The following is a 52834-nucleotide window of genomic DNA, read 5'->3' on the forward strand; positions in this document are numbered from 1 at the left end:
AATTTTCCTGCACAATTGTCAGGTGGAGAGCAACAACGGGTGGCGATTGCTCGGGCAGTGGCGAAAAACCCTAAAATTCTCCTTTGCGATGAGCCTACAGGAGCCTTAGACTACCAGACAGGTAAGCAAGTATTGGGGATTTTACAGGATATGTCTCGAAAAAAGGGAGCGACGGTCATCATCGTAACCCATAATGGGGCTCTAGCTCCGATTGCAGACCGTGTGATTCGCATGCATGATGCCAAGGTCAAGTCAGTAGAAATCAATGAGCTTCCTCAAGATATTGCTACACTAGAGTATTAGAAGAGGTGGTAGCATGAAACGAAAAGTCTATTGGAAGGATTTGTTTGCTTCCTTTACACATTCAAAAGGACGTTTTCTCTCCATCTTAACCTTGATGTTATTGGGAAGCTTGGCCTTGGTTGGCTTAAAGGTGACCACTCCAAATATGCATCGAACGGCTAACCAGTTTATTCAGCAACAAAAGATGCTAGATCTTGCTGTCATGGGGGACTTGGGATTAGACCAGGCAGACCAAGAGGAGCTTTTAGGAGTCAAAGGGGCGCGTGTCGAATTTGGTTCACTGCTGGATTTGACAGTGAAAGGAACAGGAAAGGCAATTCGACTTTTTTCTGCTCCAAAAAGTCTTTCTTCTTTTCGTGTGACCAAGGGGCGCCTGCCCAAAAAAGAAGGGGAACTGGCCCTAGCAAGTTTTTGGGAGGATCGCTATCAGATAGGGGATACCCTCACACTTGAAGAAAAGGCTGGAACTCGCTCTAGTTTAAAGCGAAAGCAATTCACCATTGTTGGCTTTGTTCAATCCTCTGAGATGTGGTCTCAAAAGAATTTAGGCACTGCCATGAGTGGCAGTGGAAATCTAGATGCCTATGCACTAGTTTCAAAAGAGGTCTTTACGACTAAACTTCCCGCGATGGCTCGGATCCAGTTTGATGATCTGAAGTCTTTAGATTCTTTTTCGCAAGTCTACCAAAAAGGGCTCAAAGCTCATCAAGAAGAGTTAGAAAAACTTCTGAAAGACAATGGAAAGGCCCGCTATCAAAGACTCAAGCAGGAGGCGGATGGGCAGATTCAAAAAGGCCAGAAAGAACTCAGTCGTGCCGAGGAAACACTCCAGTCAGCTAAAAATCAGATCGATCAGGCTCAAAAACAATTAGACTTGCAGGAGGCCCAGTTCAAGAAATTAGCTCCATTTCTGCCAGCTAAAGAGCAAGTAGCCAGTCAAGAAAAGCTCCATCAAGCCCAAGAACAAATTGATCAGAAAAAGAAGGACTGGACTGCAGGTGAAACGGAGCTCGCAAAAAAAGAGGAGGAGCTGAAAAAAGCGCAAAGGGAGCGAGATCAGCTGGAAATTCCAACTTATCATGTCTATGACCGCAAGACCATGCCAGGTGGACAAGGTTACTTGATGTATAGCAATGCCAGTAGTAGTATCTCTGCTGTCGGAAATATTTTTCCAGTCGTTCTTTATCTGGTAGCTGCCATGGTGACCTTCACCACGATGACCCGCTTTGTCGATGAAGAGCGAACCAATGCAGGTATTTTTAAGGCGCTGGGCTATCGTACCAGGGACATCATTCTCAAATTTGTTCTCTATGGATTCTTTGCAGGGACGATCGGTACCCTTCTAGGAACCTTGCTGGGCCATTATTTCCTATCGGGGATCATTTCCAACATTATCACGCAAGGGATGGTGATTGGAGAGAGCAGAGAGTATTTTTATGGAGATATGACTCTGATTGCGCTCGGACTGTCTTTCGTTGCGAGTGTGCTTCCGGCTTACTGGGTTTCTCGCAAGGAATTAAAAGAAGAAGCCAATCTTTTATTACTGCCCAAACCACCGGTATCTGGTTCGAAGATTTTCCTGGAGCGTCTCCATTTTATTTGGAAGCGTCTGAGTTTCACACACAAGGTCACTGCTCGTAATCTCTTTCGTTACAAACAACGGATGCTGATGACCATATTTGGAGTGGCAGGTTCTGTTGCTCTTCTCTTTGCAGGGCTAGGGATTCAATCTTCTGTAGGAGGGGTTCCCAAACGCCAATTTCAAGAGATCCTATCTTATGAGTTGATTGTAGTCAAAAAAACCAATGCATCAAGCCAAGAAAGCAAGGAACTAACCAATCGTCTGGAAAAATCAGATATCAAGGATTATCGATTGATTTATAGTAAGGTCATCGAAGCTTCTTTAAAGGGGGGACGCGACAAGCAGACCATTACGATGATGGTTACAAATCGTGCAGATTTTTCTCCCTTTGTCAGCCTGCGTTCTCTTAAGCAAGGAGAGCCCTTGTCTCTCAAGAAAGGGGTTATCATCAGTAGTAAGCTAGCACAACTTGCCAGGGTTACAGTTGGCGATCGACTAATCTTAGATGGTCACACTTTTAAGGTGGGGGGAATCACTGAAAATTATGTCGGCCATTTTATCTATATGGATCAGGCAAGTTACCAAAAAATCTACGGAGAGCGGACTTCAGCAAATAGCTATTTGGTGCAGTTGAAAAATCCTTCTACACGACAAGTGCAGGCTGTCAGTCGGGATATGATGGCACTTGTAGCTGTGAAGGCGGTTAGTCAGAATGCTTCGATGATTTCCCTCTTTAACTCAGTTGCCAAATCTTTGGACACCACTATGATGATTCTAGTAGTCGTATCGATCTTGCTAGCCATCGTGATCTTGTATAATTTAACCAATATCAATGTGGCAGAACGGATACGTGAATTATCGACCATCAAGGTCTTGGGATTCCATAATAAGGAAGTGACACTCTATATTTACCGCGAAACCATCTTATTGTCTATCATAGGGATCCTCATGGGGTTAGTGGGTGGCTATTATCTTCATCAATTTCTTATTGCCATGATTGCACCAGATGCCATTCTCTTTTACCCCAAAGTAGGACTTGGTGTTTTCCTCTTCCCTGTTGGAGGACTGATCCTTCTCTTGGTCCTGTTAGGAATTTATGTTGACCATTATCTCCGAAAAGTAGATATGCTCGAAGCCCTCAAATCAGTAGACTAAGATACAAAGCCGTTAAGCAACTCTTTGGAAAAAGATAAATCCAACGACGAAGCGTCCGCTTCTAGCCTGAGTTTTCATTTCTGGTAGCATGGAATGTTCATAAAACTTTCACCTTTGGGTGGAAGTTTTTCTTCTCTTTGTTATAATGGAGAGAAGGAGAAGATCATGACTAAAATTGCTTTACTTTCAGATATTCATGGAAATACGACAGCATTGGAAGCTGTCCTAGAGGATAGTCGAAAAGCCAAGGTGGATGAATATTGGCTCTTAGGAGATAGTTTGATGCCTGGAACAGGGAGACGGGCCCTCTTGGAGCTGTTAGAGGAGTTACCGATTACGGTAAAAGTCCTTGGAAACTGGGAAGATAGCCTTTGGCGGGCCATGAGGGGAATGTTGGATGAGACCAGACCCAGTCATCGCTACCTCATGCGCCAGTGTCAATATATTCTTGAAGAAATCACGCCCCAGGAAATTGAAGACATGCAGAAAATGCCCATGCAGGTCCATAGAGAAATCGCAGGTTTAAAGATCGGCATTACCCACCACTTACCTGATAAGAATTGGGGTCGCGAATTGATCCACATTGGTGAGCAGAAGGATTTTGATCGCTTGGTGACAAATCCGTCTTGTGATATTGCAGTCTACGGACACATTCACCAGCAGTTTTTCCGCTACGGGACAGGAGGAGAACTGATTATCAATCCTGGATCGATCGGTCAACCTTTCTTTTTGGAAAAGAATCTTCGCAAGGACCTTCGGGCCATGTATGCCATTCTCGAATTTGATCAAATGGGGCTAAAAGATGTCGATTTTAGACGGGTGGACTATGATGTCCAAAAAGAACTGCAACTGGCAAAAGACCTCCATCTTCCTTATTACCAAGTGTATTATGAAAGTTTGGTCAATGGCATTCATCATACCCACAATCATGAGCTCCTTCATGAAATTGAGCAGAGAGAAGGTCATGATCTAGAAATCGATGCTTGGCTAGCGGATTTCTTCCAATAGTGTAACTATTGACATTACAACTAAAAAGAGTATAATAGGAATAACGAAAGTCGTCCCTTGACGGTTGTTCAATAGACTCTACCTTCAAAAACGGGTAGAAAGGAGTGAAGTTATGCAAATTTCGAGTCGCTTTACCATTGGGACTCATGTCTTGATCATGATTGCTCTACAAGGAGAGAAAACAAAAGTAACCAGTGATTTTTTGGCAGGAAGTGTCGGCGTGAACCCTGTTATTATTCGAAAGACCTTGTCTCAGTTGAAGAAAGCTGGATTGATTCATGTAGCGCGTGGGACAGGCGGAGCTGAGCTCGCAAAAGCAGCCGATGAGATCAGCCTGCTGGATATCTATCAAGCAGTAGAATGCTTAGGTTCGACAGGTCAATTATTTGGTTTTCATGACAATCCGAATCCAGCCTGCCCAATTGGCCACAATATCCATCATGTCTTAGATGGAAAGCTTGAGGACATTCAGACTGCTATGGAAAAAGAAATGTCCCAAACCACTTTAAAAGACGTCGTAGAAGATACGCAGAAAAGAATGAAACTCGAATCGGTTTCATAAGAAAAAAGAGAGTGGGACAGAAATCGGTCATTCGTTAGAATTCGATTTCGTCGTCCCACCTCCGCACAGTTGAGTAGGGCTGTAAAAGCTGATGAAATCAGCGTAGTAGAGCCCACTCAACCACTGCGTATTGCTCGACAATCCAAAGATAATTAAGAGGCTAGGACTTTTGTCCCAGCCTCATTTTTTATAGTTATTAACGAAACAAGATGTTTGTTATATATTGAAACGACTAAAGGCTTAGTCAAAGTAAAGTAAGTCTTTGCTGGTTTCAGTGAAGAGTCCAAATCCGTCTTTTGTGACATAACCACAATCTTCGATACGGACACCGACTTTACCTGGAATATAGATTCCTGGTTCGACTGAGAAGCACATGCCTTCTTCAAGCACCATGTCATTTCCTTCCATAATAGAAGGAAATTCATGCACGTCCATTCCGATCCCGTGTCCGAGGCGGTGGTTGAAGTATTCACCATAGCCAGCTTTTTCGATGACGCTCCGTGCAGCACGGTCGACGTCATGTGCTGTTACACCTGGTTTGATCATGTCAATGGCTGCTTGTTGAGCTTCTAACGTCAAGTGGTAGATTTCTTTTTTGAAATCATCTGGTTTCCCAACAGCAACGGTACGAGTCATATCTGACGCATAACCATTTACCATACAGCCAAGGTCAAAGAGCAAGAGAGCATCGTTTTCGACTTTGTTGCTTCCAGGAATTCCGTGTGGGTTAGCTGCATTATTTCCAGTCAAGACCATGGTTTCAAAGCTCATTTCATAACCCAAGCGTTTGATACCAAAGTCGATTTCTGCTACGATATCAGTTTCTGTTTTATCCAGTGAAATGGCGTCGAATCCCATATTGACAGCCTTATCTGCATATTGACCAGCCACCAACATTTTTTGGATCTCATCAGCAGATTTGATCAAGCGCATGCGGTTAATCCGTGGTGTCAAGTTGGTAAATGTTGCTTTTTCAAAGACAGTACGCAAGCCATTGTATTTGGTAAGGATCAAGTTATCATATTCAAGTGCAACGGTTTTGGCATCTGGTTTTGCGATAGCCCCTTTAATCTTTTCCCATGGGTTTTCAGAATCCACATAGCCAACCACTTGGAAATCGACAACTGCAGTCGCCCGTTCCACTTCAAGGGCAGGAACGAAGAGAAGTGGTTCGTGGTCTGTGTAAACGAACAAGAAGAGTTGACGTTCGTGGGGATCACTGTAAAATCCAGTTAGGTAATTGATGGTGACAGGATCGGATACAACAGCGACATCTGTTTTTTCAGTTTCAAGAAAATCGACGATTTGATCTAATTTAGACATAATGCTACCTTCTTTCTATGGATCTATTTTGTCAAATTTTCCCCAAAAAAGCAAGAGTTTACAAAATTTTACCAAAATACTTGAAAGTGTTTACAATCCATGATAAAATAGGATTAATTAGAGAGTGAAAACGAAATTTTCAATAATGAAAGGAAATCTTATGAATACAGACGATACAGTAACGATTTATGATGTCGCCCGTGAAGCAGGGGTTTCAATGGCAACCGTTAGTCGTGTAGTGAATGGAAATAAGAACGTTAAAGAAAATACACGTAAAAAAGTATTAGAAGTGATCGAACGCTTGGATTACCGTCCAAATGCTGTTGCACGTGGTCTTGCCAGCAAGAAAACCACAACAGTCGGTGTTGTGATTCCAAACATTACCAACAGCTATTTCTCTACCTTGGCTAAGGGGATCGATGACATTGCTGAAATGTACAAGTACAACATCGTCCTTGCAAATAGCGATGAAGACGATGACAAAGAAGTTTCAGTAGTAAACAACCTCTTTTCAAAACAAGTGGATGGGATCATTTTCATGGGCTATCATTTGACAGAAAAGATTCGCTCAGAATTTTCACGCTCTCGGACGCCAGTTGTCCTTGCTGGGACAGTGGATGTTGAACACCAATTACCAAGTGTCAATATTGACTACAAGCAAGCAACCGTTGATGCTGTTACACAGTTGGCAAAACACAACAAGAAAATTGCTTTTGTAAGTGGCCCATTGGTGGATGATATCAATGGAAAAATTCGTTTGACAGGCTACAAAGAAGCTTTGAAAGCGAAAAAATTGAGCTATAGCGAAGGACTTGTGTTTGAATCCAAGTACCGTTACGATGAAGGTTACAACTTGGCAGAACGCATCATTGCGTCAAAAGCAACAGCTGCTTTTGTGACAGGTGATGAATTGGCTGCAGGTCTCTTGAACGGCTTGTCTGATCACGGTATCAAAGTACCAGAAGACTTTGAAATCATTACTAGTGATGATTCACAAGTAACACGTTACACGCGTCCAAATCTATCAACGATTGGCCAACCCTTGTATGACCTTGGTGCGATTAGTATGCGTATGTTGACCAAGATCATGCACAAAGAAGAGTTGGAAGAACGCGAAGTGTTGTTGTCTCATACGATCAACCAACGTGGAACGACGAAAAAATAAGGATTAGTAGACTAGAGTCTCGACTTGGGAAGACGTGTCTACTAGTCTGAGAGGTTAGAACAAAACTGTTCTAGCCTCTTTTTTATACTAGTAACAGGTAGAGACTTGCTGGGCACTCTTTATTTCGGTATAATAGAAGGTATGAAAGTTTTACTGTATTTAGAAGGAAAATCCGTATTACAAAAATCAGGAATTGGTCGAGCCTTGCAGCACCAAATGCATGCGCTTGATTTGGCTGGGATTCCGTATGCGACAGATATTTTAGGAGATTATGATGTGGTGCATATCAATACCTATGGCCCACGGAGTTTCCTTTTGCTCCATGCAGCAAAACGTCGTGGAAAGAAAGTCATCATGCATGGTCATTCAACCCGTGAGGATTTTGAAAATTCCTTTATCGGGTCTAACTTTTTTGCGCCCTTGTTTGGGAAGTATTTGGCTCACATGTACCAAAAGGCAGACTATGTGATCACGCCATCTGAGTATTCCAAACACTTGATCCAGTCCTATGGAGTGACGACTCCGATCATTGCTGTGTCCAATGGGATTGATTTGGAAAAATATAAAAAAGATCCGAAAAAAGAAGAGGTCTTTCGCAAGCATTTTAATATCCAAGAAGGCCAAAAGGTGGTCATTTGTGCAGGGCTGTATTTCAAACGCAAAGGGATTGAAGACTTCGTAGAAGTAGCCCGTCGCATGCCGGATGTGCGATTTATTTGGTTAGGTTCCATCAATAAATGGATTATCCCGCGCAAGATCCGCCGCCTAGTGGAAAAGGATCATCCTAGTAATGTGGAATTTCCTGGCTATTTCAAGGGAGCGGTCTTCCAAGGGGCTATGACGGGTTCAGATGCTTTCTTCTTCCCATCTTATGAAGAAACGGAAGGTATCGTTGTTTTGGAGGCCTTGGCCAGTCATCAGCACACGGTCTTGCGGGATATTCCCGTATACAATGGCTGGATTGACGAGACGTCCTCTGAATTGTGCCATAATGTAGACGAATTTGTGGATTCCTTGAACAAGGTCTTGAACGGACAAGTAGACAAGCGGGAGGCCGGTTACAAGGTCGCTGAAAGTCGTTCGATTGACTTAGTAGCTTATCAATTGGTCGAAGCCTATCAAACAGTTTTGGAGATGTAAGATGCGTGTAGGGTTATTTACAGATACCTATTTCCCGCAAGTTTCGGGAGTGGCGACCAGTATTCGGACGCTCAAAACAGAATTAGAAAAATTGGGACACACGGTCTTTATCTTTACGACAACGGATAAAGATGTCAACCGCTATGAAGATTGGCAGATCATTCGGATTCCAAGTGTGCCTTTCTTCGCCTTTAAGGACCGCCGCGTTGCTTATCGTGGCTTCTCAAAAGCGCTTGCCATTGCCAAGCAATACCAGCTGGATATTATCCATACCCAGACTGAGTTTTCACTGGGCCTTTTGGGAGTGTGGATTGGACGCGAGTTGCGGATTCCAGTCATTCATACCTACCATACCCAGTATGAGGACTATGTCCGCTATATTGCGAGAGGTATGGTCATTCGCCCAAGTATGGTCAAATACATTGTGAGAAGTTATATGAATGATCTGGATGGAGTGATCTGTCCTAGTGAGATCGTTTATGACTTGCTCCAAAAGTACAAGGTCAAGGCAGAAAAACGTATTATTCCGACAGGGATTGATTTGGCCAAGTTTGACCGACCGGAAATCACTCCGACAGAAACAGCTGCTCTTCGTGAAAAATATGAAGTCGCAGAAGATGAAACGCTCTTATTGAGCCTGTCGCGGGTCTCTTATGAAAAGAATATTCAGGCTGTTATTGCGGCCCTTCCTGATGTCCTCAAGGTCAATTCAAAAGTTAAGTTGATCGTCGCTGGAGATGGTCCTTATTTGGATGATTTGAAAAAACAAGCGGCGAAACTGGGGATTTCAGATGCGGTTGTCTTTACAGGGATGATCCCACCAAATGAGACAGCTCTTTACTATAAGGCGGCTGACTTCTTTATTTCAGCTTCAACGAGTGAGACGCAAGGGTTGACTTATTTAGAGAGTATTGCGAGTGGTACCCCGATCATCGCTCATGGCAATCCTTATCTCGATCATGTGATTGATGACCCTATGTTTGGAAAGCTCTTTTATGAAGAGAGTGATCTGGCGCAAGCGATTCTTGAAGCGATTGAGGAGATGCCACCAATCGATGAGACCAAGTGGGCAGAAAAGATTGATGATATTTCTGCAGCAACCTTTGGCCGTCGGGTCTACGAATTTTACTTGGATAAAATCATCTCTAAAGACTTTTCAAATGATTTGAATCCTGAGCAAAGTCGGGTTAAGCGGATGTCTAAGACCATTGTGAAAATCCCGACCAAAGTGATTGCTCTTCCGGTCAATGGATCTGTGAAGATGATGAAGGCTTCGGTCAAACAAGTGAAGAAAATCCGTAAAATCACGCATTTCTTTGATTGAAAATGAAACTTTTTCTTGCAAAATTTTTCAATCGTGCTATAATAACTGACAGAGACATATCAAATCTAGGAAATCTGATAGAGAGCGCGTGGGGCTGGAAATCGCGTAGAGGATAGGTTTGGGACTACTCGTGATTCTTTTATGCAAACATAAAACGGTGGCTACGTTAGAGCCAATCAGAGGTGTCCCTCTTTTTTGAGGAACATAAATGAAGGTGGAACCACGTTGCGACGTCCTTTCGAGGAGGTCGCTTTTTTGATTTCTTCATGAAGACATCAAAAGGAATGATGATTCCAATGTTCAAAGACACCTTCCACCCATTTAGCTACTAAAAACTTTATAAGGAGAAAATCATGATTAAGATTACTTTCCCAGATGGCGCTGTTCGTGAATTCGAATCTGGCGTTACAACTTTTGACATTGCTCAATCCATCAGCAATTCTCTAGCTAAAAAAGCTCTTGCTGGTAAATTCAACGGCAAACTCATCGACACTACTCGTGCGATCACTGAAGATGGAAGCATTGAAATCGTGACACCTGATCACGAAGATGCTCTTCCAATCTTGCGTCACTCCGCAGCACACTTGTTTGCTCAAGCAGCTCGTCGCCTTTTCCCAGATATTCACTTGGGTGTCGGTCCAGCTATCGAAGATGGTTTCTACTACGATACAGACAACCAAGCTGGTCAAATCTCTAACGAAGACCTTCCTCGTATCGAAGAAGAAATGCAAAAAATCGTGAAAGAAAACTTCCCATCTATTCGTGAAGAAGTGACTAAAGATGAAGCGCGTGAAATCTTCAAAAATGATCCATACAAATTGGAATTGATCGAAGAACACTCTGAAGACGAAGGTGGTTTGACGATCTACCGTCAAGGTGAATACGTGGATCTCTGCCGTGGCCCACACGTCCCATCAACTGGTCGTATCCAAATCTTCCACCTTTTGAATGTGGCAGGTGCTTACTGGCGTGGAAATAGCGATAACGCTATGATGCAACGGATCTATGGTACCGCTTGGTTTGACAAGAAAGACTTGAAGAACTACCTTCAAATGCGTGAAGAAGCTAAAGAGCGTGACCACCGTAAACTTGGGAAAGAGCTTGATTTGTTCATGATTTCTCAAGAAGTTGGTCAAGGTCTTCCATTCTGGTTGCCAAATGGTGCGACGATCCGTCGTGAGTTGGAACGCTATATCGTTGATAAAGAAGTCGCAGCAGGCTACCAACACGTCTACACTCCACCAATTGCTTCTGTAGAACTTTATAAGACTTCAGGTCACTGGGATCACTACCGTGAAGACATGTTCCCACCAATGGATATGGGGGATGGAGAAGAGTTTGTTCTTCGTCCAATGAACTGTCCTCACCACATCGAAGTTTACAAACACCATGTGCACTCTTACCGCGAATTGCCAATCCGTATCGCTGAAATCGGTATGATGCACCGTTATGAAAAATCTGGTGCCCTTACAGGACTTCAACGTGTGCGTGAAATGTCTCTGAATGATGGTCATACCTTTGTGGCTCCAGAACAAATCGAGGAAGAATTCAAGAAGATCCTTCAATTGATCATCGATGTGTATGAAGACTTTAACTTGACAGATTATCGTTTCCGCTTGTCTTACCGTGATCCTGAAGACAAACACAAATACTTTGATAACGATGAAATGTGGGAAAATGCTCAACGCATGTTGAAAGCAGCCGTTGATGATATGGGCGTTGACTACTTTGAAGCTGAAGGGGAAGCAGCCTTCTACGGACCAAAATTGGATATCCAGGTTAAGACTGCCCTTGGAAAAGAAGAAACCCTTTCTACGATCCAGCTTGACTTCTTGCTTCCAGAACGCTTCGACCTTAAATACATCGGAGCTGATGGTGAAGAACATCGCCCAGTTATGATCCACCGTGGGGTTATCTCAACCATGGAACGCTTCACAGCGATCTTGATTGAGAACTACAAGGGTGCCTTCCCAACATGGCTTGCACCACATCAAGTAACCCTCATCCCAGTATCTAACGAGAAACACGTTGACTACGCTTGGGAAGTAGCTAAGAAGCTCCGTGACCGTGGTGTCCGTGCTGATGTGGATGAACGTAATGAAAAAATGCAGTTCAAGATCCGTGCTTCACAAACTAGCAAGATTCCTTACCAATTGATCGTTGGTGACAAGGAAATGGAGGATGGAACTGTCAACGTTCGTCGCTATGGACAAAAAGAAACAAACACTGTATCAGTAGATGAATTTGTAGCAACTATCCTAGCTGATATCGCCAACAAATCTCGTGTTGAGAAATAAAACGATCACAGTCTGAGAAACATTTTTCAGCAAAAAAAGCAACAACTATTTGAGTTGTTGCTTTTTATATTTTGTTTCACCTGAGTTAGTAGTGATTGGCCAAACCACCACAAATAGTATCCTCATCAACAATCCTTTCTATCCATTAACTTTTGGATATAGGATATCCTCCCAAGATTTGCTTCCATGAGTTAGATAAGTTGACTATCCTCAATCCTTGTCTGCTTCATTTTCTTTTACGAGATCGTTTTGTGAATCTTTTTCAGAGAGTTTTTGATCGATATACTTGTCAATGTTTTCGTAAAATTCCTTGGTCGTCTCACTATCTAATTTTGTCGAATTATGGACTTGATTGACTTTCAATTGAACAGATTGAATACCGTAAGAGTCTTGTTTTTGGCGAATGGTTTCTAATTCTTCTTCTGAAATCGGATCTCCAACAACTGTCAAGACCAATTCATTGCTACTTGACTTGTAGACTTGATTAATGATCGTATGATTGGCGAACTCTTTTCCTACAAACTGTTTGATCCCTTCTTTTCGTGCTTGATCCATCGTCAGAGTGACTGCTGAATAGCTGGCTGGAAGAACCAATAATACAATCAAGGAGATCAACCCAATTCTCATTTTCATGCTTAGCTCTTTAAATGAACTTAAGGGAGATTGTCTCATCATAATTCTTGTTCCAACAATATTGATTAGCATGATAAAGACACAGTTGATCAAGAAAAGATAGAGAGCCCCAAATAAAAATCGTACATTTCCATTAGCTAAACCATAGCCTGCAGTGCAGATAGGTGGCATCAGAGCTGTTGCAATGGCTACTCCTGGCACGATATTGTTTGCTTCTTTTTTTCTTGAACCAATGACACCTGCTATCCCACCCGCAATAGCAATGAGAACATCCCAAATGGTTGGAGAGGTTCGTGCAATCAATTCGCTACTTGCATAAGATAAGGGAGAAATCCAGAAATATAGAGTCGAGACAAACAAACTGACCAATACTTGAGTAAATAAAACCCCTAGAGATTGCTTGATTAAACGCGTATCAAAAATAGCTAAACCAAACCCCAGTCCAATAATCGGTGTCATAAGAGGGGAAATCAGCATGGCTCCAATAATGACAGCTGTTGAATTCATATTTAGACCTATAGAGGCAATAAAAATCGAACACATCAAAATCACTGTATCTCTTAATCGAACATGAAGGTCATCATATAGTTTCTCGCGGAATTCACGTGTTGAATAGTTTCCGGACATTGGTTACTCCTTTTATTTCATATAATCTTGTTTCTGCATGGATGATGGTAGAGAGACTTCTGTCCAAACTGACATGTTTTTAATTCTTACCTGTGATTCTTTTGAACATTATCTTTTAAATATCTATGAATCCATCCTTGATATTATATCAAAAAATTTACAGTCTTTCTCTGAAGAAATCAATTCATTTAAAAGATAGAGAATGGAAGAAATTTTTGTATCCTTATCTGAAGAAGAAAAACGTTATCTCCTCTGAAAGTAGATACCGTTTTGATGTTTAAACATGATGAGTTTGTAGCAGCAATCCTAGCTGATATCGCCAACAAATCACGTGTTGAGAAATAATGAAAAAATAAAAAAGATTGAGGATAAAACAATCTAAAAAACCTTCCTTAGGTGAGTAAGAACGTCAGCGAACTTCTATGAAGTTCCAAAACTCCCGAGTGAGAGTGGGACAGAAATTCTAGTCTCTCAATTGTCTTTGGATTATCGAGCAAGACGCAGTGGTTGAGTGGGCTCTACTACGCTGATTTCATCAGCTTTTACAGCCCTACTCAACTGTGCGGAGGTGGGACGACGAAATCGAATTCTAACGAATTACCGATTTCTGTCCCACTCTCACTTTTCTCACGACGGAAAGTTTTTAATAAATGATTCATTCTTTCTAGCAAGTAGGAAATTAACTTGTTTTAGAATCACTCAAGTGATTTTATCTTCTACATATCATTCGTTTTTTCTGAGACTGAGATTTTAACTTCTCGGTCTTTTTTTACCCTTTCTTATTGGAAAGTTCAGCAATTGAGGCTCCACATTTCTTCATAAGTTTGATATAATAAGAAGATAGAGATTGATTAGAAAAAGAAGCATTAGAAACAGGTATGTAAGATGAAAAAAATATTAGTAGTTGATGATGAAAAACCAATTTCAGATATAATCAAATTTAACATGGCAAAAGAGGGCTATGAAGTCTTGACAGCCTTTGATGGCCGGGAAGCTTTGGAAGTCTTTGCGGCTGAGAATCCGGATATTATTATTCTAGATTTGATGTTGCCAGAGATTGATGGCTTGGAAGTAGCGCGGACGATTCGTAAGACTAGCAATGTGCCGATCATTGTCCTATCTGCTAAGGATACGGAATTTGATAAGGTCATCGGGCTTGAAATCGGGGCGGATGACTATGTAACCAAACCCTTCTCTAATCGGGAATTGCAAGCGCGTGTGAAAGCCTTGTTGCGTCGTTCTGAGTTTGCGGCTGATCCTCAGCTTGAAAATGAGGCCGATACGGAAATTGTCATTGGTGATCTTCACATTCTTCCAGATGCCTTCTTGGTTCAAAAAGGCAACAAAGAATTGGACTTGACCCATCGCGAATTTGAATTGCTCTATCACCTTGCGACCCATGTCGGTCAAGTGATGACCCGTGAACACCTTCTTGAGACGGTGTGGGGCTATGATTACTTTGGTGATGTTCGGACAGTGGACGTGACAGTTCGTCGTTTGCGTGAAAAAATCGAGGACACACCGGGACGTCCAGAATATATCTTGACCCGCCGTGGTGTTGGATATTATATGAGAAACAATGATTGATCAACTAAAACAATTTGTAATGTCGTCGAACTTTGTCTTTGTTCTAATTACGGTTGGGTTTATCATTGTGGTAGCCTTGCTTTTGTTAGAAAACCGTAGGGACAATATTAAGCTCAGACAATTAAACGCCAAAATTAAGGATCTGATTGCAGGGGACTATTCTGAAGTGGTCGACATGCAAGGGAGTCCAGAACTGACAGATATGACCAATAGTATCAATGATCTGTCTGAGGTTATTCGCCTGACGCATGAAAACTTGGAACAAGAAACCAAGCGTTTGACCAGTATCCTTTCTTACATGACAGATGGGGTGCTTGCGACCAATAGACGTGGTCAGATCATCATGGTCAATGAAATGGCCGCCAAGCAATTGAATGTCAATCCAGATGAGGTGCTCAATACCAGTATTCTGGATTTGCTTTCGCTTGGAGATGACTATGATCTGCGAAGCTTGATTACAGAAGTACCAGAGTTGACCATTGATTCCCAGGATGAAAATGGGGAATACTTAAGTCTTCGTGTGCGCTTTGCCTTGATTCGTCGCGAGTCAGGTTTTATCTCTGGTCTGGTAGCTGTCTTGCACGATACGACAGAGCAGGACAAGGAAGAGCGGGAACGTCGCCTCTTCGTCTCCAATGTGAGTCATGAATTACGGACACCTTTGACCAGTGTGAAATCCTATCTGGAAGCCCTGGACGATGGTGCTTTGTCAGAGCCAGTAGCACCAGATTTTGTCAAGGTTTCACTCAATGAAACCAACCGCATGATGCGTATGGTCACAGATCTATTGAGCTTGTCTCGAATCGATAATGAAACCAGTCAGTTGGACATCGAGTTGACCAACTTTACGGCCTTTATCACTTTTATTTTAAACCGGTTTGATAAGATCAAGAGTCAATCGCAAGAAGATACCAAGAAGTATGAACTGATCCGGGAATACCCGATCACTCCGATCTGGGTGGAAATTGATACGGATAAAATGACCCAGGTGATCGATAATATCTTGAACAATGCCATCAAGTACTCACCTGATGGTGGAAAAATTAAGGTAGGGATGAAAACGACAGATGCTCAGTTGATTATCTCTATCTCAGATGAGGGCTTGGGGATTCCCAAGAAAGACTTGCCACGTATTTTTGATCGCTTTTACCGAGTGGATAAGGCGCGTAGTCGGGCCCAAGGAGGGACTGGTCTGGGCTTAGCCATTGCTAAGGAGATCGTTAAGCAACACAAAGGCTTTATTTGGGCCAAGAGTGAATATGGCAAGGGATCTACTTTTACCATTGTCTTGCCGTACGACAAAGATGCTATTAAAGACGACTGGGATACAGAAGAGGAAGAATAAGGAGTCAATGACAGAAGAGGGATTTAAGTATAGTATTTTAGCTTCAGGTTCTAGTGGGAATTCTTTCTACCTTGAGACGCCAAAGAAAAAACTGCTTATTGATGCAGGATTATCAGGGAAAAAGATTACGGGACTATTGGCTGAAATTGATCGCAAACCAGAAGACTTAGACGCCATTTTGATTACGCATGAACACTCAGACCATATCCATGGTGTGGGTGTTTTAGCGCGGAAATATGGCATGGATCTATATGCTAATGAAGCAACTTGGAAGGCTATGGAAGGCACCAAGTATCTAGGGAAGGTCGATGATGCTCAAAAGCACATTTTTGAAATGGGAAAGACCAAGACATTTGGCGATATCGATATCGAAAGTTTTGGGGTCAGTCACGATGCTGCTGCCCCTCAATTCTATCGCTTTATGAAGGATGGCAAGAGCTTCGTCATGCTAACGGATACGGGCTATGTGAGTGATCGCTTGGCAGGTATCGTCGCGGATGCGGATGGCTATCTGATTGAGTCCAACCATGATGTAGAGATCCTTCGAGCAGGTTCGTATGCTTGGCGCTTGAAGCAGCGGATCTTGTCAGACCTAGGCCACCTTTCTAATGAAGATGGGGCAGATGCCATGATCCGGACCTTGGGAAATCGCACCAAGAAGATTTATCTGGGGCATTTGTCAAAAGAGAACAATATCAAAGAATTGGCCCATATGACCATGGAGAACCAACTGGCTCGAGCAGATCTAGCTGTCGGTCATGATTTTGAGGTTCTGGATACATCACCAGACACCGCGACCCCTTTGACGAAGATATAAGATGGAAAACCACCTGCGGGTGGTTTTTTATATGCCTATTTGAGGAAATCTACATCTAGTAATGAATTTGCTCTTTACCCAAAATTCGTGTATGATAGGAAAGAATGAATTCTGAGTGAGATTCATGAAAGTAGAGGAGAGATAATAAATGAAAAAAATGATGTTATTACTGGCTAGTTTGGTTGCTTTAACAGCTTGTAGTCAGTCTAAGCAAGTTACGAAAGAGTCGACTTCCAATCAAACGACGAAGGAAACAAAAGTATCAGAGTCTTCTAAAGAAGAAAAAGGTTTGAAATTTGTAGTAGCACCTCAGTATGAAGGTAAAACGTCTGAGCTAATTGAGTTAGGAAAAAAATTGGTCAAGGACCATCCTGAACTCGGAAGTGAAGGTAATATGGCGCTCTACTTCACGGGAGCTATTTCTGAAGAAAGAGCTGCACTCATGCTGGTCAATAAGACAGATGTAGATATCAAGAAAGATTTAAATTTTTCAATTACGTGGTCTTATGATGGCAAGACTATTTTTGAGAATCAAAAGGTTAGCTATTTCATCAAAGATAGTGGTGAATTACCCTCTCATACAGCAACTCTGATATTATTACCATTGAACGAGGAGCAAATGAAGATTGTCGATGGAATGTCAGACCCTTCTAAGATGATACTTCGAATGTCAGATGTGAATGCTGTAGAGTGATTACGAAAAAAGAAACATACAAAGGAGAAGTAAATGCGCCTTGTTTATCTTACGATTGGTTTTGTGTCTTTGGGATTAGGAATCATTGGGATTCCTTTGCCGATTTTACCGACGACTCCCTTTTTACTGCTATCGATGGCCTGCTTTGCTAAAAGTTCCAAACGCTTTGAAACTTGGCTCTACCAAACCAAGCTTTATCAAACCTATGTAGCGGATTACCGAGAGACCAAATCGATTGCCAAAGAACGGAAGAAATGGATCCTTCTTCAGATCTACATTCTGATGGGCATTTCCATCTATCTGGCCCCGATTATTTGGGTGAAGCTCGCTTTAGGAACTTTGACGATTTTTATCACCTTTTATCTCTTAAAAGTGATCCCCAATAAGCCTGAAAAACCAACAGAAGAACATCCTGAGTAAAAATAGAGAATTCAGGACCTAGAACTAGGAAAAGAAGTGCGTTCGTGCTTCTTTTTTGGTATAAAAGTAAAAACCCTTGTGTATCAAGGGTTTTAGTATGTTGACTACGTTTTTGACTACGCTTCAAGAAATTTTAATAAGCGATCTGCAACATCTGACCGCTGTTTGTCATTTAAGTGTGTGTACATATCGAGTGTCGTTTGGATATTCGAGTGACCTAATCTATCTGATATCGTTTTAGGTTCTATGCCAGCTTCGAATAACAAACTTGCGTGCGTGTGTCTCAGACTATGCACGCTAAATTGTTTTAGTTTGTGCTTGCCAAGAAAGTATCGCAGTTCATCCCGAAAATGTGCAAAGTCGAAGTAGCCACCCTTGGTATTGGTGATGACGATATTTTTTGACTTAACACCATATTTAAAGAATAGTTTCTTCTGCTCTAATTTCCATTCTTTAAGTATCTGTACCGTGCTATCATCTAGCGAGATCGTCCGTGTGCTACGTTTGGTTTTAGGCGACTGAGTAGACAGCTTCCCATTAATTGTAACAAGTGTCTTACTAACTGATATCGTCTTGGTTTTAAAATCAATATCAGACCATTCAAGTCCTAACAATTCCCCTCGCCTTAACCCAGTGTAAGCGAGTGTGTGCCACGCAGTGTATAAGACAGGTCGTGCATCTTTCTTTGCCAGCGTGAGAAATTTGTTTAATTCTTTTTTAGTGAGTGCTATTTTTTCTTTCCGTGGTTTCTGCTGTTTTGGACGTATGATCCTATCAACTGGATTAGTCTGGATGATATCCAGATGCAGAGCGTACTTAAACACCCTGTTAATGATAGACAGATAATTTAAGTAAGTTACATACTTCTTGCTTAATTCTATGACAATCTTTTGCATCATAGCCACGGACACGCTCTCAATTCGGATATCCTTAAAATGATTCTCTATGATTGCTTCAAGATAATTCTTTGTATTTTGATAAGTCGTAGGCTTTACAGTCGTTTCATAACTCTCTAACCACAGATCAGCTACTTCTTTAAACGTAGGCTTGCTAGAGTGATCTGTAAAGCCATTCTCTTCGATAGATAGCAGTAGTTCCCGTTCTGCTTTCTTTGCTTCCTTTTGAGTTTTAAACCCTCTACGGGTCGTTCGTTTTTGCTTGCCAGTAAACGGATCAACACCCAGATACGCTTGGAGCATATAGCGTGTTTCTCCGTCCTTTGTTAAATATTTTTTGATCATGACAATCTACCATTGATATGATATAATCTATATAGATTTCAATATCTTTCCTATCTACCGTCCCGTTTTTCGGGGCGGTTTTTTTATTTACATTAAACTAAAAATAAAATGCAGTAGTGGTATTAGTAGCAAGATAATCATGATTAAACAACCTAGACTGCTAAGAGATTGTCCACAGCCTTGCAGAGCAGTACCACAGCCATCAAGAGCATTGCCTACTTGCGTGGCCTTGCTATTTTCAACATGACTTTCATAATCATAAAAAATCTGTTTCACTTCATCTGGATTAAATCTAAACCCACATTTTGGGCATCGCTGAGTGTGGAATGTTAAGATAATGTCATTCTTACAGTGTTCACATTTTAATTTTAATCTTGCTTGTTCTAAATCCATAATAATCTAACCTACCAATCTATAAAATTCATCAATGACCATGAGTTCGTCCGTGGTCGTTTTTAATTTGTGCCGTTCCATAAAATTTAAATAGTTGAAATTTTCCTTGTCTACGTGGTTCAATTCCTCCTTCAATAATTCATGTATCATGGCTCTATTGGCCTCGTTTTCGCATTTAATCGGGTTGATGGTGTATTCTCCCTTCGAATGGTCGAGGTGGCCTAATTCGTGCAGTATAACCCTCTTCTGGGCTTCACTAGATAGTGATTTGTTCACAAATACTATCTTTATTTCGTCCACATAGATGCCGTGCCTATTCCATAGATCGGGATCGAAATAGGCAATACGGACACCATGCAGGTCGCAAATTTCTTCTATACTCATAGTCTGCCTTTTAAATATATTTCTATAATGTTCTGTATTGCTTGTATATCGTTTTCGTTTAGTGGTTTACCGTCAAATGTTTTTGCGTTTTCTGCCATTTTGCGGAGGTCGGTTTCGGTATAGCCAGTGGTGGTGGTAGAAGTAGAAGTATCACGCTCCCTTGGGACATCATAACCCATTAACCATGCTTCTGATACATTAAAAGTCAAAGCAAGCAAAGCTAATTTCTTTTGGTCTGGCGCTTGTACACCATTCACGTATTGAGACAACGCACTTTTTCCAAGTTTAACACCTAATTTTTCTTGGAAAGGCTTCGAATTATTAATTATATCTACTTGTTTCCATTGTTTCTCTTGCATTAATTCTCGGATTCTGTCCGCAGTTTCAAATTTTCTCATGATCTTTACTCCTTATTTCTACTATAGTATAACACAAATTTTGAAAATAAAAAATAAAAAAGTTCAAAAAAAATGAAAAAAAGTGTTGACAAAGTTCATGACGCATGATATACTTTAACCATGATCAAAGTTCACGTGACGTGAACAAGAAAGGAGTGATAAAATGAGCAATGACTATTCAATGCTTTTAGGTAAAATCACAGAGAAGTTTGGAACACAAGCCAACTTTGCTGAGGCTATGGGAATGTCAGAACGCAGTATCTCGCTGAAATTGAATAATCGAACATCTTGGAAAGATAGTGAGATTTCAAAGGCGGTTGAGATTCTTGGAGTGAATCCAGAAGATATCCCCTCTTATTTTTTTAAATATAAAGTTCATGCTTTATGAACATAAAAAAGCGCCCCACAGAATGGAACGCTTCACAAAATTAACCACTTTGATTATACCACAGAAAGAAGAGGTGGGCAATGATTGAAGAACTAATCAAAGAACAGATCAGAGAAATTTACCTCGAAGCGAAAGAACAGGCTAAGAAAGAACTGTTACCAATCAGTCAAGCAGAATTGCAAGAGATGTTTGGTTTTAGCAACGAATACTTAAAACGCTTGAAACGCAAAGGCTTGAAATTTCGCAAGCAAGGAAAATACATTATGTACGATCTAAACGATGTACACGAGATTTTGGAACTAGAAAAGGAAATACAACATGTATAACGACATTATCGCAGGAATAACAATCGCAGGAACATTTTTCACGGCTGGATTTATCGGAGCGGTTTGGGACTTTAAACGTGCGCAACGGAAGAAAGCAAGACTGGCCAAACAGGAAGCGATCATGCAACAGTACGAGGAAGATTTGCAAGAGAAGTTTGAAGAGGGCTATCAAGCATTTCAAGCTGATCTAGCTTACGCACGCAAGCACTCTCACTCTGATAATGATTGGGGTACAGCAGATGTTCTTTAAGAAAGCAAGAAGAATTAAAGAACTTGAAACTCTATTAAAAATCTACGAGAAAAGGGACATCGAACATACGAATGTTCTACGGGTGCTATTAAATGGACGAAAACGAAGAAATCGACTACCACGATCCAGATCTATGGCACTGGTACGGGTCTGGCAAACGCTGGTTAGGCGATGATGATGAAATTTAAAAATTAACGGAGATGACACAATGGCTAAAGGTAAATACAAAAATAAAAAACGGAAAGAACATAAAGATGAAATTGCAATGATGTTTATAAAAGCCGTAAGACAACAACACCCAGAAAAAGAAGAAGAGTACAAAAGATTATCTGAAAAATACAAAAAAATGTTTGCAAATGATCCATACAGGTTTGATAAAGTGTTTGATGATAATCCTGTTTACTACTTTCACTTAAAGTTGCTATTAGCTATCAATATAGACCGTTTAAAGGAATTGAGGCGCTACCACAATATTTCTGCAGAGGAACTCGATGACCGACTAGGCTACACAAAAGGTTATCCAAGACAAGCGCTGGTAAACACTTATAACAATCCCACTCCAAGAAACGCTAAAATTGCGATGAAAGTTTGTCAAACTATTGGTATGTTTTCAAGAGGAAAAAAGCTGGACGGGGTCAAAATTAATAGTGAATATTTTGACGTAGCAGAAATGATTAACGAAAGTTTTGAGTTGGCTGGACTATCTGCGCCAATAATGATGGAATCGGAAGCAATTAATGAAGATGAAAACATTGAAGAAATTAAAGTTGTGAAAGAGGAAGTTGAAGCTATTGGCAACGATAACGATCTGGAATTTCTAAAGCAAAAAGCACTTTCGGTTAGCGATGCTAGAACTATTGAAGAAGTCGTAGATACAGCTAATCAAATTTTAAAACTTGCTGAAATTTTGAAAGGTGCTTAAAGATGAGATTTTACGTTAACACAAAATACGAGCTAGTATGTGCGCCAGATTATCACGATAAATTCGGCAATGTTACAGCAGATTCATTGATGATCAACACTGGCACATATACCAATATGCTGGAAGAAGAAATCAATCTGGCAGTAAATGAAGTTTTAAAACGGTATCGGCACACAATCCCAAAGGAATTAGTAGAAGAACTCTTTAAGGAGCGCAAGAGACAAGTGCGAATGATGTGCGATACGAGTGCTATTCTGAGCGAGTATATGGATGGAGGAAAGATAAATGAAGATCACACAGGCGACGAAAATCACGAATGATGATGCGTGCTACTTAATCTACGGAAACCCAGGATTTGGTAAGACCAGTGCGATTAAATACATTGATGGTAAAACGTTAGTCATTAATATCGACAAGTCTGCTAAGGTCTTAGCAGGATGCGAAAACATTGACATCGCAGATGTTGATACACACAAGATCTGGGATGAATGGTTAACAGTCGTTAAAGAATTGTTAAACGGAGCTGGTGAACCATACGACACAATCGTGGTTGATAACGTTTCTGAGTTATTCCGTGCGTGTCTTGCCAACTTAGGTCGTGACGGTAAAAACCATCGTGTACCATCGCAAGCAGATTACCAACGGGTAGATTTTACGATCTTAGATAGTTTACGAGCCTTGTTACAACTTAATAAACGCATTGTATTTACAGCGTGGGAGGCAAGCGACCAATGGACGGACGAAAACGGTATGATCTACAACCGTGCTATGCCAGACATTCGCCCTAAAATTTTAAATAACTTCCTTGGACTGACTGATGTGGTCGCCCGTCTGGTGAAGAAAACCACGGACGATGGTGAAGAAGTACGAGGGTTTATCCTACAACCATCTGCAAGCGTTTATGCTAAAAATCGCTTAGACAACCGTAAAGGCTGTAAGGTCGAAGAGTTATTTAAAGGGGGTGATGATTAGTGGTGTTTGAATTACGTGATTATCAGAAAGAGTTAATCATGGACATTAAAAAATCTATGATGAACGGTAACAAAAAAATCATGGTTCAATCACCCCCGTAACCACGATCTGGCAAAACAGTAGTCATGTCGCACATCGCGAAAAATGCTACTGATAAACAAAAACACGTACTATTCTTTAGCCATCGGAAAGAAATAAATGAGCAGGTCGAAGAAACATTTAAACGTGGTGAAGTCAATCTTGACTATGTAACCATCGGTACGGTTGGCAGTCTAGTCCGAAAACTGGACACCCTCCCAAAATTCGATGTGGTATTAGTCGATGAGGCTCACCACATTAAAGCCAAGCAGTATCAGACGATATTGAAATACTTTAAAAACGCTACTCAGTTATTCTTTACGGGAACACCAATCAGACTAGACGGGGCTGGGTTTGATGATTTAGCAGATGATCTAGTCATCGGTAAATCCATACGATGGCTACAGAAACACGGGAACATATCCGAATTTGATTACTATTCTATCAATCTGTTAGACCTCAAGAAATTGAGAAAACGATCTGGAGAATTTACCAATAGTTCGATAGACGATGCACTTGATTTTAAAGGTGAGTATGGTGATTTTATTGACCACTACAAACGATTAGCAGACGGTAAGCAAGCTATCGTATATGTCCATAGCGTAGTATACGCTGATAAAGTCGCAGAACGATTTAATAATAACGGTTATCGTGCAGTAGTCGTGACTGGTCAAACAGACAAAAAGGCGCGTGAAGAATATATGCAAGCCTTTAGAGACGGTGAAATAACCATCATGGTAAACGTTAACCTCTTTACTGAGGGAATTGACTTACCGAATGTAGATGTCTGTATCATGCTACGACCAACGGCATCATTATCGTTATACTTGCAATTCGCTATGCGACCACTTAACCCCAGAGAGGGGAAACGTGCAATCCTTATCGACCACGTAGGTAACCATTTAAGACACGGATTACCAAATGATGATCGAGACTGGACACTAACTGGACTTTCGAAAACGAAAAAACCAGCCGAAAAATCTCCCAAAACGTGTGAACAATGTTTTGCAACATTTTGGAGAGAGCAGATGAAAGATAATTGTTGTCCATATTGTGGGGCGGTTATCATTCAACCAAAAATCGTCATAAACTTAGACGATAAACGCTCAGAGATTGAGCTTACAAAGATAGACCAAGAGATGGTATTCATCAACGTAAATGGTGAAGAAATCGAGGTCAGAAAAGATGAAGCGATGGTATATTGTCGTGTTAAAAAATATGGAAAGCAATATACAAAATGTCAGAACCTAGCCGAATTAAAAGCGTTCCGAAATTTAAAAGGATATGCCAACGGTTGGTTGTGGTTTCAACAGAAAAGGTTAAATATTTGGAGGTAACTTACTATGTCACTATTCTCAGTAAACTATGAAGCAGCAGAACAATTCGCATCTATCACAGATGGAACGTATGAGGTATTCGTCTCACAGGCGGAGCAGAACGCAAGCAAGAACGGTACAGATTTTCTGGACATCCGCCTTAAAATTCGTGATGATTTTCAGCAAAAATTCCGAAATAACTTAATTTTTGACAAGATTTGGATTAACAAAGAAACACTTCAGTATCCAACATGGGCACTTCAACGTTATGCCAAAGCGGTTAAAATCCAAGAGGGGGTAGAGATCAACTCTATCGACCAATTCCTAGAACTGATCCGTGGTAAGTCTTTGAAAGTAACCGTAAAAAACGTTACATCTGAGTACAACGGTCAGACTTACGAGAATTTGAACGTAACGAAGATGGAACAATCAGAGTTGCCAGCATTCGCAGGCGAGATCAAACCATCTACGAATCAACAGATCGAAGATTTAGATTTGCCATTCTAAGACTATGGTAGGAATGGTAGATTATGCGCTGAATTATCAAGCAAATGGTTTTTCTGTCATTCCAATCGACAAGCGTAGTAAACGTGCTATCACTAAATTTAAAGATAGCACCTTTACCGCTGACGATATCAAACGGTTTTGGCACGAAGAACCAGAAGCGAATATAGCGCTTAGAACAGTAGATTTTTTCGTGATTGATATAGATATCAATAAAACCGAAAACGGCTACCAATCATTAAACGACTGGGAATTATCACAATACATACCAGACACCTTGAGAGTTACAACCCCAAGCGGTGGTGAACATATCTACTTAAAGAAACCGCAAGGGGTTGAAATAAGTCAAGATATACGGATTAAAGCTGGTATAGACATTAAAGCTAATAAAAACAATTACATCTTAGTACCGCCTAGCAATAATTCTAAAGGTCAGTATAAGTGGAAGAATAAGCATCCTATCGCTGAATGTCCACCAGAGATTTTAGAAATTCTAAAAACTGAGAAGAAAAAATCCAAGGTGAATTTTACCACGGATTATCAGAAAGGTGAGTATTCGAGCAAAACAGCAAAACTTTTTGAACAGGTCGTATACGGGCTGGGTGATAAAGGTGGTAGAAATAATGCTCTTGCAAGTTTTATCGGTGGTCTGCTTCTTAGAGGAGTAGAAGTAGACGCGATATATATGCTTGCAAAACTAGCGAATCACTACACACCAGAAAGTCTACCACAGAGTGAATTAGACCGCACGTTTGAAAGTATGCTTAGAAAGGATATGGATGGATCTTGAATTATTAAAACAACAGTACCGCGAAATGCAACAACAACGGCATCTCATCGAAATCATCGAAAAGCCAAACGACTGGCGAGAAATTCGGTTAGCGTGTCGGGATTATCGTGAACGTTGGCTGGAAGAACATAAGAATGATTATGATCCCGTGACGAACACGGTAACCCCAAAGAAGAATCCCCCCACGCGCCTTACTGAATTGGCAGTGGCGCAAGGAATGGAAGAAATTCTTTACATCGTCAATCTCTCGAATGATCGTGTAGCGGTCTATGATCCAGATCATGGATATTACCACAAAGACCCCAGCTATGCATATAAGATCATTCGATTGTTAGAGCCGAATTTCAGCGAGGCACGCGCAAAGAATGTACTCTTTATGCTCTCAGCTACCCCACGAGTGAACCAACACGAACACTTCTCATGTAACTTCTCCACAGGGGAATACAAAGACCCTAAACGTTTTATCTTAGTAAAAAACGGTATCTACGACAAAAAAAGGAAAATTCTTACAGGATTTACACATGAATTCGTAGCATTCTCAACCATTGCTACTGAATACAATCACTTTGCTAAGTCTCCAACCATTGACGGTTGGAACGTAGATGATTGGTTACTTGATTTAATGAGTGGTGATGAAGAACTGGTACATCTCATCTGGCAAGTTATCTCAGCTAGTCTTAATGGTAACTACTCATACCGAAAATCAATTTGGTTTGTCGGTGAGGGGAACGATGGTAAGGGTACAGTCCAGCAGTTAATCACTAACGTAGTCGGAATGAAAAACGTGGCTAGTTTAAAAATCAATCAATTCGCAGAACGTTTCTCACTTTCCATGATTGAGGGGAAAACGGTAGTGATTGGTGATGATGTCCAAGCTGGTATCTATGTGGACGAATCCTCAAACTTTAACAGCGTGGTAACTGGTGAACCAGTCTTAGTAGAAGAAAAAAATAAACAGCCTTACACAACGATGTTTAAGAAAACTGTTATCCAATCTACAAACGAATTACCACGGTTTAAAAACAAAACGAATGGTACATACAGACGGTTCGCAATCATCCCATTTAAGAAATCATTTTCTAGTGAAGATGACAACTGGGCGATCAAAGATGATTACATCTACCGTGAGGAAGTCTTAGAGTACGTTTTAAAAAAAGCCTTAGAAATTTCATTCGATCGGTTTATCGAACCGAAAGCATCGCTCGAAGCCCTCGAAGATTTCAAGGAATCGAACGACACAGTCAAAGCGTTTGTCATGGAATGGTTCGACAAGTTCGAATCCACCCGCCTCCCGTCAAGGTATTTGTGGTGGTTGTATCAGGAATGGTGCAAGGATGAGGGAGTTACTAAACTAACTAAACGGAAGTTTGAAAATCAGTTAGCAAAAAATATCCCTCCCGAATGGGTAAAGAAAAAATTTCAGCCTTTAGGTAAATTTGTCCCGTCCGTGGATGTTCCACCTTACTATATTGGTTTTTCATGGGGCGATGATGAAAATAAAATCATTACAACAGGTTATGAAAAAATTAACCGTTAACCGTTTGTTTACCGTTTAAAATCGCAAACGGTAAACACTTCTAAGCCTTATATACCAAGGGTTTACATTACCTTATTTACCTTTTAACCTTTCTATTACTATTAAAATAATAAATAAATAAATAATAAAAATATATATAAAGAGAAACGGTAAGGTTAACGGTAAATTATATAAAAAAAGTGATATCGAACCCTTGGGGCTGTAAGGCTAACAGAGTTTACCTTTTAAAAAACAGAAACGGTAAATTTTGGAGGACATTGTGAAAACTGAATATACTATACAAAATGAAATACGGGTGGCCTTAACAGAAAATGGCTATACAGTATTTCGGGCGAATGTCGGGAAAGTTAAAACCGCAGATGGCAGATGGTTTGATACGGGACTACCGAAGGGCCATCCAGATTTATACGGATTTAGACCCGATGGAAAAATATTTTACATCGAAGTAAAAAATGCAAACGGTCGAGTGAGACCAGAACAAAAACAATTTATTAAAACAGTAAAAGCGCGTGGCGCACTTGCAGGAATTGCACGTAGTGTAGAAGATGCGCTGGCAATCATAAAGGAGACAAACCATGAATAAAAAAATCATTTTAGCAACAGTCGCAACAATCGCAGCGGTCGGAACAGCACAAGGAGTAAAAGCAGATGAAGTACAAGGAACAACTGGAACAGGAACTGAAACAAGCGGAGTCACACCTTCGGTGGTTGGAACACCAGGAACAGAACAAAATAATACAACAGCAGTTGTTGAACAGCCAACTACTGAAACTACAAATGAAAAAACAGGAAGTGAAAGCGACAATAGTAACCAATCGGGAAATGCTACGGAATTTACAAAGAATGGAAGTGACATTCAAGTAACGAACCCTAATGTTGTAGTTGACCAGTCTAATGGTACTGGGAAATACCAAGGCTTTACTGTAGAGTATAAGGATGTTCATTTTCCTGATGAAATGGAAATCAACGAAGGGGACAAAGTAACGTTCACGCTTCCAGAAGAAGTTAAGTTTCAAACAAACTTTGACTTTGATGTGTACAACCCAGAAAAACAAGTTGTTGGTAAGGCTACTACAGACACAGTAAGCAACACTGTGACAACAGTATTTAACAACTACTTTAAAGATCATCCACTTAATAAGCAGATGTCACTTAAGATGGATGCGACTTGGACTGATAAGGTGCAATCGGGCAAGCCTGTAACAGCGAACTTTAATGGCACACTTGTGACAACTCAAATCGGAGAGGAACAAGTAATCGGTAAGGATGAGCTTATCTCTAAATGGGGTTCACAAGATAAGGACGACCCTACCACGATCAATTGGACTGTACGCTTGAATTATGCACGCAAAGTGTTGAACTATGTAACTATCATCGATGAGATGAGCGAGAATCAAAAGCTGGTAGATGATTATTTTGAAATCAAGAACATTGAAAGTGTAGATCCGTGGATCGATAAAGGATCAGCTATGGATTTAGTAAAATCAATTAGCAAGTCTGAACATGGATTTACAATCAAGATGGATCGTCTTGATCGTATGATTTATGTTAACTACAAGACTAAACTTGTTAATGCAGTCAAGGATTCAGTTAATCCAACTAACAAGATTGAGTTAAAGGCCGAGTCTGATGGTGCTATTTCATACAGTTATGTACAGCTTGTAGGTGGTAAAGGCGATGCTAGTGGTGAGAATAAACCAACATTCGAAATCCCAAATGAAGCTCCTGTGTACGAGAAACCGTCTATTGATATCAACGACATCCCGTTAATGCCTCCTGCACCTATTGTGGATATTCCAGAGTGGAAAGGCGGAACAACTCCGTGGGACGCACCACAATATGAAAAGCCAGAATGGAATGGTGGACTAGTACCATTTGATGCTCCGATTTTGGAGAAACCGGAAATCAATATTGAGGATATCCCGATGATGCCACCAGCTCCAATTTTGGAAAAACCAGAACTTATCATCGACTTACCGAAACCAAAACCAAACACGCCTACAGTTACGACAGATAAACCTACTACAATCAATTCTAAGCCGTCTAAAACTACCGTAGAGCCTCAGAAAGAGCAAGTGAATGTTATTTATCAACCGCAAGAAACAAACGCTCACACGCTCCCTAATACGGGTTCTGAGAGTACCCTCATTCTTTCATTCGCTGGTATGTTTATCCTCAGTGGGATCGCACGAATCGCATTAAAGCGTGAGGGTGAATAATGTCACTGATAGATCAATTCTTTGAGGAATATGACAACCTCATGAAAAGATACGGTGGTGTTAGTAATTTCTTTACTATCATTGGTGACAAACGTGTGAGTGGATATATCAACCGCTCACGAAGAGACGGCACGATGCCACCACCTACACAATTGATAAAATTCGAGGATTATATGGATAATCAGTTTCTTCTAGAATGTATGCAGTATTACGGTGATAACTATCCAGAGAAGATGACCATTAAGATGGATATGGCACTGGATGAATTTCTAATCAAACATCGCCCAAAAGGTCGAAGAAAAAAACGTGAATTATCCGTACAGTTAACACTAGAATGTGCATGGGCGCTGGGTGCATAATTTAGGCTGGCAGATTTTAAACGGTCTGTCAGTCATAACCTCACAAACAATAAAATAAGACACTGATACGAAGCGAGTGAGGCGCTTCAAACTGAATCGTGATAAAACTACTGGTTTTATGCCTTAACACACGATTCAAACAATGTATATCAACTATATAAATAAAAAAGGAGAGTCCTTTCTTAATTTATTATCATACAAGTAAGTCTGATATACGCTTACGACTAACATCCTATATTGGCATGAGGCTTGGAAACCTCAGAGGGTTCGATTCCCTCTATAGGATTTAGGACGGGAATAGGACTCCTTATGATACATTTTTTATTTCACGCTATCGACCCGTCCCGATAGCTGGCCAGTTGTAGTAAACAGGGTGGCGCAACTCCGCCCGCTGGCCATTGCTCACAATAAATTTAGAAAGGCCCTCTAATCTGTTTTTCTGAAAAAGGGGAGCAGAGCAACTCCCTTATTTTAGTAAAGTAGATAGAGATTATTATGGAAATTGATTTAATTAAACGCTCAATTCGACTGGATCGACAGCGACTACAAGATACAAGCAGTGACCTGCTCATACAAAAAAACATCGGCAAAACAGCAGTGATTGGACGATCACGGGCAATTAAAGAAAGGATCAACAAAAACATTATGGCATTAGAAAAGGAATTAGTAACGTTAACCAAGAAATGGTTTATCGACCGTGACCTCGAACACGGTGGACGGTTAGACAAGCAGGCTTTGAAATTGAGCGAGGAATTCGGTGAGCTATGCGCTGGATACCTCAAGCAGAATGAAAAGCTGACCAAAGATAGTATCGGTGATTGTGCAGTTGTTATTGTGGGGCTGGCACTACTGATCAAGGAAGATGTGCATAGCATTTTTGAGAAATCGGACAACATCAGACGCAAGGATGTGATGGAATGTTTTAAATTGCTGAATGCAAATATTTCTGAGTTTCAACTTTCGCAAGAGTTGGCAAGTAAAGAAATGTGTCGTCATAATCTAGTACGTGCGGTTGCTTATCTGAAATCAATTAGCAAGGCGCTTGACTACGACTTTACGGATTGCTTTGAGGTGGCATATAACGAAATCAAAGACCGCAAAGGTAAATGGATTGATGGAAGTTTTGTGAAAGAAGAGGATTTGCCAGATGAATAAAGATAAAGTTTATTTAAAAGGCTATGTGATAGGGCGTGCTGCTGATACATTAGGTTATCAAGGACTGATGGTTCAGCTTGAAAACTTGGATATTGTAGAAACGGTTACTATTTATCATAACCAGAACCCGATAGCTCTAGCTGAATGCGAAGCTGATGACGGGAATGGTGGCTTTTATTATAGCGTAGGTTCTCTAGTTATCGGAAATATCCATTTTCCAGTAGTTGATGCTTGATAATCAGTTTTTAGGGAAGGAGCAACAGAATGACACGACCAAACAGATATCCATTTACTAAGAATCAGTGGGAAGAAGAAACAACACTAGTATGTTTTGGTGATGACCACCTTAAACTAAGAACAGAGTGTAATAGAATTACAGGCGAGGTGAAGAAATGAATTACAAAGTAACAGCAAACGGTAAAGAAATAGAGTATGGTGCATTAGTTGAAAAATCACGTTTTTCAGCCGAAGAATGGTCTGCTATTTATGCTGAGATCGTTAAACAAAATCAACCAGAAGTTTTTGAACGTAAAAAGTTAGACAGTGATTACATCGATGCATTTGGTGCTCTAATTGCTCTTGAAGAACGTTATGCAGCGTTGCTTGAATTGTTGCCGCAGGATGAGTTTTCTTACGCTGGCACACATCCAAAATGGGTAGCTGATGCAGTCGCAGAAAATACCTTAAACAAGTCGGATGTGATCTGTGATGTATCTGATATGATTGAAAGATGCGGAAATATAGAAGAATTAAAAAATGAACTAATAGAGTATTTCGGAGTAGACCAATGACCCTACAAAACTTTATATACCTACTGCTCGCACTGGTCTGGCTATCTGGTTTGATTTGGGCTGGTGTGATTGCTTTTAAGAGTAGAAAGGGGAAGCGATGAGTTTAGATAATATCCATATACCAATACGAGCAAACAGAACTCTATCTATTGCCCAAATAAATGGCAAGCTAGAGATAGCTGTACTTGGTATGGATGATTTATTTGTTACTGATTCGTACTTTATTAATCTGTACGATGCAGTAAAACCTTTTAATGATATACATGATTTAAAGGATATCATTGACCAAATTTTAGATGTGGAAGGTATGCTATGACTAAACTATTTTACACAATCCTCACATCAGTATCGTTAGTATTTCTGATCGTGTGTATTAACTTAAACTCACGGATTGAAAGTCTTAATAAACGTGTGAGCGATCTGGAATGGACGGTACAAGAGCATGAGTTATCTATTCAACGACTGGCAGAACAGAATAATGCGCAGGATGTTATTTTAAATAAATTAAACAGCGAGTACCAAATGCGAGAACGACAAAGGGCAGAGGAATTGAAAGAGGTGGCTGATAGAAATGGAGTGGGAGGATAATATGACACAAGATGAAGAATTCTGGAAAGAAATCCAAAGTAAGAAATTCCATTTTAAAAGGGAGGGACAAATGAAAGCAAGACTATTTATCGCAGGAGCATTTAATGATGTCTCAATCGCAGAACAGATGAATACCTTTTTTGATGAGAATCCTAATATTAAGATCGAGGCAGTCGATTATAAAGTAAATCAACGTGTAGTGGACTGCGTTCCATTTAATGATCGCGAGTGTCTACTTATCTATCGTGAGGGCAACGAATGAACATAGCAAGTAGACTATCTGCATTAAAGTATATTGATATCAAAATCAAATCCAAACGGCAGGAGATCGAAAACCTCAAGTCTGCTATTTTAAAGGGGCAGGTCTATTCGGATGAACCAAAGGGCAGTAAGCAAGGAAATGCCACGGAAGATTTAAACATCAAAATCATTGACGGGGCGGAAAAGATTCGTGCGGAGATTCATCAGCTCATGGAAGAACGCACGCGCCTTATAAATGCCATCGAGGATTTAGACGACCCATTAGAAAATATCGTGTTGAGATTAATGTACGTTAATGGCTACTCATGGCAAGAAACTAGAAGAGAGTTAAACTGTTCTCATGCAACAATTCAAAGAGCAAGAACAAAAGCGATTGAACATTTAAGAAATGAACTAAATGTTAACAAATGATACACACAAGCTGATAATATAGTATACAGAAAGAGATTCGTAAGGCAGCAGAAACGTTCGCAAGCCTAATTGTTTTGTCTCCTTATTTAGTACCAATGATCTGCAATAGCTTTGTGGATCTCTTTTGTTATTTTAAAAGGTGATAATATGAGACCACAGAAGTTAACGATGTCAAGAGGTAAGCGAGTCTTGTCTGATTATGGATCAAGGCAAGACGAGTACAGAGAGTACAATCGTATGCGATGGAAGTACGACAGAGAAGCCAAAGCATTTTATAATTCAAAAGAATGGAAAGCATTATCTCGATTGGTTCTACTTGAGAATGATTATGTTTGTGAGTATTGTGGAGACGAAGCTACAATGAGTGATCATGTGATTCCATTGAAAGCTGATTGGAACAGAAGATTAGATAGAAGTAATCTAAAAGCAAGTTGCAAAAGATGCAATGATAAGAGAGCAATTCTCTATCGTAACAATCTATTGTGATTGTCGATAGTGTCAACCGACCGAACCGAACGGTTGGTATTGGATGAACGAACACGGATGATTTTTAAATAATGTTCGGATTTTACCCCCACGATTTTATGAACGGGGCTATATAGTTCGTTATTCAAAGGACGCGGCCTCTTTTGCGCGAAAAATTCCGTTTTTAAAAAGTCATTTGAGTAAAGGAGGTGTCAATTTGGGACGGAAAATGAAGCTAGTAGCGACTACTAAAAGCCATTTGACGAAAGAAGAGAAGATCGCACGTAAGAAGATTGAGGACAAGGCTTCTGATGGTTTGGAAGCATTGCAGATCACACCACCAAAACATTTCGATGCGATCGCTAAAGCAGAATACAAACGTGTGATTAACGATCTGCGAAAGCTACCCCTCAGAAATCTTGATCGTGCGATTTTAGAAACCTATTGTACGTGGTATGCGGTCTATAAAGAAATCTCTCGCGGATTGCAGAAAGAGGGATACGTATACGAGACTAGCAGTGGTAAAGTCTTACCGAATAAGATGCTCTATAGCCTAGAACGTGCGACTACTAACTTAACACGGGCAGCATCCCAACTTGGTTTGACCGTGGACAGTCGTATGAAGTTGTATGTGCCACAAGTGGAAGAGAAGAAAACCAGTATATTTGATAAATTCGGAGGGTAACACCTCCTTTTTAATTTAGGCCGTTGGTGTAGAGGTAACATGACAAGCTCCAACCTTGTAGTCGTGGGTTCGATTCCTGCACGGTCTGTATTTTGTCAGAAAGGAGGATGAAAACAATCGTAGATAAGAAATATCAAGATGTAGCTTATAAGTACGCTAAAGAAGTGCTTGACGGAAAGCGTAGAGTGAGTGCGAAAGTCTATAAGGCTTGCAAGCGACACATGAGAGATTTAGAGAACATCCCTAATAGCGACTACGACTACTTTCCAGACATGGCGCAGAACCCGATTGATTTCATTGAAATCCTCCCAGATGTCAAAACTGGTAAGCCTTATCCACTAGCAGAATTTCAGAAGTTTATCATTGCTAGTTTATACGGTTGGCGCAGAAAAACAGATAAGACTATCAGACGATTCAGAAAGGCTTTGATATCACTGGCTCGCAAGAATGGTAAGACGATTCTTGTGGCTGGTATTGCTTTATACGAGTTTTTATTTGGTCGTAATCCAGCGATGTCACGACAGTTATTTTGTACAGCTAACACACGAGCACAGGCACGTATCGCGTATGACATGGTTCGTAAACAGTTAGATGCGCTAAGAAGTCAAAATGACGATATCAGAAAGGCTACTAAAATAGTGCGTGACGAACTCAGAAACTTGAATGATGAAAGTTATGTACGTGCATTAAGCCGTGAAACAGGGGCAGTAGATGGATTTGAGCCGTATGTAGGCATTTTAGATGAGTTTGCAGCATCGAAAACAAATGAAATGATTGAATTGCTTGAATCTGGTCAAGGGCAGTTGGATAATCCATTAATTCTAATTATCTCAACCGCTGGATTTGATTTGAACGTACCAATGCACGCAGTTGAGTATCCATACATCGAACGGATTTTAAATGAAGAAATAACCGATGATGGTTACTTTGTATTTGTCGCAGAGCAAGATAATGAAGATGAAATCAAAGATGAAGCCAACTGGATAAAATCAAACCCTATCTTAGAAGTTGAAGCGCTCTATGATAAGATGATGAGCTACCTAAGAAAGCGTAGGAAAGTATCACTTGAGACTGGTACAGTGAATGAAGTGCTGGTTAAAAACTTCAATATGTGGCGACAATCATCTGAAAGCTCATATATGGATAAATCGAGTTGGCAACAGGCTAAACTCGATGAAAAACCAAACACACGTAAGCGTAGGGTTTGGATTGGTGTCGATGTTGGTAAGGTTAACGACTTATTCGCTATATCCACGATGGTCCAGATGGACGACTATTGGTTTTGCGATAGTTTCTCCTTTGTAGCTACTAAATATGGACTAGTTGCTAAAGAGAAACGCGATGGTGTCTCTTATACGAATTTAGAACGTATGGGAGAGTGTGAAATAACCACACTTGAGAGTGGCGTGATTGATGATGAGCGTGTCCTTGAGAAATTGGAAGAGATGATCTATATGAATGAGTGGGAATTACAAGCGATATGCTTCGACCCGTACCAGTTTAGCTCACTAATCGCCATGATTGAAAAACGACATCCAGAATGGCCACTAATCGAAGTAAGACAAAACACAATGGTTTTGAATATGCCGACTAGACAACTGCGAGATGAAGTCTTAAAAGGCACAATCAAGCACGCTGGAAATCAACTACTTACTATGGCCATCAATAATGCGCGTGTCAAGGTTGATAATAACGGTATGCGTATTGATAAGGATAAAAATAGCAATAAAATTGACCCACTAGATGCCCTTTTAGATGCTTATGCAGTATGCTACCTTGAACCATTTGACGGGTCTGGATATTGGACCAACGAGAAAATATTGGGAGGAGGTAGCCTATTTTGATCTTACTGAAATATATACACACAATCCTATTGCTTATCGGCATAGGATTTTTAATTTACGGTCTTTTCTTGGTAAATCCAGTGGTTGGATTTATCTCGACTGGATTGATCCTAATTATTTTAGCCATATACATTGATCGAGGGGGTGCGCAATGAAGAAACGAATCAAGAAGAAATACGAGTTGCTGGAGCGTATTGAGTATTTAGAGAATGATCTCTTTAAATTTACTCAAGACACAGTAGATGTTATTGAGGTTTTAGCAGATCGAATCAAACGACTTGAGCGCAAACATAAAAAACATTGATTTCAATGGATAGAAAGGAGGTGAGATTATATGAGTTTCTTTCAACCATTGGGATCAACCAAACCCTCTTATGATGATTACATTTCATCCGTGTTGTCTGGCAACTACTCCCCAGAATACACGGGAATATCTGCATTAAAGAACAGTGATATCTTAACAGCAGTAACCATCATCGCTGGGGATATCGCACGATTCCCACTATTAAAGAAAGACTTTACTGGAAATATTGAGCAAGATGCAGATTTGAACTATCTCTTAAATGTTAAATCAACTGGTAACGTGTCAGCACGTACATGGAAGTTCGCAATGACCGTTAATGCGATTTTAACAGGTAATTCATTTTCTCGAATCTTACGAGACCCTAAGACTGATAAGGCGCTTCAATTTCAGTTCTACAGGCCATCAGAAACGACTGTAGAAGAGACGAACGACCACAGACTGATTTATACCTTCCGTGACCGTCTAACAGGCGTATCGGTCAAATGTGACGCTTCTGATGTTATCCATTGGAAGTTTTTCAGTCACGATACCATTTTAGGACGATCTCCACTACTTTCCCTTGGCAGTGAGATCAGCTTGCAAGATGGCGGATTGAATACCTTAATTAAATTCTTCCGTGATGGCTTCTCTAGCGGAATTATCAAGCTAAAAGGCGCTCAACTGAACGGTGAGGCACGCAAGAAAGCCCGTATGGACTTTGAGAAGATGCGTGAGGGTTCGACTGGTGGCAGTCCTTTAGTATTTGACGATACACAAGAGTATACACCACTTGAAATTGATACGAACGTTTTGCAGTTGATTACATCTAATAACTTTACGACTGCGCAGATCGCGAAAGCCTTGCGAGTGCCAAGTTATAAGCTAGGTGTGAATAGTCCTAACCAGTCAGTAGCACAGTTGGCTGAGGATTATGTCGCGAACGACTTGCCGTTTTATTTTGACGCAATCACTAGCGAGCTTGCCCTTAAAGTATTGGGCGATGAAGAACGTAAGCTATTTAAGATTGAGTTTGACACTAGAAGCGTGACAGGTCGGAACGTAGATGAAATCACTAAGTTGATTATCAACCAAGTCATCACACCCAATGAGGGGCGTGTGGAGCTTGGTAAAGAGCGTTCGTCTGATCCTAACATGGATCGTTATCAATCCAGTCTGAACTATGTGTTCCTCGATAAGAAAGAGGAATATCAGACATTGAAAGGGGGTGAGAATGAAAATGGCAAAGAGAATCAAGATGAAAGGGCCTCTGATCTCGAATAACGAGTACGAAGTGTATGAGTTTTTTGGACTAGAGGCGGTCAGCGCAAAGTCGATTACAGATCAATTTCCAGAAGATATCAACGAGGATATCACGCTAGAAGTCAATTCCAACGGTGGTCTAGTGACAGTAGGAAGCGAAATATATACCGCTCTTAAAGAATACAAAGGCCACGTCACAGTGGAAGTGACAGGAATGGCTGCGAGTGCTGCTAGTGTTGCGATTATGGGTGCGGATACGGTCAAAATGAGTCCAACTGCACAAATTATGATCCACAAAGCACTACTTACTCGTGCATCTGGAAATAGCGATGATTTAGAGAAAGCAGTAAATGCTCTCAAGTCTAGCGACCAATCGATTATTAATGCGTATGTCTCAAAGACTGGTTTATCAGAAGATGAAATCTTTGAAATGATGAAGAATGAAACCTTTATGTCTGCGAATGAAGCGATTGAAAAAGGTTTTGCTGATGAACTCATGACTTTTGAGAAAGATTTAGGCGCAGTAGCAAGCCTCGAAAGTGGATTGTTACCGCAAGCAGTCATCGATGACTTTTACTCACGGAAGAAATCGAACACAAAAGAAGCTCAAGCGATGTTATTTGAGCTAGAAAAAGAGACCATCTTAAACGGTCTTTAAAAGAAAGGGGAATATACCTAAATGATTGATGAAAAAATCAAAGAATTAGAAGCTAAAATCGCTGAAACTAAGGCAGAAATTGAAACTGCTACAAGCGATTTAAAAGCTATGTTGGAAGATAGTGCAAACGCTGATCTTAATGAAGCGAAAGAAATGCGTGCATCTATCGATGTTAAGAAAGAAACTTTGAACACATTGACGGAGGAATTAAATTTGTTTAAAGAAGTAAAAAATGAACCACAAACTGCTGAAACTCATGCAGTAGCAACAGAAACTAAAACTATGCGTGAAGCAGTAGGTGAGTACATTCGTACTAAAGGTGCGGTAGTAGATAGCCAACTTAAAACAGACGGAAAAGATGTGCTTGTTCCAATGAACGTAGCAGTTAACCCTACCGCTGACGGATTGAAGAAAGAAGGAACTGAAAAGGTTACTAGCAAAGAAATCGTAACTACACCAATTCGTGAAGTGAAAACAGTTCTTGACTTGAAACAATTCGCAACAATCCACAAGGCATCTAAAGGTGAAGGCTCTTACCCAATTCTCAAACGTGCAACATCAGAAATGGTAAGTGTTGAAGAATTGGAAAAAAACCCTGCTCTTGCTAAACCAGAATTTACAAGCGTAGATTGGAAAGTTAAGACTTACCGTGGTGCAATTCCATTGTCTCAAGAAGCCATTGACGATGCAGATGTTGACCTTTTGGCAATTGTCGCAGAAGCAGCAAACCAAATCAAGGTTAATACTACAAACAAAGCTATTGCAACTGTTTTGAAAGACTTTGAAGCTAAGAACGCTACAAACCTTGACGAAATCAAGCACATCTTGAACAAAGATCTTGACCCAGCTTATAACGTATCATTCGTGGTTTCTCAATCATTCTATCAAAAATTGGACACTTTGAAAGATAAGAATGACCGTTACCTTCTTCAAGATTCAATCACATCTGCTTCTGGAAAAGAGTTTCTTGGACATCCAGTATTTGTAGTATCTGATACAACTCTTGGAGCTGAAGGTGAAGCACATGCCTTTATCGGTGATATCCAACGTGGTGTACTCTTTGCAGATCGTCAAGAATTGGGTCTTCGTTGGGCTGATAACGACATCTACGGTCAATACTTGCAAGCAGTTGTACGCTTTGACGTTAAGAAAGCAGATGCGAAAGCTGGTTACTTCGTTACTATGCCCTAATGTTCCCCCAATTAGCGGGGGTGTCTCACGGTCTGCGGTTACTCTAGCAGTACCAACCGCAAGTAGCACCAAAGCCGACATCATGGCTTATCTCGATAGCAAAGGAATCTCATACAGTGCCTCACAAACCAAAGAGCAACTACTTGCATTGATTGGAGCGTGATAGCATGGCCGTAACGGATTTAGAAGATGTGAAACTTTATTGCAAAATTGATTTTGACTTTGAGGATCAAATGCTTGAAGAAATGATTGATGCTGCAGAAGATGAAATCTGCTTTGCTATCGGTAATGATGTAACCCCTCAAGATTTAGCTAAATATGCTAAGTTTTCGCTTGCGGTTAAAAAGCAAGTGAAAGAGGAATATGAACATCGTGGCTTGTCTGCTGACACACAACGTCATGGACTGGCCAACGGTGTACTTAATATTATCCATCAACTACGTACACGGAGGGAACTCGATGATCACAAGAAAAATGAATCACAGAGTCACGTTCTTTCGTGAGGCCGGAGGTCAAAACGAAGATGGTGAGGTTATCTCCCCATCTCGGAAAAACCTCTACACTTGCTGGGCAGAGGTTGCTAAGACTTCCTTGAAAGACTTTCAAGAGGGAGCGAACCAAACTGCCAACAAGAAAGCTAAAGGAATTGTTTCTTCGAGCGAATTAAAAACCTTGTATATTCGTCACAATCCAGAAAGACCATTTGATAGCTCAGATCATGTTGAATTTAACGGGTTTGAGTATGATATCGTATCGGTCGATGTGGATGAGTCATCATTTGACATGGATAAGATCAGTATTAAGAGGCGCACATGACAAAAGGTCTGGATCAGATTTTATCACGACTGAATGAATTGCAAGTCAAAGCTCCAAAAGCTGCAAGAGCAGCAGTTAAAGAGGGTGCGGATGAAGTCGAAAAAATACTAAAAGTAAATACTCCCGTCTATTTTGTTATGGATAACGTCCACGCTAAAGATGATACGAAAGTCACGGGTTTTAAAGGCGGTGATCACGGTTTGATATCAAAAGATATCGGCTATGGTCGTGCGACAGGTTGGCGGGTACACTTTCCAGACGATGGTACGAAGTACCAAAGAGGGCAAGGATTTGAAGAAAGAACAATTAATGAAGCAACACCAATTGTAAAGGAAATATACGCAAGTAAAGTAAAGGAGGGATTGGGATTGTGACAGTAGAAACAATAGCTTATAAGTTATTAAGCAATAACGAAGAACTGAATAACTTACTCGATAAGTTACGAGGGAAGAAATTTGGTCTTGGATTTAAGCAAGGAATCTTTACTTACGATATCCCAGAGCGCCCTACAAACGCTTTGAGTAAGGAGCTTGCTCCCTTCATGCGTATCTATCCAACCTATGAGAATGATGTTGAGTTTGCAGATGATAAAGCCATCTCGACTGAACACAGGATCACAATCAACTATTGGTGCTTGAACGCAAAGCAGTCTGAACAGATTGCTGAATTGATGGATAAAATTTTAGAAAGTAACGACTTTGAACGTTACACAACTAATGAACTGCCAAGATACAGAGATAACGATATTGACTTACTAGTAAATGTAAGAAAGTATCGTTTTTTTGATTGGCAACTTGAAAAACTAAGAAACGAGGATTAATGAATGTCTAAAGTTAAATTTGGATTGCGTGGATTTGAATTTGGTGAAGTTAATGCTGAAAACAAAGTCCCAACAACTATGAAATTGACTGGTATGAAATCTGCTAAGATTGATATCACGAACGAACTTGTAACGATTGCTGCCGATGATGGACCATACGTAGTATTGTCATCTGGTATCACAGGTACACAGTTGGAAATCTCAGTACTTGACTTGCCAACAGAAGCACGTAAGGTATTATACGGTATCGAAGTTAAAGACGGTATGGAAGTCTACAATAAGAACCTCACTCCAAAAGATGTGGCTTGCTGCTTCCGTACATCTACAGAAGATGGTAAAGCTATCTGGATCGGTCTTCTCAAAGGTAAATTCTCTCTTCCTGGCATGGAAACTGAAACCAAAGACGGTTCACCAGCACCTAAAGAAGACAGCGTAACAGGTAACTTTGTAGCCCGTGGTGACGATGAAAACGGTGATGTAATGATCATCGCCCGTGAAGATAACCCAGCGTTCAATTTGGAAAAATTCCGTGCTGCAGTCTTCCCAAAGTCGTAAGCGCCGCACCAGCTAGTGCTGTAGGCGCAGGATAATCACTTTCTAAGCATGGATTTTATTTCCATGCTTTTTATTTTTATTTAAGGAGTAGGAAATGTATACAATCAAGCTAAAAATCGGTGGAATTGATAAAGAATTTACCAAAGAATATATCAATGTAGAGGATAATCTACTAGCAACTGAGCAAAACGTGCGACAATCAGCACTTATCCAAGACCCTAAAAAGGCGAATGATCCAAAAGAAAATCGCAAACTAAATGAAGCATATCTAAAAATGTTTGTTGATATGTTTGGCGGTCAGTTTAAAGTCGAAGATTTGAAGCAAGCAGATATCGCGATTTTAAAAACACTTGAAAAAATCTATCTCGCAGCGCTTGGAATCAAAGAAGAAGTGATCGAAGATCTTGATGGTGAAGATGAAAAAAAGGGATAAGCCCAGAAGAAGCGCGTGATAATCTTTTAATCTGGTTTCAAGAGCTGATGCAACAAGGGTATACGATCCTTGAAATTAAACAGATGCGACTATCTGACTTTGATTTAATGGTGAAAGCCTTTGAGACGAAGAAAGAGGAAGCAGAAAAAGAGACCACGCTTGATAAAGCATTTCCACTTCTATTTGGTTAAGAAAGGAGGATAAATGGCTAGTAATTTAGGTGAATTAGTAGCAACTGCATCGCTGGATATCCAACCATTCATTGGGAATACCAAGCAATTAAGCTCTTATATGCGTGGTCTGGATCGTTCCTTATCTGCGATGGAAAAATCCTTTAAAAATGTTGGTAAAGGCGGTAAGAACCTAACTGGAATGAAAACCGTATTGGGTGAAACTGCTAACAGCATTAAAGCCTATGAAGGCATTTTGAAGCAACAATCAGAACACTATAATAATCTAAAGTCAAAGATTGGTGATTTGAGTAGTGCGAGTGCAAAGAACAAAGAAGATTTGCTAGGCGCACGTAATGCGATGTTGCAGACCGCTACCACCTTGTCAGATTTGAGGGGGCGATATGCCGACCTCACTAGAGAAATTAATATCCAGTCTAGTAAATGGACACAAGTTGGAAACAGCTTGCATTCGTTTGGCGAGAAGATGCAGGGTATTGGCAAGAATATGCAAAGTGTTGGATCGACACTTACCAAAGGCTTGACTGTACCATTGCTTGCTGGCGCTGGGGTGGCAGTTAAGGCTGCGATTGATTATGAGAGTGCGTTCGCGGGCGTTAAGAAAACAGTGGACGGAACTCCACAACAGTTCACTCAGTTATCTAACAGTATCCGTGAAATGGCTAAAGAAATGCCATCTAGTGCGGTTGAAATTGCACACGTAGCAGAAGCAGCAGGGCAGTTAGGTGTACCAATCGGTGCGATTAAAGACTTCTCAAAAACGATGATTAATTTGGGAGTGTCTACCAACCTAAGCTCAGAAGAAGCTGCATCGTCAATCGCTAAGATCGGTAATATCATGCAAGTGTCTGGTAAAGACCTTGGTACATGGTCAGCCCATTTTGGATCTTCACTTGTGGATTTGGGGAACCATTTTTCAACAACTGAACGTGATATTGTCGAAATGACCAACCGTTTGGCAGCAGGCGGTAAGCTCGCTGGTCTGACCACACCAGAAATTTTAGGTCTTGCTACTGCCATGAGTAGTGTAGGGATTGAAGCAGAAGCGGGTAAACAATTCTGCCCGTCTACTTGGAAACAAGTAGCATAAAAAATTAAGTGAATTCATGGAAAATCTAAGGTGTTTATGATATAATTAAGTAGTGGATAGGGTAGCTCCCGAAAAGCAAGTTCCCGCTTGCCTTCCATATTTTATAAGGGAATTTTTACTGGGGGGTAAAAATGATGGGTGTTAATAAAACACATGAACAATTTGTTAATGAAGTCAAAAGCCTTGTGGATGAAGAGTATTCTGTTTTAGGTGTGTATTCAAAAGCGCACAATAAAATAGAAATGAAACATAACAAATGTGGTTATGTTTTTAACGTAAGACCAAGCGCTTTTTTATATGGCACTAGATGTCCTAAGTGTGCAAGAAACATAAAAAAGACGACTGAAGAATTTAAACAAGAAATTAAAAATCTTGTTGGTGATGAGTATGAAGTTGTGTCGGATTATGTTTCAGGTCACATAAAAGTAAAAATGTTTCACAATAAATGTAATAGGACTTACGAAGTAACTCCTGGGCATTTCTTAACAACTGGAAGGCGGTGTCCGTACTGCAAAGGCGGTATAAGAGTTAAGGACTACGACTTCAGCGAGGAAGTTAAGAAAGAAACAAATGGTGAGTATGAAGTATTGAGCGAATATACAAATAATCGCACACCTTTAAAAATGCTTCACAAAACTTGTGGAACACAATGGGAAATCAGACCATACAACTTCAAAAACGGCAAAAGGTGTCCTAATTGTAATCAAAGTCACGGTGAAAAAACCATCGAGTCGATTTTAAAAAAAAATAATATAAATTTTAAAATCCAGTGGAAAACCGCTGATTGTAAAAACATAAGAAGTTTACCTTTTGACTTTGCTATCTTTGAAAATAATAAAGTTATTCAACTGATAGAATTTCAAGGAGAGCAACATTATAGAGTTGTTGAATACTTTGGAGGAAAGAAAGGTTTTCTTTCCAGAGTTAGAAATGACAAAATAAAAAGAGATTATTGTGAAAAGAATAATATACCTTTATTAGTAATTGATTATCACGATAATATCGAAGAAAAAATAAACACTATGACAATCATGAGCCAAGCCTGTACGGAAACGGCAGGAAGGTGCAACGACTAGATAAAGTAATCTAAACAAAAAGCAATCTAATTTTAGGTTGCTTTTTTGCATGACGAAATATCCACGAGCGCTTAACACCTTAGCGAATAAAGTCGAAGGTGATGATATAGTCTGAACTTATAGGAAACTATGAGAAGTTAGGATAAAGAGCCTAACGATAACATAATTGGGAACTGCAATGACTCAGACCCTTACTGGTATTGGTAAAGCCGTGTCTGGTGTAGGTAAAGGAGCAAAAGAAAAACTTGAAGTTATCGCACAAACAGCAGGAATGACTGCGGAACAATTTTCTACCGCTTGGAAACAGAAACCAGCGGAAGCCTTGCAATCATTTATTAAAGGCTTACAACGCGCCCATGATGAAGGCAAGAATATGGATGGCATTCTTGATGAACTTGGAATGACAGGTATTCGTCAAGGGAATATGCTGAAATCTCTAGCTTCTGCATCAGACAAGATGAGTGAGGCAGTCAGTCGCTCTAATACCGCTTGGAAAGAAAATAACGCACTTACTAATGAAGCAAGTAAACGCTACGAAACCACAGAATCACAACTTAAAATTTTTAAGAATAAACTTACTGACATTGCTATTGAGTTTGGTGGTCCACTCTTAAAAGCGCTAAATAGTAGTTTGGACGCTGCTAAACCGTGGTTACAAACTCTATCAGACATGGCTAAGAAGTTTAGTGAAATGTCAACAGAGCAACAGCAAAGCATTTTAATGTGGGGTGCTTTTGCTGCTGCAATTGGCCCAGCGCTTAAAGTGTTGGGTACTGGCGCAAGTGTCATCAGTGTTTTTGCTAAAGGAATTGGTACAGTCGCTAGAGGAATTGGTAAATTTAGCGGTGTACTAAAATCTGTTTCTGAGGGTAATGGATTTATCAACAGCTTAAAAGGAATGGCTACTGGTATGACTGCTACTGGTACGGCTGCAGAGAGTGCTGCTGCAAGTACAGGATTGTGGAGTGCGGCGGTTGGCTTACTTGGTAATCCATTAACTTGGGGTGTAATCGCTGGTGGTGCTGCACTAATAGGCATCGGGATCATTGCGAAAGAAATGGCGGATGCCAACGAACGAACCCAAACGTGGGGTACGAGCGTAAGCAAACTCCAAGATCAAGAATTGTCACGTTTGAAATCCAAAGTCGATGAAGTGCATCAAGCTACAATCGGATTTGGTCAAGGTGGCGCACAAGCGGTTGAAAATGTACGTAAGAGTGTGCAAGGTCTTGCTGATGATATCCAAAAAGCGATCGACAAAGATCTTGAGAAAACTTTAAAAGGTCTTGAAAAAGTTGGTGCGAGTGAAACAATCCAAAAACGTGCTGTAGCGCAAGCAGAACAGCAAAAGAAAAACATCCAGTCGATGACAGATGAGATTGTGCAGATTTATCAAAACGCATCTGACCAACACAGAAAGATCACTCGCGAAGAACAAGCGATTATCTACGACTACGAAAACCAATTTATTGACAAGCAATTATCATTGCAGAAATATTCTGCCGATGAACGTACTGCAATTATGAAAGCCATGAATGGCCAGATTAGTGATCTAAATGAAACTCAACTACGCAAAGGTACAGGGGTTGTAGCTAAATGGCTCAAAGAGGAACAGAAGCTCTATGATGAGCAAGTGACTGCATTGAAAGATGCTCACGAAAAGGGGATTTATAGCCAGTCCGAATACAACAAGGAAATGGAAAAACTAAATGCCCAACACAAGTCCAAGATGGAAGCATTTGGCCGTGAGTATGCAGCATTGCAACAAGAATGGAGTAAAAAAGTCCCTCTTAATTTTGGCGATGATCGACAACGTCAATTGTACTTTGATCAAATGCGTAAGAGTTGGGCAGAGCTTGGACTTGACTACGACAAGATGATGGCCAAGGCAGACCAATTCGCCGACATCGTGGGTCGTTCGTCTGGTATGGTTGCTAAGAGCGTGCAAAATATGTCACAGGAGACCAAAGATGCCAACAACATCTGGAATGGATTAGTATTTGATCCTAAGACTGGACAAGTCAAGACCAATGCGCAAGAGGAAGTAACTAAAGCGCTCCAAGCTGAAAATGGCTGGGAGAATATGCAGTTTATCCTCAAGCACGCAAATCTTGAAACAAATGCTAAGATGACAATCGGACAAGCATTGGTCGAGGTTGGCAAGTGGGATAGCTTAACCCCACAAGAGAAAGAGTTAGTAGTCGGTAACAACCAAGGTATGAAAGCCGTCCTTGATAGTAAAACATTGCTGGAACAGTACAACGCTATGCCAGCGGAAGTCAAAGAACTCTTGATGAAGAACACTGACTTTCTCTCATCTGGTGAACGTGCTACAGCAATCATCGAACGCTGGAATACACTCACACCAGAGCAGAAAGAACTGATCTTAAAGGATGCTGCAAGTGATAAAGCCGAACGTGTACGACTAGCAGTCGACTCACTAACTGGTATGGCCCACGTAGTCAATTTGGATGCAGAAGATAAGACCAAGAGCGCTATCGCTAGTGCGATGTCTAGCATCTTAACGTTACCAACTGACCACAAGACGGATTTGATTGCAACTCCAGACGGTGTTACCCTTGGAACTAACCAAGCTATGGGCGCTTTGGGATTGTATAACGGATTCGCAGTACCTACAAAACCATTAACAGCAGACGCTTCTAATGCCGTTAATCAAGGACAGGCAGCAATCAACAAACAGCAAGAATGGAATAACACTCCATCTCCTGTAAAACCTATACAATCAGATGCAATGAATGCTGTGACAAATGCTCAGAGCGCTATCAACAAGCAGAATGAATGGAACGCAACTCCATCTCCTACAAAAATCATTTCTGCTGATAACGCTGGTGCAGTTATTGGAGCGCAAGTTGCTAAAGGTGCAATCGAATCTATCCCAACATCTTGGACCACTGTCATCACAACGATCACCAAATCAATTAAAGGACATGCCAGAGGAACAAACTACCACGAGGGTGGCCTTGCGATGGTCAATGACCAACGCGGTACGCTCTACAAAGAAATGGTCACACTACCGGACGGATCATCGTTTATCCCAGAGGGCCGTAACGTGATCCTTGATCTTCCAAGAGGTTCGAAAGTCATGCGCGCTGGTTTGACTAAAAACTTTATGCGTGAATTAGGTATACCGAACTTTGCAGACGGTGTAGGTTGGAAACGTTCGGAAGTTGCGAACGTTACACAACGAATTAAGAATGTTAACGAATGGAAACGGAATAATGAACAGCGTGATTTAGTACCGTTTATCCAAGAGTTGATTGACCAAGTTAAACGCGGTAACAATCGTGATGAACGACCAAACCAAAACTACACATTGAATGTGCATGGAAATAGCACTGGACAAGATTTGACACCAGAGTTCATGAAGCGCTTAATGCGTGAACTAGCATACTATACTAATCAGGAAGGAAGGGGATTAGCTTGACGACATTTACTTTCAACGGAAAGAAAAATACTGAATTCGGCTTAAAAGTAGCAGAAGGCAAGAAGATCACTACTTCCAGCCTTGATGTGGAGCGCGTGACAGTAGCAGGACGGGACGGTGATTTGCTCATCAGTAATAACCGTCTTAATTCTGCTGAGTTGAGTTTTCCAGTAAATTTTGTGAAAGAAAAGGGATTAATCGCCACAGATGTTTATAAAATATCTGAGTGGTTAAATGTGGCGGGCTACAAGGATTTAACGATCTCTTATGATCCAGATTTTATCTATCGTGCTGCCTACCTCGAAACATTTAGCATTGAGGAAACCATGCGCCAGTTTGGTAAAACGACCATTAATTTTGTGTGCTATCCTGTTAAATTTTATAAGCAAGGTCGTACCACGCAGAAACTAATGAATGGTGCTACCGTGAATGGTATGGGCAATGTCAACGCAAAACCTATCATCACACTTGTCGGATCGGGTGACTGTACACTTACTATTAATGGACGCAAGACTAAGTTGCGAGACGTACAAGGTAAGATAACACTTGATATGCAAGCAAATCAAGTATACAAAGATAATCTACCAGCGTGGGATAAAGTCGTTCGAAGCCCACAATTCCAAATGCCGTATCTTGACTATGGACGCAATTTGATTAGTTGGGACGGTAACTTTGAAGTGTTTATTATTCCAAATTGGGGGGTTAAGCTATGAGGCCTATACTATTCAATAAGAATGAACAATCATTTGATACGTATGGCCTTGGTGAGCTTAACGTTACCAAAGGGACTGTAACCCGTGAACGCAACGGAAATTATACGCTATATTCAGAAATTCCCACGAACGATCCAATGGTTGCAACCCTTGAGAAAGAAATGAAGCTCAAGGCTGACGCTGGACTGCGAACTAAAAACCAAACCTTTGAGATCTCGCGAATCGTAAAAGATAGCAGTAACATTGTTAAAATCTACGGTCAGCATATCAGTCATAAGCTGGAATACATGGGGCTAGTGAATGGCAGGCCCTTTAGTGGTTCTGCCTTTACTGCTCTCGCAATCTGGCACAATGCAACGATTGGTGATCTACGTTTTGATGTATGGTCGGATATCCAAACCACTGGAAAAGGCGTATTTGATATCTCTAAAATGGAGAATGCCCGTCTTGCCCTTGGTGGTGTAGAAGGTTCTATTTTAGACATCTATGGCGGTGAGTATGAGTTTGACAATACGACGGTCAGACTACATAAGCAGTTAGGTCGTACTGCTCCAACCGTGCTTGAATATGGTCGAAATATCTTATCGGCTGAATTAGATGAAACAATCGAGAGTGCATACACTAGCGTACTGCCTTTCGCGACTTACACACCAGACAAACCAGAGGGCGACACTAGCGATAACCAGCCTGATCCTGTTACCGTCACGCTTCCAGAGAATTATGTAGATAGTAAGTATAAGGCTCTCTACGCACATCGCAGAATTAAAGTCGTAGACTTCTCTAGCGAGTTTAAATCAGATAGTAAGAGTAAGGATATCCCAACTCCAGATAAGTTGCGTAAACTTGCTACGGATTATATGGAGCATAACGCAATCGGTAAGCCTAAGATCAACATCAAAATCGAGTATGCTGATTTAGCTAAAACACTTGATTATGCAGATAATGGCTGGATTGAAGAACTAGAACTATGCGACATCGTACCTATCTACTACCCACAGATTGGGCTTACGGACGAAACCGCGAAAGTAACGACTGTTACTTACGACTTTGTCAATGAGCGAAACGAGAGTGTAGAGTTTGGTGACATTGGTACAAATGTCCGTGCGACAATGCAGAGCGGACTCGCTGGCAAGGTTGATGATATTGCTAAAGCCCAGCAAGACTTTGAGAATAGCTTGCCAGATTATCTCTTAAATGCACAGGGAAATAAAGTTTGGTACAACAGACCAGATGACAAAGAACATAAAATCGGCGATATCTGGTTTGAAAAGAACGGTCTATATGACCGAATGTATGTCTGGAACGGTTCGCAATGGGAGAAGCGTATTGATACGGAAGATGTCGATAAGATTAAGAAAGAGGTTGATAAACAGCTTGAACAAGCCAAGCAGTCAACTGCTATCGAGATTGAAAAGGCAAACGCTAAAGCTCAAGAAGCTCTTATAAAAGCTGGAACGATTCCAGACACAGCTACATTATCAGATCGGATTAAAACGCTGATTTTAAACAGTCCAGATCTGAGCCGTAAGGTTACGGAAACATTTAACAATGCTGATAATGGGGATACGATCTATAGCAAGGTGTATTCCAAGGTAGCAAAGAATTTTGCATCACGAGATCAATTTGAAAATTTGGATCGCGCACAAAACGACCAAGGCCGTGATTTACTAACCCTTTCTAAAAAAATTGAAACGCAAACCGTAGAATTTAACAAGCTGACGGAAAGTAACAAACTCTATGAGCGTATCCTTGGCACGTCAGAAACAGGCGCACCAGACAAGCTCTCTCGCTTGGTTATGTCAAGTGAAATATTTCAAACCGAAGTTGGGAAGTATGTCACAGATGATAATAACTTGATCGTCAACTCAATGACAATGGCTACTAATACGCTTGTCGGGAACAACAATCCAAATGCAAGCGTATCTGTCACAGATGGTATTTTTACGATAAAGGCGCAAGGGCTTACTGATTATAACTGGACAGGGTTCACACTCCCGATTTACGTTCGCAAAATTTATAAAGGTGAAACATACACGCTAGGATTTAAATATCGTATTAGAGAGTATCCAGATGTATCATTTGCATTTAACATCAAAAACCACGGACTAAATAAAACCCTAACATGGTCTAATATCGGCGAGAATAGGCCACCACTAAACGAGTGGCAGGAGTTCCAAAAAACTTTTACCATGACGGAAGACTTTACTTTCGGAGAAGATAAAAACTATCCATTTTATATCTTTTTGTCTAAAAATGGTTGGATAGAATTTAAGGAACCTATTTTGGTCCGTGGGTCAAACACAGGGCCTTACAAACCAAGTCAATTTGATGACGCTTATAAGGCTAGCAATGAAGCGAAAGTACTTGCTAGCGACGCGCAAGCAAAAGCGATTCAAGTTGCACAAGGTACGGAAGCGGTCAGAACGCAAATGAGTCTGCTTGCGGGGTCTTGGGCGGTGCGTAACCTAAATAACAACGGTGACGTACTCAACTCTATCAACCTACTTGCTAACGGTACGAACCGAATAGATGGAAGTCTAACGCATATCACAGGTCAGACCAAGATTGATAATGCGGTGATTAAAGATGGTATGATCGCTAACTTAAACGCTGATAAAATTGTCGGTGGCACGATTGATGCTAGTCAAGTCAATGTGATTAACGTAAACGCAAGCAACGTACTAGCTGGTACGCTAACTGGTATGACCGTTCGAGGTGGTCGGATCGAAGGTCTAAATGGCAAGATGTATATTGACTTACAAAATAGTCAATATAACGTTTTAAACAACGAAGCCACAATCAGACGGATTGACGATACCAATTCCTCGCAATTTATTAAATTAACAAAGAGTGGATTTGTCGCAGAACGATTCAGAGATAGCAATGCTGCACTCATGGTTTTAGGCACGAATCACAACAAAGACCCTAAAGAGGTAGAACGGCATGATAATGAAACGTTCGCAGGTATTCGGCTTTGGTCTGGTAAAGGAAACGGCACGGAAGAAAGTCTTACTGAATTCGTGGGTGACCGTGTGTTGATTTATAACAATGGTCGATACCGCAGTCCTTGGAACTTCCACGGAAATACAAATGACGGGAATGCCTATCTAATACCAATGAACCAAAATGGTGTTAAACATTTTATTGGACGTGGTGACTTTTTCTTAGAGGGTATTTACTCACGGAAATTTTACATGAGTGGTGGTATTGATATCGGTGATTACATCTGGGACTTGCTCACTTGCTTTGGAGAAATGGCCAAAAACAATATGCTTGGTGGGGCTAAAACCCACATTACTGGTGTACTACGGAAACGAGGTTACAGAATTTAATGAACACAACAGACAAAATTATCAACGATGTCGCAGTCCAACTTGCGAATAAAATTATTGAGTGCGCTAATTATAAGGCGTACTACGAACAAACAAATGAATTGCTAACTAAATTTAACGATGTTTTAGCTAGTGACTCAGCACTCAAGGACCTCTTTGATGAGGCCTCTCAAAAATTAGAAGAAGGTAAATAGTATATGACATTTAAAGTAGTAAACAAATACTTACAAGAAACTAACAAAACATTCGTAGCAATTCGACAAGACGCACCATATACGGCTTTTGACCGCGTATTAATCGGTGACCGTACAAGCGAGTCAGACGATGCACTTATCGAGGCTGTATTAGGTCAGATCGCAACCGAATTTAACCCAGCGGATGGTGTCAAGAAATTACAAGAAGATTTGCACGTCCAAGCAGAAAGCTACGAGCAGAAACTAGCTGAGAAAGATACAAAAATCGCAGAAGTAAAAGCGGTAGCAGATTGGGCAGTATTGGCGCGGGTGACTGACACAGATAAAGATCCAACAATCTACAAGCGTGGTCTTGAATTGGTCGATCTTGGACAGTCTGGTAAAACCTACAAGTCACAAGAAATCTTTGCAATTGAAGATGCCACACACAATGCATTGTATGGTGAGGGTAACCGTGTGATGGTGCAAGTCAACAGTGACTTTACCTATAATGGCGAAACTATTGATCAGCTTGCAAG

The 52834-nt window shown here is 40.7% G+C and carries 59 protein-coding genes, 1 tRNA gene and 2 pseudogenes (1 of these 62 running past the window's edge); 56 read left to right on the forward strand and 6 right to left on the reverse strand.

Annotation, left to right across the window (positions count from 1 at the left end; all coding sequences use genetic code 11):
- The 4 genes from SM122_RS10605 to SM122_RS10620 all read left to right on the forward strand — a co-directional run.
- A protein-coding gene (locus SM122_RS10605) for an ABC transporter ATP-binding protein (protein ID WP_049490853.1) crosses the window boundary here: on the forward strand, nt 1–303 show its end. It extends 399 nt beyond the left edge of the window; 303 of the gene's 702 nt are visible here — the last part of the coding sequence; the start codon falls outside the window, past its left edge; the stop codon is at nt 301–303.
- A 13-nt stretch (nt 304–316) separates the two neighbouring features.
- Nucleotides 317–3040 (forward strand): ABC transporter permease, encoded by a 2724-nt coding sequence (locus SM122_RS10610; RefSeq protein WP_155170008.1) that lies wholly within the window; start codon nt 317–319, stop codon nt 3038–3040.
- Nucleotides 3041–3205: 165 nt separating this feature from the next.
- Nucleotides 3206–4048 (forward strand): metallophosphoesterase family protein, encoded by an 843-nt coding sequence (locus tag SM122_RS10615; RefSeq protein WP_155170006.1) that lies wholly within the window; start codon nt 3206–3208, stop codon nt 4046–4048.
- Between the two features lie 112 nt (nt 4049–4160).
- A complete protein-coding gene (locus SM122_RS10620) occupies nt 4161–4610 on the forward strand; it encodes an Rrf2 family transcriptional regulator (protein WP_201087816.1) in 450 nt (149 codons plus the stop codon).
- A 240-nt stretch (nt 4611–4850) separates the two neighbouring features.
- On the opposite strand, the gene SM122_RS10625 is transcribed toward SM122_RS10620, so the two are convergent.
- Nucleotides 4851–5933 (reverse strand): M24 family metallopeptidase, encoded by a 1083-nt coding sequence (locus SM122_RS10625; RefSeq protein WP_003015591.1) that lies wholly within the window; start codon nt 5931–5933, stop codon nt 4851–4853.
- A 160-nt stretch (nt 5934–6093) separates the two neighbouring features.
- Between SM122_RS10625 and ccpA the strand changes: the two genes are divergently transcribed.
- From ccpA to thrS, 4 genes are all read left to right on the forward strand, one after another.
- Nucleotides 6094–7098 carry a catabolite control protein A gene (ccpA, locus tag SM122_RS10630; protein ID WP_021153619.1) on the forward strand — a complete coding sequence of 335 codons (1005 nt, stop codon included), beginning with the start codon at nt 6094–6096 and terminating at the stop codon, nt 7096–7098.
- Between the two features lie 141 nt (nt 7099–7239).
- On the forward strand, nt 7240–8238 hold the full coding sequence (locus SM122_RS10635) for a glycosyltransferase family 4 protein (RefSeq protein WP_155170004.1): 999 nt from the start codon (nt 7240–7242) through the stop codon (nt 8236–8238).
- A gap of 1 nt (nt 8239) precedes the next feature.
- A complete protein-coding gene (locus SM122_RS10640; RefSeq protein ID WP_031576772.1) occupies nt 8240–9562 on the forward strand; it encodes a glycosyltransferase family 4 protein in 1323 nt (440 codons plus the stop codon).
- A 353-nt stretch (nt 9563–9915) separates the two neighbouring features.
- A complete protein-coding gene (gene thrS, locus SM122_RS10645) occupies nt 9916–11859 on the forward strand; it encodes a threonine--tRNA ligase (protein ID WP_195326755.1) in 1944 nt (647 codons plus the stop codon).
- 210 nt (nt 11860–12069) lie between these two features.
- On the opposite strand, the gene SM122_RS10650 is transcribed toward thrS, so the two are convergent.
- Nucleotides 12070–13119, reverse strand: a complete 1050-nt coding sequence (locus tag SM122_RS10650; RefSeq protein ID WP_031576775.1) for a DUF389 domain-containing protein — start codon at nt 13117–13119, stop codon at nt 12070–12072.
- Between the two features lie 885 nt (nt 13120–14004).
- On the opposite strand from SM122_RS10650, the gene yycF reads away from it, so the two are divergent.
- The 5 genes from yycF to SM122_RS10675 all read left to right on the forward strand — a co-directional run bounded on the left by yycF (nt 14005) and on the right by SM122_RS10675 (nt 17982).
- Nucleotides 14005–14706, forward strand: coding sequence for a response regulator YycF (gene yycF / locus SM122_RS10655; protein WP_003008151.1), 702 nt, complete (start codon nt 14005–14007; stop codon nt 14704–14706).
- On the forward strand, nt 14699–16051 hold the full coding sequence (vicK, locus tag SM122_RS10660) for a cell wall metabolism sensor histidine kinase VicK (protein WP_031573918.1): 1353 nt from the start codon (nt 14699–14701) through the stop codon (nt 16049–16051). The genes yycF and vicK overlap by 8 nt, the downstream gene beginning before the upstream one ends.
- 7 nt (nt 16052–16058) lie before the next feature.
- The gene (locus SM122_RS10665; protein ID WP_023918725.1) at nt 16059–16868 is read left to right on the forward strand and encodes an MBL fold metallo-hydrolase; all 810 of its coding nucleotides are present in this window, start codon (nt 16059–16061) and stop codon (nt 16866–16868) included.
- 148 nt (nt 16869–17016) lie between these two features.
- On the forward strand, nt 17017–17562 hold the full coding sequence (locus tag SM122_RS10670; protein WP_155169996.1) for a putative periplasmic lipoprotein: 546 nt from the start codon (nt 17017–17019) through the stop codon (nt 17560–17562).
- Between the two features lie 33 nt (nt 17563–17595).
- Nucleotides 17596–17982 carry a YbaN family protein gene (locus tag SM122_RS10675; RefSeq protein ID WP_070466325.1) on the forward strand — a complete coding sequence of 129 codons (387 nt, stop codon included), beginning with the start codon at nt 17596–17598 and terminating at the stop codon, nt 17980–17982.
- 116 nt (nt 17983–18098) lie between these two features.
- On the opposite strand, the gene SM122_RS10680 is transcribed toward SM122_RS10675, so the two are convergent.
- The 4 genes from SM122_RS10680 to SM122_RS10695 all read right to left on the reverse strand — a co-directional run bounded on the left by SM122_RS10680 (nt 18099) and on the right by SM122_RS10695 (nt 20398).
- Nucleotides 18099–19223: a site-specific integrase gene (locus SM122_RS10680; RefSeq protein WP_324737906.1), complete on the reverse strand. Its 1125-nt coding sequence runs from the start codon at nt 19221–19223 to the stop codon at nt 18099–18101.
- Nucleotides 19224–19310: 87 nt separating this feature from the next.
- Nucleotides 19311–19616: a hypothetical protein gene (locus SM122_RS10685; RefSeq protein WP_320909836.1), complete on the reverse strand. Its 306-nt coding sequence runs from the start codon at nt 19614–19616 to the stop codon at nt 19311–19313.
- Between the two features lie 6 nt (nt 19617–19622).
- Nucleotides 19623–20000, reverse strand: a complete 378-nt coding sequence (locus SM122_RS10690; protein ID WP_320909837.1) for an ImmA/IrrE family metallo-endopeptidase — start codon at nt 19998–20000, stop codon at nt 19623–19625.
- Nucleotides 19997–20398 (reverse strand): helix-turn-helix domain-containing protein, encoded by a 402-nt coding sequence (locus tag SM122_RS10695; protein WP_320909838.1) that lies wholly within the window; start codon nt 20396–20398, stop codon nt 19997–19999. The genes SM122_RS10690 and SM122_RS10695 overlap by 4 nt, the downstream gene beginning before the upstream one ends.
- A 163-nt stretch (nt 20399–20561) precedes the next feature.
- On the opposite strand from SM122_RS10695, the gene SM122_RS10700 reads away from it, so the two are divergent.
- The 43 genes and pseudogenes from SM122_RS10700 to SM122_RS10910 form a co-directional block, all read left to right on the forward strand.
- Nucleotides 20562–20786, forward strand: a complete 225-nt coding sequence (locus tag SM122_RS10700) for a DUF739 family protein (RefSeq protein WP_320909839.1) — start codon at nt 20562–20564, stop codon at nt 20784–20786.
- A gap of 80 nt (nt 20787–20866) precedes the next feature.
- A complete protein-coding gene (locus tag SM122_RS10705; protein ID WP_155169989.1) occupies nt 20867–21112 on the forward strand; it encodes a helix-turn-helix domain-containing protein in 246 nt (81 codons plus the stop codon).
- On the forward strand, nt 21105–21362 hold the full coding sequence (locus tag SM122_RS10710; RefSeq protein WP_320909840.1) for a hypothetical protein: 258 nt from the start codon (nt 21105–21107) through the stop codon (nt 21360–21362). The genes SM122_RS10705 and SM122_RS10710 overlap by 8 nt, the downstream gene beginning before the upstream one ends.
- A gap of 208 nt (nt 21363–21570) precedes the next feature.
- Nucleotides 21571–22284: a hypothetical protein gene (locus SM122_RS10715; RefSeq protein ID WP_324737905.1), complete on the forward strand. Its 714-nt coding sequence runs from the start codon at nt 21571–21573 to the stop codon at nt 22282–22284.
- Nucleotides 22285–22286: 2 nt separating this feature from the next.
- Nucleotides 22287–22604: a hypothetical protein gene (locus SM122_RS10720; protein ID WP_324737904.1), complete on the forward strand. Its 318-nt coding sequence runs from the start codon at nt 22287–22289 to the stop codon at nt 22602–22604.
- Nucleotides 22570–23256 (forward strand): AAA family ATPase, encoded by a 687-nt coding sequence (locus tag SM122_RS10725; protein ID WP_320909842.1) that lies wholly within the window; start codon nt 22570–22572, stop codon nt 23254–23256. The genes SM122_RS10720 and SM122_RS10725 overlap by 35 nt, the downstream gene beginning before the upstream one ends.
- Before the next feature lie 119 nt (nt 23257–23375).
- Nucleotides 23376–23660: pseudogene (locus SM122_RS10730) on the forward strand (DEAD/DEAH box helicase family protein); the annotation flags it as partial.
- Between the two features lie 141 nt (nt 23661–23801).
- Complete coding sequence (locus tag SM122_RS10735) at nt 23802–24671, forward strand: DEAD/DEAH box helicase (RefSeq protein WP_320909995.1); 870 nt, start codon at nt 23802–23804, stop codon at nt 24669–24671.
- 6 nt (nt 24672–24677) lie between these two features.
- Nucleotides 24678–25157 (forward strand): DUF669 domain-containing protein, encoded by a 480-nt coding sequence (locus SM122_RS10740; protein WP_320909843.1) that lies wholly within the window; start codon nt 24678–24680, stop codon nt 25155–25157.
- Between the two features lie 4 nt (nt 25158–25161).
- Nucleotides 25162–25944 (forward strand): bifunctional DNA primase/polymerase, encoded by a 783-nt coding sequence (locus tag SM122_RS10745; protein ID WP_324738343.1) that lies wholly within the window; start codon nt 25162–25164, stop codon nt 25942–25944.
- Complete coding sequence (locus SM122_RS10750; RefSeq protein WP_324738344.1) at nt 25934–27481, forward strand: DNA primase family protein; 1548 nt, start codon at nt 25934–25936, stop codon at nt 27479–27481. The genes SM122_RS10745 and SM122_RS10750 overlap by 11 nt, the downstream gene beginning before the upstream one ends.
- A gap of 259 nt (nt 27482–27740) precedes the next feature.
- Nucleotides 27741–28064, forward strand: a complete 324-nt coding sequence (locus SM122_RS10755) for a VRR-NUC domain-containing protein (protein WP_324738345.1) — start codon at nt 27741–27743, stop codon at nt 28062–28064.
- The gene (locus SM122_RS10760; protein ID WP_324738346.1) at nt 28057–29700 is read left to right on the forward strand and encodes an SIALI-17 repeat-containing surface protein; all 1644 of its coding nucleotides are present in this window, start codon (nt 28057–28059) and stop codon (nt 29698–29700) included. The genes SM122_RS10755 and SM122_RS10760 overlap by 8 nt, the downstream gene beginning before the upstream one ends.
- Nucleotides 29700–30059 carry a hypothetical protein gene (locus SM122_RS10765; protein WP_324738347.1) on the forward strand — a complete coding sequence of 120 codons (360 nt, stop codon included), beginning with the start codon at nt 29700–29702 and terminating at the stop codon, nt 30057–30059. Before SM122_RS10760 ends, SM122_RS10765 begins: the two co-directional genes overlap by 1 nt.
- Before the next feature lie 645 nt (nt 30060–30704).
- On the forward strand, nt 30705–31214 hold the full coding sequence (locus SM122_RS10770; RefSeq protein WP_324738348.1) for a MazG-like family protein: 510 nt from the start codon (nt 30705–30707) through the stop codon (nt 31212–31214).
- 100 nt (nt 31215–31314) lie between these two features.
- Nucleotides 31315–31449: pseudogene (locus SM122_RS10935) on the forward strand (DUF7448 domain-containing protein); the annotation flags it as partial.
- A 157-nt stretch (nt 31450–31606) separates the two neighbouring features.
- A complete protein-coding gene (locus SM122_RS10780; RefSeq protein WP_324738349.1) occupies nt 31607–32005 on the forward strand; it encodes a hypothetical protein in 399 nt (132 codons plus the stop codon).
- A 97-nt stretch (nt 32006–32102) separates the two neighbouring features.
- Complete coding sequence (locus SM122_RS10785; RefSeq protein ID WP_254729125.1) at nt 32103–32321, forward strand: hypothetical protein; 219 nt, start codon at nt 32103–32105, stop codon at nt 32319–32321.
- Nucleotides 32318–32593, forward strand: coding sequence for a hypothetical protein (locus tag SM122_RS10790; protein ID WP_254729127.1), 276 nt, complete (start codon nt 32318–32320; stop codon nt 32591–32593). The genes SM122_RS10785 and SM122_RS10790 overlap by 4 nt, the downstream gene beginning before the upstream one ends.
- 1 nt (nt 32594) lies before the next feature.
- On the forward strand, nt 32595–32855 hold the full coding sequence (locus SM122_RS10795) for a hypothetical protein (protein WP_254729129.1): 261 nt from the start codon (nt 32595–32597) through the stop codon (nt 32853–32855).
- Nucleotides 32852–33265, forward strand: a complete 414-nt coding sequence (locus SM122_RS10800; protein WP_324738350.1) for a DUF1492 domain-containing protein — start codon at nt 32852–32854, stop codon at nt 33263–33265. The genes SM122_RS10795 and SM122_RS10800 overlap by 4 nt, the downstream gene beginning before the upstream one ends.
- A gap of 147 nt (nt 33266–33412) precedes the next feature.
- On the forward strand, nt 33413–33751 hold the full coding sequence (locus tag SM122_RS10805) for an HNH endonuclease (protein ID WP_324738351.1): 339 nt from the start codon (nt 33413–33415) through the stop codon (nt 33749–33751).
- 196 nt (nt 33752–33947) lie between these two features.
- Complete coding sequence (locus SM122_RS10810) at nt 33948–34415, forward strand: phage terminase small subunit P27 family (protein WP_254729138.1); 468 nt, start codon at nt 33948–33950, stop codon at nt 34413–34415.
- A gap of 17 nt (nt 34416–34432) precedes the next feature.
- Nucleotides 34433–34503: transfer RNA gene (locus SM122_RS10815), tRNA-Trp, on the forward strand.
- Nucleotides 34504–34522: 19 nt separating this feature from the next.
- Nucleotides 34523–36259 (forward strand): terminase large subunit, encoded by a 1737-nt coding sequence (locus SM122_RS10820; RefSeq protein ID WP_324738352.1) that lies wholly within the window; start codon nt 34523–34525, stop codon nt 36257–36259.
- 151 nt (nt 36260–36410) lie between these two features.
- Entirely contained in the window at nt 36411–36563 is a 153-nt protein-coding gene (locus tag SM122_RS10825; protein WP_324738354.1) for a hypothetical protein, read from the forward strand.
- Nucleotides 36564–36593: 30 nt separating this feature from the next.
- Nucleotides 36594–37823: a phage portal protein gene (locus SM122_RS10830; RefSeq protein ID WP_324738355.1), complete on the forward strand. Its 1230-nt coding sequence runs from the start codon at nt 36594–36596 to the stop codon at nt 37821–37823.
- The gene (locus SM122_RS10835) at nt 37780–38460 is read left to right on the forward strand and encodes a head maturation protease, ClpP-related (RefSeq protein WP_324738356.1); all 681 of its coding nucleotides are present in this window, start codon (nt 37780–37782) and stop codon (nt 38458–38460) included. The genes SM122_RS10830 and SM122_RS10835 overlap by 44 nt, the downstream gene beginning before the upstream one ends.
- Before the next feature lie 21 nt (nt 38461–38481).
- Complete coding sequence (locus SM122_RS10840) at nt 38482–39651, forward strand: phage major capsid protein (protein ID WP_324738357.1); 1170 nt, start codon at nt 38482–38484, stop codon at nt 39649–39651.
- Between the two features lie 167 nt (nt 39652–39818).
- On the forward strand, nt 39819–40154 hold the full coding sequence (locus SM122_RS10845) for a head-tail connector protein (RefSeq protein ID WP_134974312.1): 336 nt from the start codon (nt 39819–39821) through the stop codon (nt 40152–40154).
- Nucleotides 40111–40467 carry a head-tail adaptor protein gene (locus SM122_RS10850; protein WP_324738358.1) on the forward strand — a complete coding sequence of 119 codons (357 nt, stop codon included), beginning with the start codon at nt 40111–40113 and terminating at the stop codon, nt 40465–40467. The genes SM122_RS10845 and SM122_RS10850 overlap by 44 nt, the downstream gene beginning before the upstream one ends.
- Nucleotides 40464–40841 carry an HK97-gp10 family putative phage morphogenesis protein gene (locus tag SM122_RS10855; protein ID WP_324738359.1) on the forward strand — a complete coding sequence of 126 codons (378 nt, stop codon included), beginning with the start codon at nt 40464–40466 and terminating at the stop codon, nt 40839–40841. Before SM122_RS10850 ends, SM122_RS10855 begins: the two co-directional genes overlap by 4 nt.
- Nucleotides 40838–41287 (forward strand): hypothetical protein, encoded by a 450-nt coding sequence (locus SM122_RS10860; protein ID WP_324738360.1) that lies wholly within the window; start codon nt 40838–40840, stop codon nt 41285–41287. Before SM122_RS10855 ends, SM122_RS10860 begins: the two co-directional genes overlap by 4 nt.
- A gap of 3 nt (nt 41288–41290) precedes the next feature.
- Nucleotides 41291–41842 carry a major tail protein gene (locus SM122_RS10865; protein WP_134974319.1) on the forward strand — a complete coding sequence of 184 codons (552 nt, stop codon included), beginning with the start codon at nt 41291–41293 and terminating at the stop codon, nt 41840–41842.
- 94 nt (nt 41843–41936) lie between these two features.
- A complete protein-coding gene (locus SM122_RS10870; RefSeq protein WP_134974321.1) occupies nt 41937–42275 on the forward strand; it encodes a hypothetical protein in 339 nt (112 codons plus the stop codon).
- 47 nt (nt 42276–42322) lie between these two features.
- Entirely contained in the window at nt 42323–42466 is a 144-nt protein-coding gene (locus SM122_RS10875; protein ID WP_320909864.1) for a hypothetical protein, read from the forward strand.
- A 13-nt stretch (nt 42467–42479) separates the two neighbouring features.
- Nucleotides 42480–43556 carry a phage tail tape measure protein gene (locus SM122_RS10880; protein WP_324738361.1) on the forward strand — a complete coding sequence of 359 codons (1077 nt, stop codon included), beginning with the start codon at nt 42480–42482 and terminating at the stop codon, nt 43554–43556.
- Between the two features lie 131 nt (nt 43557–43687).
- Entirely contained in the window at nt 43688–44632 is a 945-nt protein-coding gene (locus SM122_RS10885) for a hypothetical protein (protein WP_320909866.1), read from the forward strand.
- Between the two features lie 178 nt (nt 44633–44810).
- Nucleotides 44811–48077 (forward strand): phage tail tape measure protein, encoded by a 3267-nt coding sequence (locus SM122_RS10890; RefSeq protein WP_324737654.1) that lies wholly within the window; start codon nt 44811–44813, stop codon nt 48075–48077.
- Nucleotides 48074–48790 (forward strand): distal tail protein Dit, encoded by a 717-nt coding sequence (locus SM122_RS10895; RefSeq protein WP_324737655.1) that lies wholly within the window; start codon nt 48074–48076, stop codon nt 48788–48790. The genes SM122_RS10890 and SM122_RS10895 overlap by 4 nt, the downstream gene beginning before the upstream one ends.
- Nucleotides 48787–52122, forward strand: coding sequence for a phage tail spike protein (locus SM122_RS10900; protein WP_324737656.1), 3336 nt, complete (start codon nt 48787–48789; stop codon nt 52120–52122). The genes SM122_RS10895 and SM122_RS10900 overlap by 4 nt, the downstream gene beginning before the upstream one ends.
- On the forward strand, nt 52122–52316 hold the full coding sequence (locus SM122_RS10905; RefSeq protein ID WP_324737657.1) for a hypothetical protein: 195 nt from the start codon (nt 52122–52124) through the stop codon (nt 52314–52316). The genes SM122_RS10900 and SM122_RS10905 overlap by 1 nt, the downstream gene beginning before the upstream one ends.
- Before the next feature lie 3 nt (nt 52317–52319).
- On the forward strand, nt 52320–52834 hold a 515-nt coding region (locus tag SM122_RS10910), incomplete at its 3' end, for a hypothetical protein (protein ID WP_324738362.1).

The sequence above is a fragment of the Streptococcus gingivalis genome (assembly GCF_035544715.1).
Taxonomy (GTDB): Bacteria; Bacillota; Bacilli; order Lactobacillales; family Streptococcaceae; genus Streptococcus; species Streptococcus gingivalis.

What these genes read in the sequence shown, in the direction of transcription:
- SM122_RS10610 (WP_155170008.1), top strand. Translation starts at nt 317, where the DNA reads ATGAAACGAAAAGTCTATTGGAAGGATTTGTTTGCTTCCTTTACACAT.
- SM122_RS10615 (WP_155170006.1), top strand. Translation starts at nt 3,206, where the DNA reads ATGACTAAAATTGCTTTACTTTCAGATATTCATGGAAATACGACAGCA.
- SM122_RS10620 (WP_201087816.1), top strand. Translation starts at nt 4,161, where the DNA reads ATGCAAATTTCGAGTCGCTTTACCATTGGGACTCATGTCTTGATCATG.
- SM122_RS10625 (WP_003015591.1), bottom strand. Translation starts at nt 5,933, where the DNA reads ATGTCTAAATTAGATCAAATCGTCGATTTTCTTGAAACTGAAAAAACA.
- ccpA (WP_021153619.1), top strand. Translation starts at nt 6,094, where the DNA reads ATGAATACAGACGATACAGTAACGATTTATGATGTCGCCCGTGAAGCA.
- SM122_RS10635 (WP_155170004.1), top strand. Translation starts at nt 7,240, where the DNA reads ATGAAAGTTTTACTGTATTTAGAAGGAAAATCCGTATTACAAAAATCA.
- SM122_RS10640 (WP_031576772.1), top strand. Translation starts at nt 8,240, where the DNA reads ATGCGTGTAGGGTTATTTACAGATACCTATTTCCCGCAAGTTTCGGGA.
- thrS (WP_195326755.1), top strand. Translation starts at nt 9,916, where the DNA reads ATGATTAAGATTACTTTCCCAGATGGCGCTGTTCGTGAATTCGAATCT.
- SM122_RS10650 (WP_031576775.1), bottom strand. Translation starts at nt 13,119, where the DNA reads ATGTCCGGAAACTATTCAACACGTGAATTCCGCGAGAAACTATATGAT.
- yycF (WP_003008151.1), top strand. Translation starts at nt 14,005, where the DNA reads ATGAAAAAAATATTAGTAGTTGATGATGAAAAACCAATTTCAGATATA.
- vicK (WP_031573918.1), top strand. Translation starts at nt 14,699, where the DNA reads ATGATTGATCAACTAAAACAATTTGTAATGTCGTCGAACTTTGTCTTT.
- SM122_RS10665 (WP_023918725.1), top strand. Translation starts at nt 16,059, where the DNA reads ATGACAGAAGAGGGATTTAAGTATAGTATTTTAGCTTCAGGTTCTAGT.
- SM122_RS10670 (WP_155169996.1), top strand. Translation starts at nt 17,017, where the DNA reads ATGAAAAAAATGATGTTATTACTGGCTAGTTTGGTTGCTTTAACAGCT.
- SM122_RS10675 (WP_070466325.1), top strand. Translation starts at nt 17,596, where the DNA reads ATGCGCCTTGTTTATCTTACGATTGGTTTTGTGTCTTTGGGATTAGGA.
- SM122_RS10680 (WP_324737906.1), bottom strand. Translation starts at nt 19,223, where the DNA reads ATGATCAAAAAATATTTAACAAAGGACGGAGAAACACGCTATATGCTC.
- SM122_RS10685 (WP_320909836.1), bottom strand. Translation starts at nt 19,616, where the DNA reads ATGGATTTAGAACAAGCAAGATTAAAATTAAAATGTGAACACTGTAAG.
- SM122_RS10690 (WP_320909837.1), bottom strand. Translation starts at nt 20,000, where the DNA reads ATGAGTATAGAAGAAATTTGCGACCTGCATGGTGTCCGTATTGCCTAT.
- SM122_RS10695 (WP_320909838.1), bottom strand. Translation starts at nt 20,398, where the DNA reads ATGAGAAAATTTGAAACTGCGGACAGAATCCGAGAATTAATGCAAGAG.
- SM122_RS10700 (WP_320909839.1), top strand. Translation starts at nt 20,562, where the DNA reads ATGAGCAATGACTATTCAATGCTTTTAGGTAAAATCACAGAGAAGTTT.
- SM122_RS10705 (WP_155169989.1), top strand. Translation starts at nt 20,867, where the DNA reads ATGATTGAAGAACTAATCAAAGAACAGATCAGAGAAATTTACCTCGAA.
- SM122_RS10710 (WP_320909840.1), top strand. Translation starts at nt 21,105, where the DNA reads ATGTATAACGACATTATCGCAGGAATAACAATCGCAGGAACATTTTTC.
- SM122_RS10715 (WP_324737905.1), top strand. Translation starts at nt 21,571, where the DNA reads ATGGCTAAAGGTAAATACAAAAATAAAAAACGGAAAGAACATAAAGAT.
- SM122_RS10720 (WP_324737904.1), top strand. Translation starts at nt 22,287, where the DNA reads ATGAGATTTTACGTTAACACAAAATACGAGCTAGTATGTGCGCCAGAT.
- SM122_RS10725 (WP_320909842.1), top strand. Translation starts at nt 22,570, where the DNA reads ATGAAGATCACACAGGCGACGAAAATCACGAATGATGATGCGTGCTAC.
- SM122_RS10740 (WP_320909843.1), top strand. Translation starts at nt 24,678, where the DNA reads ATGTCACTATTCTCAGTAAACTATGAAGCAGCAGAACAATTCGCATCT.
- SM122_RS10745 (WP_324738343.1), top strand. Translation starts at nt 25,162, where the DNA reads ATGGTAGGAATGGTAGATTATGCGCTGAATTATCAAGCAAATGGTTTT.
- SM122_RS10750 (WP_324738344.1), top strand. Translation starts at nt 25,934, where the DNA reads ATGGATCTTGAATTATTAAAACAACAGTACCGCGAAATGCAACAACAA.
- SM122_RS10760 (WP_324738346.1), top strand. Translation starts at nt 28,057, where the DNA reads ATGAATAAAAAAATCATTTTAGCAACAGTCGCAACAATCGCAGCGGTC.
- SM122_RS10765 (WP_324738347.1), top strand. Translation starts at nt 29,700, where the DNA reads ATGTCACTGATAGATCAATTCTTTGAGGAATATGACAACCTCATGAAA.
- SM122_RS10770 (WP_324738348.1), top strand. Translation starts at nt 30,705, where the DNA reads ATGGCATTAGAAAAGGAATTAGTAACGTTAACCAAGAAATGGTTTATC.
- SM122_RS10780 (WP_324738349.1), top strand. Translation starts at nt 31,607, where the DNA reads ATGAATTACAAAGTAACAGCAAACGGTAAAGAAATAGAGTATGGTGCA.
- SM122_RS10785 (WP_254729125.1), top strand. Translation starts at nt 32,103, where the DNA reads ATGAGTTTAGATAATATCCATATACCAATACGAGCAAACAGAACTCTA.
- SM122_RS10790 (WP_254729127.1), top strand. Translation starts at nt 32,318, where the DNA reads ATGACTAAACTATTTTACACAATCCTCACATCAGTATCGTTAGTATTT.
- SM122_RS10795 (WP_254729129.1), top strand. Translation starts at nt 32,595, where the DNA reads ATGACACAAGATGAAGAATTCTGGAAAGAAATCCAAAGTAAGAAATTC.
- SM122_RS10800 (WP_324738350.1), top strand. Translation starts at nt 32,852, where the DNA reads ATGAACATAGCAAGTAGACTATCTGCATTAAAGTATATTGATATCAAA.
- SM122_RS10805 (WP_324738351.1), top strand. Translation starts at nt 33,413, where the DNA reads ATGAGACCACAGAAGTTAACGATGTCAAGAGGTAAGCGAGTCTTGTCT.
- SM122_RS10820 (WP_324738352.1), top strand. Translation starts at nt 34,523, where the DNA reads ATGAAAACAATCGTAGATAAGAAATATCAAGATGTAGCTTATAAGTAC.
- SM122_RS10825 (WP_324738354.1), top strand. Translation starts at nt 36,411, where the DNA reads ATGAAGAAACGAATCAAGAAGAAATACGAGTTGCTGGAGCGTATTGAG.
- SM122_RS10830 (WP_324738355.1), top strand. Translation starts at nt 36,594, where the DNA reads ATGAGTTTCTTTCAACCATTGGGATCAACCAAACCCTCTTATGATGAT.
- SM122_RS10835 (WP_324738356.1), top strand. Translation starts at nt 37,780, where the DNA reads ATGGCAAAGAGAATCAAGATGAAAGGGCCTCTGATCTCGAATAACGAG.
- SM122_RS10840 (WP_324738357.1), top strand. Translation starts at nt 38,482, where the DNA reads ATGATTGATGAAAAAATCAAAGAATTAGAAGCTAAAATCGCTGAAACT.
- SM122_RS10845 (WP_134974312.1), top strand. Translation starts at nt 39,819, where the DNA reads ATGGCCGTAACGGATTTAGAAGATGTGAAACTTTATTGCAAAATTGAT.
- SM122_RS10850 (WP_324738358.1), top strand. Translation starts at nt 40,111, where the DNA reads ATGATCACAAGAAAAATGAATCACAGAGTCACGTTCTTTCGTGAGGCC.
- SM122_RS10855 (WP_324738359.1), top strand. Translation starts at nt 40,464, where the DNA reads ATGACAAAAGGTCTGGATCAGATTTTATCACGACTGAATGAATTGCAA.
- SM122_RS10865 (WP_134974319.1), top strand. Translation starts at nt 41,291, where the DNA reads ATGTCTAAAGTTAAATTTGGATTGCGTGGATTTGAATTTGGTGAAGTT.
- SM122_RS10870 (WP_134974321.1), top strand. Translation starts at nt 41,937, where the DNA reads ATGTATACAATCAAGCTAAAAATCGGTGGAATTGATAAAGAATTTACC.
- SM122_RS10875 (WP_320909864.1), top strand. Translation starts at nt 42,323, where the DNA reads ATGCAACAAGGGTATACGATCCTTGAAATTAAACAGATGCGACTATCT.
- SM122_RS10880 (WP_324738361.1), top strand. Translation starts at nt 42,480, where the DNA reads ATGGCTAGTAATTTAGGTGAATTAGTAGCAACTGCATCGCTGGATATC.
- SM122_RS10885 (WP_320909866.1), top strand. Translation starts at nt 43,688, where the DNA reads ATGATGGGTGTTAATAAAACACATGAACAATTTGTTAATGAAGTCAAA.
- SM122_RS10890 (WP_324737654.1), top strand. Translation starts at nt 44,811, where the DNA reads ATGACTCAGACCCTTACTGGTATTGGTAAAGCCGTGTCTGGTGTAGGT.
- SM122_RS10900 (WP_324737656.1), top strand. Translation starts at nt 48,787, where the DNA reads ATGAGGCCTATACTATTCAATAAGAATGAACAATCATTTGATACGTAT.
- SM122_RS10905 (WP_324737657.1), top strand. Translation starts at nt 52,122, where the DNA reads ATGAACACAACAGACAAAATTATCAACGATGTCGCAGTCCAACTTGCG.